The sequence below is a fragment of the Nostoc sp. ChiQUE01b genome (genome assembly GCF_034531255.1).
GTDB lineage: Bacteria > Cyanobacteriota > Cyanobacteriia > Cyanobacteriales > Nostocaceae > Nostoc.
The window spans coordinates 1-43974 of sequence record NZ_JAVRBM010000078.1 but is presented as its reverse complement, the minus strand read 5'-3'; the positions used below and the strand labels follow the sequence as shown (position 1 = coordinate 43974).

General features: G+C 43.5%; 24 protein-coding genes and 2 pseudogenes. 12 read left to right on the top strand and 14 right to left on the bottom strand.

What is annotated here, in order from left to right; genetic code table 11:
* Positions 1 to 13 precede the first annotated feature (13 nt).
* Positions 14 to 1582: a hypothetical protein gene (locus tag RMY63_RS32975; RefSeq protein ID WP_322732736.1), complete on the bottom strand. Its 1569-nt coding sequence runs from the start codon at positions 1580 to 1582 to the stop codon at positions 14 to 16.
* Positions 1583 to 2140: 558 nt separating this feature from the next.
* Between RMY63_RS32975 and RMY63_RS32970 the strand changes: the two genes are divergently transcribed.
* The 4 genes from RMY63_RS32970 to RMY63_RS32955 all read left to right on the top strand — a co-directional run bounded on the left by RMY63_RS32970 (position 2141) and on the right by RMY63_RS32955 (position 22326).
* Positions 2141 to 3106, top strand: coding sequence for a ParB/RepB/Spo0J family partition protein (locus tag RMY63_RS32970; protein ID WP_322732735.1), 966 nt, complete (start codon positions 2141 to 2143; stop codon positions 3104 to 3106).
* A gap of 489 nt (positions 3107 to 3595) precedes the next feature.
* Positions 3596 to 11383 (top strand): SpvB/TcaC N-terminal domain-containing protein, encoded by a 7788-nt coding sequence (locus tag RMY63_RS32965; RefSeq protein WP_322732734.1) that lies wholly within the window; start codon positions 3596 to 3598, stop codon positions 11381 to 11383.
* 10 nt (positions 11384 to 11393) lie between these two features.
* Positions 11394 to 11660 (top strand): hypothetical protein, encoded by a 267-nt coding sequence (locus tag RMY63_RS32960; protein WP_322732733.1) that lies wholly within the window; start codon positions 11394 to 11396, stop codon positions 11658 to 11660.
* Between the two features lie 265 nt (positions 11661 to 11925).
* A complete protein-coding gene (locus RMY63_RS32955) occupies positions 11926 to 22326 on the top strand; it encodes a neuraminidase-like domain-containing protein (RefSeq protein ID WP_322732732.1) in 10401 nt (3466 codons plus the stop codon).
* Between the two features lie 116 nt (positions 22327 to 22442).
* Here RMY63_RS32955 and RMY63_RS32950 read toward each other — a convergent pair whose 3' ends face one another.
* Both RMY63_RS32950 and RMY63_RS32945 read right to left on the bottom strand, forming a co-directional pair.
* Positions 22443 to 23843, bottom strand: coding sequence for a relaxase/mobilization nuclease domain-containing protein (locus RMY63_RS32950; protein WP_322732731.1), 1401 nt, complete (start codon positions 23841 to 23843; stop codon positions 22443 to 22445).
* Positions 23844 to 23885: 42 nt separating this feature from the next.
* Complete coding sequence (locus RMY63_RS32945) at positions 23886 to 24272, bottom strand: plasmid mobilization protein (RefSeq protein WP_322732730.1); 387 nt, start codon at positions 24270 to 24272, stop codon at positions 23886 to 23888.
* Positions 24273 to 25184: 912 nt separating this feature from the next.
* On the opposite strand from RMY63_RS32945, the gene RMY63_RS32940 reads away from it, so the two are divergent.
* The 4 genes from RMY63_RS32940 (at position 25185) to RMY63_RS32925 (ending at position 29821) form a co-directional block, all read left to right on the top strand.
* On the top strand, positions 25185 to 25763 hold the full coding sequence (locus tag RMY63_RS32940; protein WP_322732729.1) for a hypothetical protein: 579 nt from the start codon (positions 25185 to 25187) through the stop codon (positions 25761 to 25763).
* 378 nt (positions 25764 to 26141) lie between these two features.
* A complete protein-coding gene (locus RMY63_RS32935) occupies positions 26142 to 27170 on the top strand; it encodes a ParM/StbA family protein (RefSeq protein WP_322732728.1) in 1029 nt (342 codons plus the stop codon).
* Between the two features lie 692 nt (positions 27171 to 27862).
* A complete protein-coding gene (locus RMY63_RS32930) occupies positions 27863 to 28666 on the top strand; it encodes a ParA family protein (RefSeq protein ID WP_109013390.1) in 804 nt (267 codons plus the stop codon).
* Between the two features lie 3 nt (positions 28667 to 28669).
* Positions 28670 to 29821 (top strand): ParB/RepB/Spo0J family partition protein, encoded by a 1152-nt coding sequence (locus RMY63_RS32925; RefSeq protein ID WP_322732727.1) that lies wholly within the window; start codon positions 28670 to 28672, stop codon positions 29819 to 29821.
* 750 nt (positions 29822 to 30571) lie between these two features.
* Here the strand turns inward: RMY63_RS32925 and RMY63_RS41970 are convergent.
* Positions 30572 to 30631 (bottom strand): annotated as a pseudogene (locus RMY63_RS41970) (sigma-70 factor domain-containing protein); the annotation flags it as partial.
* 115 nt (positions 30632 to 30746) lie between these two features.
* On the opposite strand from RMY63_RS41970, the pseudogene RMY63_RS32920 reads away from it, so the two are divergent.
* Positions 30747 to 31313 (top strand): annotated as a pseudogene (locus RMY63_RS32920) (hypothetical protein); the annotation flags it as partial.
* Positions 31314 to 31348: 35 nt separating this feature from the next.
* Complete coding sequence (locus RMY63_RS32915; RefSeq protein ID WP_322732726.1) at positions 31349 to 31639, top strand: hypothetical protein; 291 nt, start codon at positions 31349 to 31351, stop codon at positions 31637 to 31639.
* A gap of 229 nt (positions 31640 to 31868) precedes the next feature.
* Here RMY63_RS32915 and RMY63_RS32910 read toward each other — a convergent pair whose 3' ends face one another.
* Both RMY63_RS32910 and ssb read right to left on the bottom strand, forming a co-directional pair.
* Positions 31869 to 32288, bottom strand: a complete 420-nt coding sequence (locus RMY63_RS32910) for a hypothetical protein (protein WP_322732725.1) — start codon at positions 32286 to 32288, stop codon at positions 31869 to 31871.
* A 73-nt stretch (positions 32289 to 32361) separates the two neighbouring features.
* Positions 32362 to 32745 (bottom strand): single-stranded DNA-binding protein, encoded by a 384-nt coding sequence (ssb, locus tag RMY63_RS32905; RefSeq protein WP_069072286.1) that lies wholly within the window; start codon positions 32743 to 32745, stop codon positions 32362 to 32364.
* A 237-nt stretch (positions 32746 to 32982) separates the two neighbouring features.
* Between ssb and RMY63_RS32900 the strand changes: the two genes are divergently transcribed.
* Both RMY63_RS32900 and RMY63_RS32895 read left to right on the top strand, forming a co-directional pair.
* Positions 32983 to 34161 (top strand): hypothetical protein, encoded by a 1179-nt coding sequence (locus RMY63_RS32900; protein ID WP_322732724.1) that lies wholly within the window; start codon positions 32983 to 32985, stop codon positions 34159 to 34161.
* Between the two features lie 41 nt (positions 34162 to 34202).
* Positions 34203 to 34901 (top strand): hypothetical protein, encoded by a 699-nt coding sequence (locus tag RMY63_RS32895; protein ID WP_322732723.1) that lies wholly within the window; start codon positions 34203 to 34205, stop codon positions 34899 to 34901.
* On the opposite strand, the gene RMY63_RS32890 is transcribed toward RMY63_RS32895, so the two are convergent.
* The 8 genes from RMY63_RS32890 to RMY63_RS32855 all read right to left on the bottom strand — a co-directional run bounded on the left by RMY63_RS32890 (position 34902) and on the right by RMY63_RS32855 (position 43822).
* Complete coding sequence (locus tag RMY63_RS32890; RefSeq protein ID WP_322732722.1) at positions 34902 to 35576, bottom strand: hypothetical protein; 675 nt, start codon at positions 35574 to 35576, stop codon at positions 34902 to 34904. It lies immediately after the preceding gene.
* 78 nt (positions 35577 to 35654) lie between these two features.
* Positions 35655 to 36530, bottom strand: a complete 876-nt coding sequence (locus RMY63_RS32885) for an AAA family ATPase (RefSeq protein ID WP_322732721.1) — start codon at positions 36528 to 36530, stop codon at positions 35655 to 35657.
* Entirely contained in the window at positions 36527 to 37486 is a 960-nt protein-coding gene (gene holA, locus RMY63_RS32880) for a DNA polymerase III subunit delta (RefSeq protein WP_322732720.1), read from the bottom strand. The genes RMY63_RS32885 and holA overlap by 4 nt, the downstream gene beginning before the upstream one ends.
* Positions 37487 to 37624: 138 nt before the next feature.
* Positions 37625 to 38350, bottom strand: coding sequence for a hypothetical protein (locus RMY63_RS32875; RefSeq protein ID WP_322732719.1), 726 nt, complete (start codon positions 38348 to 38350; stop codon positions 37625 to 37627).
* A gap of 340 nt (positions 38351 to 38690) precedes the next feature.
* Positions 38691 to 40508 (bottom strand): 3'-5' exonuclease, encoded by a 1818-nt coding sequence (locus tag RMY63_RS32870; RefSeq protein WP_322732718.1) that lies wholly within the window; start codon positions 40506 to 40508, stop codon positions 38691 to 38693.
* An 11-nt stretch (positions 40509 to 40519) separates the two neighbouring features.
* Positions 40520 to 41443: a hypothetical protein gene (locus tag RMY63_RS32865; protein WP_322732717.1), complete on the bottom strand. Its 924-nt coding sequence runs from the start codon at positions 41441 to 41443 to the stop codon at positions 40520 to 40522.
* 243 nt (positions 41444 to 41686) lie between these two features.
* Positions 41687 to 43018 carry a DNA polymerase III subunit gamma/tau gene (gene dnaX / locus RMY63_RS32860; RefSeq protein WP_322732716.1) on the bottom strand — a complete coding sequence of 444 codons (1332 nt, stop codon included), beginning with the start codon at positions 43016 to 43018 and terminating at the stop codon, positions 41687 to 41689.
* 66 nt (positions 43019 to 43084) lie between these two features.
* Positions 43085 to 43822 (bottom strand): DNA polymerase III subunit beta, encoded by a 738-nt coding sequence (locus tag RMY63_RS32855; protein ID WP_322732715.1) that lies wholly within the window; start codon positions 43820 to 43822, stop codon positions 43085 to 43087.
* Between the last annotated feature and the right edge of the window lie 152 nt (positions 43823 to 43974).

Here is a 43974-nt window from a genome sequence, read left to right as displayed (position 1 = left end):
TTGTCGCCCTTGTCTACCTGCCCGTGCTTTGTGCCAGTTGCGTAAGTCCTGATCTAGTTTCGAGCTTACTAATATTTTGGTCTAAGTAATTTTCAATACCTGCTAGTTGAATATTTTTTCCTTGAGCTTCTGGCAGGATAGATTTAATTTGCTCATTGAGGCGGTTGTAAATGCGATCGCTTGTTTCGTCCGAGACAGCGATCGCACCAGCGAGAGGTTGACCATCAGGCCCAAGGATATCTTCTACAATTTTGTTAGTTGAGACGCACAGACCATTTGAGTTGAGGAAAGGGGAGCGGAAGTTGAGAACTTCTTCCCCATATTGATAATGTGGTATGAAAATTTCCCCATTTTGCAGGTCTTTGGAGGGGATGACCATTGCTCGCTCAAACGTGAGCGTCTTGCCGATGGCGATTTCTTTCCATTCGTTTTGGACGAACCGGGCGAGTTCGCGCTGTACTTTCTCAGTTTCGAGAAGTTGCCCCTCTCCTTGCAAGTCAGCTTTGATGAGTTTGTAAATAAACGAGTCAGTAGCAATGCGATCTGCGCTTCGCAGCAGCGCTTCGCTATCGCGCAAAGTTTCTAACTCTTCTGCTAATATTGGATCTTCTGCTGCTTGTTCTTCTAGTGTGGTTGCTTGTTCTTCTAAAAAAGCTTTCCGCTTCTCGTACTTTTCGCAGTAAAGTTGTACAAGTTGCCGAGGATCATCCTGTGCTTCTTTAAGCTTTTTGGCTTCAAGTTCTAGCTGTTCAGTAAAGTCTTTCAGTCCGTTAGGGAATGAAGCGAGTAACTGCGATATAGCTGTCTTGCCGAGTTCAGATTGTGATTTTTCACCTAGCCAGATATTTTGTCGGTACAATCCAGGTTGAATTTGAGGCTTAGTCGGGCCATTAGGATTATCTTTATCAGTTCCCTTGAACGCAGATAAGGGAAGAATTAGATCAATTTTATTTAAGTTATTGGGGTCTTGATAATTGAGGATTTGCTCAAGGTTAGCAGGGCGTAGTGTACCTTTACCAAAGCGGTATTTATTGTCATCTCCGGCTCGATCAGTCCAACCGAAGCGGTGCTGAATTACTCGATATTTATCACCTTTTTGATGCTTAGTTAATTCGTGATACAGTTCTTTTGATATCTGTCCGTAACAGTCTCCTGTTAGCTGATATGCTTGGTCATTACTGATAATGCCACCATTTTCACCATTATTATCATCAACTATTAGGATGTTTAACTCTTTATTGACAGCATTTCTACATGAACCAAGAAAGATAGACCCGTAAGCACCTCTATCTTTGTTATCAGGGCATAATTGCCTAATTGTATCTAGGCATTCTTCGGGGCCATATAATAACCGAGTTTTTGACGATAGTAATAATTTATGACCTTCAGGATGATTAATTAATTGTTCTACCGTAGACTTTTCGTCCATATGCCCGAACGAAAAGTTTATCCCAGGAAAGAAATATTCTAGTAGAGTATTGTTAAGTTCTTCCTTTAACAGCGAATCTGGATTATTTGTATTACCATCTGTATGAATCCATTGATTTAATCTAGTGTCAAAATGTTTAGCTTGAATTGTCATATATGAACAATTAAACTTATAAAATTAAAGATAAATTTTTACTTTTTGGCACTAAAATACCCGTAGAGTTTAATTTTACTTTCTCTTTATCAGTAATCTATTCAACAAATTTCTAATTTCTATCTACAAAATGAATATAATTTTTTATACAATAAAGTACAATTTTCACTGAGAAAATATTTCCTAAAGACGTAGTTCAGCGTAGTTTTAAAAATTTACATAGTAAAAAAATATACATAATTTTTGATTACTTCTTGCTTAACGCTGAATCAGTAGTAACATTTTTCATGTTTGCCACTATGGTTATGTTTACAGTTTGAGGTAGAAAGGAATTGGTTGAAATTGACAATGCATAAGTTCTATCTGAAACAAGCATTCAAGCCAAGGTCTTGAATAAAATTCAAAGTTAGTGTTTTATTTTTATTTCACCAGAGACATAAAAAAGCGATATTATGAAGGTATAGTGAAAGATCTTATTAATTATGGTTGTGTAACTCCTAACAATTTTGTATCACTGTCACAAAAAGTATAGATAACACTCCGTAGAGAGATTTTAATGTGAGTCCTAGAGCAACTAGCCAACAAACATCTGCAAAAACAAGAAAGCCTAGAGCGAAAAAAGAAGATTCACAAGATGTAGTTTCTGAACCTACGTTGTTGGTAGATAAAAAAAAAGATTCTAATTTTGCTGCTATCACGAAAATACTCATAGACGAGATTATCATACCAACAACTCAACCCCGTCGCTATTTTGCAGCTAAAGCAATGCAATCTCTGGTAGAGTCTGTCAGGCGCGATGGTATCTTAGTCCCCCTTTTGGTACGACCAGTGGGAGATAAATATGAATTAGTGGCTGGTGAGAGAAGATACAAAGCTGCAAAAGAAGCATCTTTTTCCGAAGTGCCAGTAACTATACAAGAGATGTCAGACTCTCAAGCAATACAATATACACTGACGGAGAATTTACAGCGTGAAGACCTGAATCCTGTAGAGGAGACAGAAGGAATTTTAGATTTATTGGCTTTGAGACTAGACACTGATAGGGAAGGAGCCATTTCGTTATTAAATAAAATAGCGAAAGTCAAACGAGGTTTAGCGGACAACGATGTCCGCCCAGAAGATTCACTTTTAGTTGAAGAAATCTTTAAAACCATTGGCAGAATAACTCCTGAGGCATTTAGAACCCATAGGCTACCCCTGCTCAAACTTCACATTGATATATTAGAGGCTCTCCGCTCTGGGCAAATTGAATATACCAAGGCAAGAGAGATAGATAAGGTTTCATCAGATTCTGAACGTATGGAGCTTTTAGAAGCTGCCATCGAGCATTCATTATCATTAAGCCAAATTCGAGAGCAGGTAAAAGCTTTACAACCACCATCTGAAAGTGGAGACCTACAAAAACTTTTGGATAAGACTTACAAAAAAGTCAAAAAGTCTAAGGTATGGTCTAATCCTGATAAACAAGAAAAGTTGAAATCTTTGCTGGCAGAACTGCAAGGGCTTCTGAGTACAGAAGATTGATGTAGTAGTGAAATAAGCAAAAATTAGCCTCAAAGGTACTGTAAGCCTATCTAACTTTTGTAAAATATTTGTGTAAATATTTCTGAAGAAGTAAAGAAATAACCGCCTAGTTGACGCAGAATTTTTAAAGTATGTATTACTTGTTCTGTGTTGGTTTTTTGATAATAGGGAAAATAGGTTGGTTAATTACAATACCCAACTAACATATTAATACCGAAAAATCAAAATACATTATTTGCATACAATACATCTATCAAAAGATAGATAAATTATTTCTAGTTTGTATAACATCAATTTTTAGGCGAATTTTTGAATTGTTCTAGTTCGGGAATATTGTATCTTCTTGCTGTTTTTGTGCGAGTTTGGAAAGCAAGAAATACAAGTATTTTTATTTTTTATTTGTTTATCTTTCTTTGAAACTCATAAGTATTAGATATGTGAATTGTCCATTGATTAAATCCAGTTCTAATATTTTAAAGGCATAGATTTATGCTTGATCGCCCAAGCCAAAATGATAGTAAACCAGCCACAGAGCAGGATAAAAACTACTTCGCACCTCCCCAGGCTGTATCCTTACCCAAGGGGGGAGGGGCAATCAAAGGAATGGGTGAGAAGTTTGCAGCTAACCCCGTAACTGGAACTGGCTCCATGAGTGTACCCATTGCCACCAGTCCCGGTCGCTCTGGGTTTGATCCGCAACTGTCGCTTTCCTATGACTCCGGGGCGGGCAATGGCATCTTTGGCATGGGCTGGAGCCTTTCACTACCGTCGATTACTCGCAAGACGGACAAGGGGTTGCCGCGTTATTGGGACAGCGAGGAGTCAGATGTTTTTCTCCTTTCGGGAGCGGAAGACTTGGTGCCTGTGTTGAAAGCGGATGGCACAGTCGATGAAACTATTCAAGATGGCTACCGCATTCGCAAGTATCGTCCTCGCATTGAGGGGTTGTTTGCTCGAATTGAACGTTGGACGAATGTAGAGTCGGGGGAAATGCACTGGCGATCGCTCTCCAAGGACAACATTACAACGCTGTATGGCAAGACGGATGAAAGCCGCATTGCTGACCCTGCTGATCCAACCCATGTGTTTAGCTGGTTGATTTCCGAGAGCTATGACGACAAGGGAAATGCGATTCGCTACAGCTACAAGCCTGAGAATTCTCAGGGAATTGATATTGCCCAAGCTCACGAACACAACCGCATGATCGAGAGCCGATCAGCCAATCGATATCTCAAACACATCTACTATGGCAATCGCACCCCACGTCAACCCGATGAAGATTTGAGTGCTCGAACGGATTGGTTGTTTGAAGTTGTGTTTGATTATGGGGAACATGATGTAGCGAATCCTAAACCGAGTGATGCAGGTCTATGGACGGTGCGGAACGATCCGTTTTCTAGCTATCGATCGGGCTTTGAAGTGCGGACGTATCGCCTCTGTCAACGGGTGCTGATGTTCCATCACTTTCGAGATGAGGCGGGCGTAGGCAGTGATTGTTTAGTGCGATCGACGGACTTTACCTATGCCTACGAACAAAACCCCACCGATGTTCGCAGCCCTGTCTATTCATTCTTGAAGACGGTCACGCAGACGGGTTACAAACGGGCTGCGGGCGGTGGCTACATCCAAAAGTCTTTGCCGCCGCTGGAATTGACCTACAGTGAACCCAACATTGATGAAACGGTGCGGGAAGTTGACCGCACCAGTCTAGAAAATTTGCCCTATGGACTGGATGGCACCCGCTATCAGTGGATCGATCTGGATGGAGAAGGGTTATCAGGCATTCTGACAGAGCAGGGGAACGGGTGGTTTTACAAGCGTAATCTCAGCCCGATTAATGCTGTTCAAACCAATGGTAAGGAGCATATTGAAGCGCAATTTGCCCCGGTTGAACTCGTTGCTCGTAAACCCGCGAGTGGTTTAGCCGATGGTGCTCAGTTTCTCGATTTAGCGGGAAATGGGCAGCCTGATTTGGTGATGCTGCGAAGTAGAAGTCCTGGTTTTTACGAACGCACAGCGGATGAGCATTGGAATTCTTTTATTCCCTTCAAGTCGTTGCCTATTGTGGACTGGGATAATCCCAACCTGAAGTTTATTGATTTGGATGGGGATGGGCACACCGACATTCTGATTACGGAAGACGATTGTTTTGTTTGGCACTCATCTCTGGCAGAAGACGGGTTTGGAGTGGCAGAGCGGGTACGCCAATCCTGGGATGAGGAAAAAGGACCGCGAGTCGTTTTTGCCGATGGCACGCAATCCATTTATTTGGCAGATATGTCAGGAGACGGGTTGACGGATATTGTACGAATTCGCAATGGCGAGGTGTGCTACTGGGCAAACCTGGGCTACGGGCAGTTTGGCGCGAAAGTGACGATGGACAATGCCCCCTGGTTTGATGCACCCGACATCTTCAATCAACGTCGAATTTTGCTGGCAGATATTGATGGGTCTGGAACAACAGACATCTTGTATCTGAGTGGAGAAGGGGTACAAGTCTACTTCAATCAATCGGGTAATAGCTGGTCTGCGAAGCGAGTATTGAGGAGTTTCCCAGCGATCGACAACGTCGTTTCGGTGACAACCCTTGATTTGTTAGGCAACGGAACTGCCTGCCTCGTGTGGTCTTCGCCTTTACCAGGTCATACTCAACGAGTCATGCGCTACATCGACCTGATGGGTGGGCAAAAACCGCATCTGCTGATCAAGACCGTCAACAACATGGGTGCAGAAACGGTGGTGCAGTATGCGCCTTCGACTAAGTTCTACTTGGAAGATCGGTTAGCGGGTACGCCCTGGGTTACAAAGCTGCCGTTTCCGGTGCATGTGGTGGAACGGGTGGAGACCTATGATCGCATCAGCCGAAATCGCTTTGTCACTCGCTATGCCTATCATCATGGCTATTTCGATGGGGAGGAGCGGGAGTTTCGTGGCTTTGGCATGGTGGAACAATTCGATACAGAGGAATTTGCAGCACTGAGTGCCGGCGATACGCTTCCTGTCGGAGACAACATCGATGCAGCTTCCCATGTACCGCCTGTGCATACAAAAACCTGGTTTCATACAGGCGTGTATCTTGATAGAAATCATGTTTCTAACTTCTTTGCAGGTTTGCTGAATGAGCAAGATACAGGCGAGTATTACCGCGAAGAACCAGGGTTGACCGATGCTCAGGCAAGGCAGCTTCTTCTAGCTGACACCGTACTTCCTGCGGGATTAACAGTCGAGGAAGAACGAGAAGCTTGCCGTGCGCTTAAAGGATCTATGCTGCGCCAGGAAGTCTATGCCCAGGACGGTACGGATAAAGCGGAACATCCTTACACGGTTACTGAGCAGAATTTCACGATCTCGGTACTACAAAAACGCGGCGATAACCGCCATGCTGTGTTCTTCACTCATGCCCGTGAAGCCATCAATTACCACTATGAGCGCAACCCCTCTGACCCGCGTGTTTCTTATGCGCTAACGCTGGAAGTGGATGACTTTGGCAATGTACTCAAGCAAGTAGCGATCGCCCACGGACGACGACAGCCTGATCTCAATTTACCGCTACAGGTTGATCGGGATAAGCAAACTCAAGTGCTAGTTACCTACACCGAAAATCGCGTTACTAATGCCATTGATACAAATGATGATTACCGCACACCACTGCCCTGTGAGACTCGAACTTATGAACTGACTAATTACACACCTACAGGTGTAGCAGGACGGTTCCAGTCGTCAGATTTTGTGCAGCCTGATCCGAGCAACTCAGATAATCTTGTTTTGATTTTTGACAGCGAAATCAATTATGAAGATCAGCCCACAAGCAGTAGACAGCGTCGCTTAATTGAGCAGGTGCAGACTCTGTATCGTCCAAATGATTTAGGAACAGCGCAGAACAACACACTTACCTTACTGCCACTGGGACAGGTAGAATCCCTGGCAATACCTGGTGAGAGTTACAAGCTCGCGTTTACACCAGGGTTGCTAACGCAGGTTTTCCAGCGATCGCGTCAGGGTCAACCACCAGAAACCCTGTTACCGAATCCGGCTAATGTTATCGGCGGTCAAGGTGCCGATCGGGGTGGATATGTTGATTTGGATAGCAACGGTCATTGGTGGATTCCCTCCGGGCGAATGTTCCACTCACCCAACAGTGGTGACACACCAGCCCAGGAGTTAGCTCATGCCCGTCAGCATTTCTTCCTGTCGTACCGTAACCGCGATCCCTTTGGCGCTGAGTCGTTCATGACTTACGACGCTTATGACCTGTTGATGCTGGAAACTCGCGATCCTGTGGGGAATCGGGTGACAGTGGGGGAACGGGATGAAAATGGCAATCTGACGACAGCAGGAAACGATTACAGAGTGCTTCAGCCCTGGCTGTTGATGGATGCCAATTGGAATCGGGCAACGGTGGCGTTTGATGCGTTGGGCATGGTGGTCGGAACGGCTGTCATGGGCAAGCCAGAAGAGAATTTGGGAGATTCCCTAACCGGATTTGAGACAGACCTGAGTGAAATAGTTGTTCTTGATCACGTAGACAATCCACTGACCGATCCCCACTCGATTCTGCAACGGTCAACGACGCGATTAGTCTACGACCTATTTGCTTACCACCGCACGAAAGATGACCCAAACCCACAGCCTGCGGTAGTTTATACCCTGGCACGAGAAACTCACGACGCGGACTTAAATCCAGGTGAACAAACCGAGATTCAGCACAGTTTCTCCTATTCCGATGGGTTTGGGCGAGAAATTCAGAAGAAGATTCAGGCGGAACCAGGGCCACTCGATCTGGATGATCCAAATGCGCCGACGGTTGATCCACGCTGGGTTGGGAGTGGCTGGACGATCTTCAACAACAAGGGCAAACCTGTCCGTCAGTACGAACCATTTTTTAGTGACACCCACCGCTTTGAGTTTGCCCGGATTGTTGGGGTGAGTCCGATTCTGTTCTATGACCCGATCGAGCGTGTCGTTGCTACGCTGCATCCCAACCATACCTACGAAAAGGTGGTGTTCGATCCGTGGCAGCAGGTGACTTGGGATGTCAACGATACGGTTACCTCTGACCCACGCACGGATACCGATATTCAAGAATATGTCAGTGCCTATTTTGCGACTCAATCAGCTGGCTGGCAAACCTGGCATGGTGAACGCCAAGGGGCGGGGGGACAGGAGCAAGTTGCAGCTACCAAAGCCGCTGCCCATGCTGATACACCCACTACGGCTTATTTTGACACGCTGGGTCGTCTCTTCCTGACACTGGCGCACAATGGGTTGCTGCCTGATGGTACGCCGGATCTCTATCCCACCCGTGTTGAGCTAGACATTGAAGGAAACCAGCGGGCGGTGCGGGATGCCATTGTGCAGGCAGGAGATTCCCAAGGGCGCGTTGTCATGCGCTATGACTATGATCTGTTGGGCAACCGGATTCATCAAGCCAGTATGGAGGCGGGGGAACGCTGGATGCTCAACAATGTGGCAGGCAACCCCATCCGTGCCTGGAATAGTCGAGGACATGCCTTCCGCACCGAATATGATCCGTTGCGTCGTCCGCTGCGATCGCTTGTCACAGGTGCTAATCCAGCCAACCCCACACAAGAACTCATCACTGAGCGGTTAATTTACGGAGAACAGCATCCAGAAAATTTGCAGCGCAATTTACGAGGCAAACTCTATCTGCACCTGGATCAGGCAGGTGTGGTTGCCAATGAAAATTATGACTTTAAGAGCAACTTAAGGCAGGCTGCACGCCGACTGAAGCAAGAATACAGGCAGGCAATCGATTGGATGGCGATCGATACAACCCTACCCAGCGATGCCACTGCAACCTTTGATGCGGTGGCTTTGGAAACAGATCTTGCTCCTCGTTTAGAGGCTGACACGTTTACCAGCCAAACCACCTACGATGCGCTAAATCGTCCAGTGACGATGGAAACACCAGATAACAGTGTTATCCATCCCTTCTACAATAAAGCCAATTTTTTGGAGCGGGTTGAGGTCAATCTTCAGGGATCGGCTACCCCAACTGTCTTCGTCAATGACATTGACTACGATGCCAAGGGACAACGTACCCGGATTGAATACGGCAATGGTGTCACGACAACCTACGAATATGATCCGCTAACGTTCCGTCTGGTGCTTTTGCAAACGCTACGTGGGACAGAAGCATTGCAAGATCTAGAGTATACCTACGATCCAGTGGGGAACATCACCCACATTCGGGACGATGCCCAGCAGACCATTTACTTCCGCAATCGCCGTGTCGAACCGAGCAATGACTATACCTACGATGCCATCTATCGGCTGATTGAAGCCACCGGACGGGAGCATTTAGGACAAACAGGCGGGCAGCGCAACGCACCCACGCCACCGGATGCCTTCAATAGTTTCCATACCCGCCTGGATCATCCGGGAGATGGCGATGCAATGGGAACCTATGTTGAGCAGTATGTTTATGATGCGGTGGGTAATATCCTGTCGATGCAACATCGTGGCAGTGACCCCGCCCATGCAGGCTGGACACGCACCTACGCTTACACCGAAAACAGTCTGCTAGAACCGATCAAGCAAAGTAACCGACTGAGCAACACGACCATTGCTAGGACAACGCCCCAGGTTGAGCCTTATCTGCACGATGTCCACGGCAACATGATCCGGATGCCCCACCTGGCAAACCACCCAGATCCCAATGCCGCTAACATGCACTGGAATTATAGAGACCAACTGCGGCAGGTCGATTTAGGTGGTGGCGGCACTGCTTACTACACCTACGATGCGTCTGGTCAACGAGTACGGAAGGTGTGGGAGAAATCACCCGGACTGGTTGAAGAACGAATCTACCTGAGTGGCTTCGAGATATTCCGGCGACGGAATGGAGCGGGAACCGTCACCCTGGAACGCGAGACGCTGCACATTATGGATGACAAGCAGCGCATCGCTCTAGTCAAAACTCGCACTATTGACACGACAAATACCGATCCTGCCCCTGCCCAACTCATCCGCTATCAGCTTGGTAACCACCTCGGTTCATCCGCTGTCGAATTAGATGACCAAGCGCAAATCATTTCCTATGAGGAGTACACCCCTTACGGCAGCACGTCTTATCAGGCGGTACGTAGCCAAACGGAGACACCGAAGCGATATCGCTATACAGGAAAGGAGAGGGATGAGGAAAGTGGGTTGTACTACTACGGAGCAAGGTATAACGTTCCCTCGTTAGGAAGATGGGTGAGCTGCGATCCGGCAGGATTGGTAGATGGTTCAAATCAGTATTCTTTTTGTCGTGGAAATCCAATTTGCCTTAAAGATCGCGATGGTAAAGAGTCCTTGCCACCAGAGATTCAGGAAGCATGGGATGCAGCTGAACGGGCTAACTTTGATGATGCTTCTGTTGAGCGTTTGATAGCTGCTTACGAAGCACATCGTGACCAGACGGGGCAGCAACTCGTCACTAGTCAAAGTGCGCTTGAGTATGCCACAGTGAGAGCAGTTGCTTCGGTACGGCATTGGGAGCAAGGGAACTACTTTAGTGCAATTGCTCATGGTGCTTTGGGTGTCACCGAAAGTTTTGGATATGCAATATTTGGTGAAACTCATGGTGAGACGGTAAGAAATGCGGCAGTAATGGCGGGGCTAGGTGTTGCGCTCGGTAGGTTAGCGCAAGCGGGTCGAGCATCACAAGCGAGAGTCGCTGCAACGCAAGAAGCATGGCAAGCTCGTGCCGCTGCTAGAAGAACCGTTGCACCGCCTCCGGAGCCGCCTGCGTCGCCACCAAGACCATCAACCTCGCAACCGGAACCATCTCCAAGTTCACCTAGGACATCGGCAGCAGTAAGCGAATCACCTACACCTCCAGAAGGTGTGCCAGTTGCACCTCGTCTTGTTGATCGTTCTATTCCTGGAGAACGTTACTTTGTTCAAGATACAGCTAATCAACGTTTTTATGCAGAGGGTACTGTAAGTCCGCGAGGAGAGCTTTCTATCTCAATCCGAACTCGTTTAGAAACAGGTGAACGTTCGATTTTACTAAGAGGAGCAGAACAGTTCCAACGGATCTTACAATTCTTCCAAGGTAAATTTACGTCGATAAAGGGAAATTGGCAGTACGGAACGAATCTAGCTCGCGTAAATGAGCTAACTGGACAAGGTTTAACCTTGGAACAAGCTGCTGCACAAACCTGGACAGGTCAGCAAGCTACTGCGGCTGGGTTTGCAAATGTACACGTTGTTGCATCCGAAGGAACTTCTGGCGCTTACACAAGTGTCCAAGTTCGGTTTACCCAGTAGAGGCTTCTCAATGTTCGATCAGCAAGAAATCCAGTTCGCCAAACGAATGTACCAAGAGGGGAATTTACCAAGTGAAATTCTTCGTTTCTTTGCTTTACAGAATCAAAAAGCCACAGTTCCAGATCTCATGCGTCTTTTTCAAGAAGCGTTATTACTAACTTATGAAGATGTTCAATGTATTGGGGGATGGTGGCATGATGGAACGGGTGAACTCACAGACGACCAGCTAGATGCTTTTCTACTAAGTGCGATTGCTAAATCTCATAGGTTGGGTTGAGGCAACGAAATCCAACATCCTCAAATTTCCGCTACTAAATTTCATTATGAAACGCATATTACAGCCCTCAATTCAATTGCTCGATCGCAGTCAAACCGTTTTCGATCTCCATCAAGCATTGATCTTTTTACAATGTGCGATCTCAAGTCAGAAAGCTCAATCTAGCATTTAGAAAATAATGTACTGCGTGATTGTTGCTTTCACATCGCCAACGCTTAACCCAGAACCAAAACCCCATTGCCATTTTAGGTAAGGAGTCCCCACCATGAATCTTGAAGGACGTAATCTGCAAATCAACATGAGCGGTAATGACGTTCGCCGCCTGCAAACGGAATTGAGGCAACTGGGTTTTAACCTTCAGGTTAATGGCTTATTTGACTCCATGACTTTGGTCGCCGTCGAGCGATTTCAGCGATCGCATCGATTAAACGTAAACGGCATTGTCGATGAAGTTACGGCTCGACGGATTAACGCCGAAGTTGATGCTCTAAACCCTCCACCATTGATTGTTAAAGGACATGTTTTTCAAGCGGATGGCGATCCGGCTAATGGGGTTTTGGTGTCTGCGTTTGATATTGATTTACGCAACGAGCAAATCCTGGGACAAACGCAAACCGATCGCCAGGGCGTATATCAGATTGCCTACACAGCGGATCAGTTTCGGAAGCGAGAAAAGGAAAAAGCCGACCTTGTTGTTAAAGTTCTTACAATCAATAATACGGTTCTGGTTGCTTCACCAATTTTATTTAATGCCCCAACCGTTGCCGAAATTGATTTAACCATTCCCGCTAAAACTCTGCGTCCCCTGCCACTATTTGCCAAAATCAAGCGAGAACTGGCTCCCCTACTGGAGGATTTGCGGGTCGAAGCCCTGGAAGAAAACCAGGAACACCAGGATATCACCTTCCTTGCAGGAGAAACTGGCTTTGCTAAGGATATTCTTGCCCGATACGTGCTGGCGCATAAACTAGTGCCACAAGGTATCCAGGCAGAATTCTGGTTTGTTTTGCTGGGGAGTTCATTCTATGAATACACCGCAGAGAAAAGCCTTGCAGATCAGTTAGCTGCAATTCTAGAAAACCTTCCATCTCTGGATGCGATCGCCGTTCGCAAAGCCCTGACTCGCGGATTCAATCAAAAAGAAATTGCTGAAACCTTTCAGGCGAATGTGGACGAATGGATTGAAGCCTTTCTAACGCTGGTTGCCCGCCGGGAAGTCACCGCCACCGATCGAGTCACTTTTGTCAAAGCTGCCCTGGACGATGCCAGGATTCAAACCATTGATCAACAAATCAAATTTGCTCGCCTGTTCAACCAGTATCGAGCGTTCACACCGGAACTGTTGGAAGAACTTAGACGAGATTCGTCCTTCACGCCAACCGAAATTGCCGATCTGGATACCTCTTTCCAGTTAGCAGACCTAACCAAGGGTGACTTTTCCGTCGTCAAAATGGTGAAGCAAGAATTTGGCGTTCGTCAACCAGCGCAAATCCGCACCCTAGCAAAACGCAGTGAGCGTGAGTGGGTGAGCTTGGTTAACGCAAAACACGCAGCGGGCGACATTAAATTGCCCATTGAAATCACTGCGATCGCTGGAGACGTTAAACTTCCAGAGGCAGAGGTCTACGGCAAAATGCTCGATCGCCAGTTCCGCGAAGCCTTCCCCACCACCGCTTTCACAGGTGGACTGGAACGGGCACTGCAAAATGGAGGGACTCAAGGATTGCGTCGGGCAGGGGAAATCAGCCGATTCTTGAATCGCCATGAAAGCTTTGAACTGCTGAACACGCCTGTAGACGAATTTTTGCAGGAGCGCGTTGACCCAGAGTTTCGGGAACTGGCAGCAGACGAAAATTTCAGATTGGAAGTCAAAGCAGCGCAGCGCGTCTTCAAACTGGCTCCCACGTTTGAGGCGACAGATACTTTGTTGGCAGATAACCTGCACTCTGCTCAAAAAGTGTATCGTATGGGCAAGAGTGAGTTTGTGCGGCAATATGGCGATCGCCCCGGCTTTACACCAGATACGGCTCGTCTTGCCTGGAATCGGGCGGCGGACACCCATGCAGCGGTGTTGACGATCGTTGCAGATTTGAAAGGATGGGAAGCCGAAGCGTTGCCAATGGCGCTGAAAACGGGCGGTAGTGAAGATCTGTCCACTTTCCCAAATTGGAACAATCTGTTCAAAACAGGTGACTTGTGTGAGTGCGAACATTGCCGATCGGTACTGAGTCCGGCTGCTTACTTTGCCGATCTGCTAATGTTCCTCAAAGACCGAGACACCCGTACGGGTAACGGAAAGGTCAAAGACGTTCTCTTCACTCGTCGCCCTGATTTAGGCTTCCTGGAACTTAACTGTGACAATGCACTGGTGCCGTTGCCTTATATTGATGTCGTCTGCGAAGTGCTGGAAGCAGCGATCAACGAAGCAGACGAGAATGATCTGGAATTGGTTGGTTTTACGGCAATCCCTGCTGACCCTGTGGCGGCTCAGACGGCAATCACAAATGCTTTTCAAACGGCTTTCACCCATCCAAACAACGATGGAAAACAGAAAATCGCCTTAGGCAGCAACTTCTCACTGTCTCAGGTGGAGACTTTACCACCCGAACCACCCGATCGTTGGGTCGTGCATACCGATGATGTCACCTATCTCTTGAAGCAGAAACCCCCTTCACCGAACTTCTTTGCTGAAATTCTTTGCAACACGAAGGCAAGTGCAGATGAGTTACGGGCATATCCACAGTATGTCAATCCAGTGGTTTATGACCTTCTCAAAACACTACGCTATCCAATGTCGTTACCCTTCGATCTGTTCGTTGAAGAGGTCAGAGCAGGATTTCAAAAAACCAACCTGCAACGCTGGGATTTAATGCGAGCATTTCGTGGTACTGCCCTTCCCAACAATCCCACAAACGGTGACATTGCTGCTGAATACTTTGACATTAGCGTCAGTGCCGATACCACCAATCCTAGCGAGAAGGCTCTGATTTTAGATACGGCTGCTACTGTGGCTGGTCAGCAAGCCCGCTGGGGAGAAACAGATGCGAATTGGCTAACCACGGTGAGTAACGTCAGAACCTTTCTCCACAAGACCCATCTAGAGTACAACGAACTGCTGGCTCTGCTAGATCTGAAATTTATTAATTCCACAGGTAATCTGACCATTCAGCATTTGGACGCATCCTGTGATCTCGATCAAAAAGTCATTCAGGGCTTAGACGTAAATGTCCTCGATCGCATCCATCGTTTCTTGCGACTATGGCGCAAACTCAAGACCTGGAAAATGTGGGAATTGGACTTAGTGATTCGGCATTCCGGCATTGGTAATGGAAACTTAAATGAAGTCTTTTTGATCAACCTGTTCTACTTCAGCGAAGTGAAGAAGAAACTGGGGAGTAAAGCAACCGTTGAACAAGTTTGTGCATTGTTTGGCGACTTAAATACAGAAACTCGTTTTACCAAGCTCCATGAAAAACGAGAGGATGCTCTGTACCAAAATCTGTTTCTAAACAGACGACTCATTAATCCTCTCGATCCAGCTTTTGATGTTGCACGAGTAAATACGCTTGCACCGACGAGCGAACAGATTTCGAGCCACCATCCCGTTGTGCTGGCTGCTTTGGGTCTTCGGGAAGCCGATCTAGTTTTGTTCAAGGGATTAACCAAAGCCTCTGACGGTACGCCCTACATCACCGACGATTTGACCCTCACCCATCTTTCTTTCCTCTGGCGACATACCTGGTTGTCTAAAACCCTAAAATTTAAGGCAGAAGAGTGGGCAATTATCCTGAAGATTTTCCAGCAGGATATTCAAGAATTTGCCAATCCTCAAGCCGCTTGGGAATTTCTAGAGAAGATTGACCACCTTAACGCAAACGGGTTCAAGCCAGATGAATTGAACTGGTTGCTAGCAGCCGATCGCACCGCTAAAGCAGCCCTCAAGGAAGCCGATGTCGCCCGATTTCTGCTTGCCCTCCGCAAGGAATTGCAGCGCATTAAGGCTGAATACGACCCAACACAGTATGACTTTTTAACTACCACACCACCCACTGATGTCGATAGCCTCACCACGCTGCTGACTTCTCTCTTACAAAAACTCAACCGTGACGAAGCCTCTATCCAATTTTTCCTAGCAACTTTGAGAGATGAGGTCAACCAGGAGGCGATCGTAGCTGGCTTACCCATAGGCTTCACCTTCCCAGCGACCATCACCGATCCACCGCCTAACACTATTCCCCCCATTCCCATTCGCTATGAACCCGTGCTGCGCTTTAGCGGTACGATGACCGATACCCAACGAACCACATTGCTAACCGACGCTTTACTGGCAGCAGTCACAGGAATTCCAGCCTATCAGCAAGCGATTCAAACACTGTTTGAGCAACCCAGTAAGCCAGTGGTAATCAGGGATTTACCGGCCGATTTCGCCTTCCCAGCCAGCATCACGGGTGCACCCAACAATATCCCCATTCTTTACCAGCCAATGCTTCGCTTCAGAGGCATGATGACAACGGATCAGCAGCAAACCTTGCTGAATGACGCTTCGCTAGCAGCTGTTACTGGCATTGCTGCCTATCAAGCAGCGATCGACGAATTCTTCACCAAACCACGCCTTGCTCTGAAGTTTTTTGAGCCAATTTTTACGGTTCCGCTTGTGAACTTGCCCGAAGCAGTAGATTTCAGTTCTCTAGCTGATTCTGCCCTGGCACAAAAGATTTCCTATGACGCTGAACAACGTCTGCTACGGTTTGTAGGCATCATGTCCAGAGAAGAGCAGACAGCCCTGGAACTGCTTTCAGCCGACGCGGACTATCGCAATGCCGTCAATAACCTTGCCACCCAGCCTGAGTTAATTGCCCCACCCGACGATCGCATCTGGTTACTCGATAACGACTTACAGTTCCCACTGCGAGATTTAGCCGATCCCATCAACGATCAGCTTCGATTAGCTAGCAACTTTGCGATCGCCATCACAAAAGCGTTGACGTATTTATCCAAAACACTATCCGAAGGCATCATTATTCAGCAAAGCAGTGCTCAATTAGGACTAACTGAGGCATTGACGCGCTATCTGCTGACCCGCTACCCGCTATTGCCCGATACAGTGTTGGCGCATTTGACAAATACTTTTGCCACTACGAGTGGCGTGGTGGATTACGCAACCCTGAAACCCACTTTTGATGTTTGGTACTGGGCAAGCCGGGTTGCCACAATTCTGAAGCAGTGGAAAATTACGCTGAATGACCTGGAGAAAATCACAGCGCTAACCGCTGGAGCGCAACTGCTTGACTTCCAGACATTACCCCTTGATGATACAGGGGCGATCGCGCCGATTGATCGCTTCCTCAGAACCAGCCGTCTGCTAAAACTACGAGATAGTTTGCCTGAAACTGAAATTACCTTACTCGAGGTGCTGGAAAACCTGAATGCAGGCAACTATGCCGATGCTAACGCCTTTGCTGTAGATGTCGAGCGGCTCAATGAAGACTGGATTGCAACTGATGTTGAATCCCTCATTGATTCCCTCGACCTTACTTATCCAGCGCATTATTTACTGGTAGAGACTTGGGAACGTCTGCGTCGCGCCTTCTATTTCATCGATAACCTCAATGCTGGAGCAGACATTGTCAAGACGTTCGCAGCAGCGGCAATGGAGGATGTTCACGCCAAAACGTTGAAAGAATTGTTGCGCTCTAAGTTTGGCACAGAAACCTGGTTAACCCTCAGCGCTGAAATTCAGGATGTGCTGCGGGAACGTAAACGGGATGCTCTGACAGCTTATTTGCTGAATCAGTTTGAGCCTGATGACGATCCTCCTAGTGGCAAATGGGAAAATACCAACGATCTCTACGCCTACTACCTACTTGATGTCGAGATGTGTTCCTGTCAATTGACCAGTCGCTTGGTGCAGGGATCAGGCTCAATTCAACTGTTCGTACAGCGCTGCTTCATGGGTCTAGAGCCTGATGTAGTTGTGCGGGCAGATGGGGATGACGGGGATAGTGCTTGGCATTGGTGGAAATGGATGCGGAAGTACCGGGTTTGGGAAGCCAACCGCAAAGTCTTCCTCTGGCCCGAAAACTGGATTGAACCAGAACTGAAGAAGGATAAATCATCGTTCTTCAAAGACTTAGAGAATGAGTTGTTGCAGAACGAAATCAATCAGTACACTGTTGAAACTGCCTTTGCCAATTACCTTGAAAAACTAGATGGGGTTGCCCAACTGGAAATTGCTGGATTCTATCAGGAAGATGATGGAGACAATGCGATCGTCCATGTCTTCGGACGTACCACTGGAGCAGAGCCACACCTGTACTATTACCGTCGTTACGACTATCGTCAGTGGACACCTTGGGAAAGAGTTGATTTAGATATTCAAGGTGACTATCTGATTCCCGCAGTCGTCAACAAGCGTTTGTTCCTATTTTGGCCGGTATTCACAGAAGTGCCTGATGAAGCAGGGAATAGCATAATTACAGTTCCCAAAATGGACACCGAAAAAGAGTCTGAGTTTGACGCAAATAAGAACAAAACGAGAAAAAGACTCAAGCTACAGCTTGCGGTCAGTGACTATCGTCAAGGCAAATGGTCACCGAAAAAGGTATCAACAGATTTCTACGAAAGTGAATCATCTTATACGCACGAAATCAATGAAAAAAAATACTACAGCTTCTATCCGATTGACCTTGGTGAGGTAAACGGAAATTTCACTATAAGCTTTTGGGGACATAGTGCAGATAAAGAGGGAAATCCACTAGCATTTCTAGAAGGTAGCTTTAATATTTCTGGCTGTAAGGGAATTCCTGAAAAAACAGCTTATGTTGGTCGTTTCCAACACTTAACTCGTCCAGAAGTGGCTTCAGTTGCTATTCCATTTGGTATTCCACCTGCCAATTTCCGTAATAACTCTACAGACTTTATGAAATGGGCAGAACAACGCAATCGCCAAGACGGAGAAAATGACTTTGCAATGCAAAGCTTCAATAATTTAATTGTGCCAGTACTAATGCAAACGCCAGGATTGTTCAGAATGTCTCCCCCCTGGCATATGTCTTATTTTGACAAGCTTTTTCTCAACGGTAAGTTAGCATTATTCCTTGGAGATAAAAGATTCTCTTTACTAGGAGGTAGCTGGTTACCTTTCTTCTACAACGACCATAGACGTACTTTCTTCGTTTTACCTTGCTTTTGGCCATCCTTCTGGCAAAGAAATAGAGGCAATATCACCAGCATTGCGGCCCCAAGTAAAAACGACGTCAGATCGTATTATCCAGAAATCAAGAGTTTTATACGTCAGTGGGAAGACACATTTGAAGGACAAATTAGAGATTGGTTGGAAGATATAGTTCCTGAGTTGTCAAACGCTGATCGAACCCAATGGGAGCAATTTTTCCATCAACAGTTAAATGAAGAAGCAATGCCCCCTTATAGCGATGATCAGTTTAAGGATCTGGCAACGCGATGGTTAATGCGATTCTTCCATCTGTATCTCAGTACGCTATCATTGCTAGCCTTTCAGTTCCGTCAGTTTCACTTCAAAAACTTCTACCACCCGTTTGTCTGCGATTTTGCCAAGTTAGTTCATAACCCGCTTAAAGGCATTCCTGCCCTAATGAGCCGGGAGACTCAGCTGGATAATACTGGATTCAGGTTCAAGCAATACTATCAGCCAACTGGTTGGGTTGTTGAACCAACATCCGAAGAGTTCTATCCTCAGGAAATTGTTGATTTCACACCGGATGGGGCTTATTCCCCCTACAATTGGGAGCTTTTCTTCCACATTCCTTTGTTGATTGCCAACTCCTTGAGCAAAAACCAACGTTTTGAAGAAGCTCGCGATTGGTATCACTTCATCTTTAACCCGATCGGTGTAGAAAGCTCTGTACCATTTTTACCGGGTGATTCACCGATGAGGAAATACTGGATCACCAAACCATTTTTTGAAACAACAAAACAGGACTATATTCAGCAGCGGATTGAGAATCTGTTACGAATGCTGGCGGGGGATACCAGTGTGAGTAGCACAGTTACGCAAGATGAACTGATCAAGCAAGTCAAAGACTGGCGCACCTATCCCTTTGAACCCCATCGGATTGCCAACTATCGCACCGTTGCTTACCAAAAAACAGTGGTGATGAAATATCTGGACAATTTGATTGCTTGGGGTGATTACCTCTTCCGGCAAGACAGCATGGAGAGCATCAACGAAGCAACGCAGTTATATATCTTGGCAGCAGAAATTCTCGGTTCTCGTCCGAAGAAAGTCCCACCTCAATCGAAGCCTCCCCTAGAAAGCTTCAACGAGCTAGAAACTGAATTTGATGCTTTCTCAAATGCCTTAGTAGAGGTCGAAAACCTGGTTCCCGTCCTTCTTGGAGACAGTCCTGATGGAGCAGACCCAGCACCGTTACCGATGCTCTACTTCTGTATTCCACAGAATGACAAGATGCTGGGATACTGGGATACCGTGAGCGATCGCCTCTACAAGATCCGCAACTGCATGAATATTGAAGGCGTTGTGCGTCAACTCGCACTATTTGAACCACCAATCGATCCAGGGGCATTAGTCAAAGCCGTTGCAGGCGGTATAGACCTCAGCAGCGCCCTTGCCGATCTGAATGCTCCGCTCCCGCTTTATCGTTTCAACGTGCTGCTGCAAAAAGCAAATGAAGTTTGTAACGACGTAAAGGCTTTGGGTAGTGCATTGCTTGCTGCTTTAGAGAAGAAAGATGCTGAAGCACTGAGCTTGCTACGACAGGAACAAGAAATCAGGTTACTTGAAGCGATCAAAGCCGTTCGCGAGAAGCAAATTGAAGAAGCGAAGGAGAACTTGGAAGGATTAAAAAGGAATGAAGAACTCATCACTATACGTCGTGATTATTACTTAAATATCGAAAAGATAAATGCTAGCGAAACGTTGAACCAAGAAAAATTGAAACAGGCATTGACTTGGCAGCAGACAGCTCAAGGCATTAATATTTCTGCCTCTGTAGCTCACGCTGTACCAACCTTTGACCTGGGGATCTCAGGTTTTGGTGGCACACCGAAAGCAGCCATCATGTTCGGTGGTCCAAATATTGGCAATGCATTGCAAGCATTTGCAGGAGGATTTACTGTTCTGGCCAACATAGAAAACTACGAAGCTAACAAAGCATCTATCAATGCTGGTCATGATCGACGTTGGGATGATTGGAAGTTCCAGGAAAATTTAGCTAACAAAGAATTAGAGCAGATCGAAGAGCAAATTGATGCTGCTGAGCTTCGTATTAAGATAGCCGAGAAAGAACTCGATAATCACATCATCCAGATTGAAAACGCCAAAGCCACTGACGAGTTCATGCGCTCTAAGTACACTAATGAAGAACTATACCAATGGCAAATTGGGCAGATTTCTGGGGTGTACTTTCAGAGCTACAGACTGGCTTATGATCTGGCAAAACGGGCAGAGCGCTGCTTCCGCTTTGAGTTGGGCTTGCAGGACAGCAGCTACATCCAGTTTGGCTACTGGGATAGTTTGAAGAAAGGGCTGCTATCGGGTGAGAAACTTCAGTATGACCTGCGCCGGTTAGAAACTGCTTACTTGGAACAACATCGCCGCGAGTTTGAACTGACGAAGCATATTTCTCTGACCCTACTCAATCCATTAGCATTAATCCAACTCCGGGAAACTGGACGATGTTTCGTCAACTTACCAGAGGAAATCTTCGACCTTGACTATCCCGGTCACTACTTCCGTCGCATCAAGTCAGTCAGCATTACGCTGCCCTGTGTCGTTGGTCCCTACACCACAATTTCCTGCACCCTTCGTCTGTTGAAGAACAGCATTCGGATTAATACTGCGAACGGAGACAATGGCTACCCTCGCAACACGGATGATTCTGGCTCGCCAACGACCGACGATCGCTTCATTGAAAACAACATTCCCGTGAAGGCGATCGCCGCTAGCACTGCCCAGAACGATAGTGGTGTATTTGAATTGAGCTTCCGGGATGAACGTTATCTGCCCTTTGAAGGAGCTGGCGTGATCAGCGAATGGTCACTAGAACTATTCAACGACAACAACTCTGAGGACTTTGGCAAAGCTCTACGTCAGTTTGACTACAGCACCATCACCGATGCTATCTTGCATATCAAATACACAGCCAGAGAAGATGTGGGTACATTTAAGAATGGGGCGATCGCCCATCTTCGAGACTACTTTAGTCAAGACGGGGCGACACCTTCTGTGCGAATGTTCAACCTACGGCAAGAGTTCCCAACCCAATGGCACCGATTCCTAAACCCAACTAATCCAGCAGACGAGAACGTTTTTGAATTAGAGATGTTGTCGAGTCTTTTCCCCTTACGCGATCAAGAAAAAACTCTTAAAATCAACTCAATTTGGCTATTAGCACGCTGTACGAACACAGGAACCTACAGCGTTGTCATGACTCCTCCTTTACCTGCTCCACCACCACCCGGAGCAAACACGATGACGCTTGTTCCAGTCAATCAGTACGGCGGATTGCATTTTTCTCAAAAGGATGTCGCTGCCTTGGGGATTGAGGTAGTGCCAACAAACCCACCAGTTAAATGGAAGCTCCAAATGAGCCGTACTGGAGGGAATTTGAAGGAAGAAGTGAAGGATGTACTATTGTTGCTGGGCTATGAATGGGAGCAACCATGAATCCCGCCTCATATAGCCGTCTGTAGAGCTAGCTTATAACACTTTATACGAAGTATTCAAATTTGAATACTTCGTATTATAATAATTATTCTCAATAATTTTGTATTTATTTACAGTCAGAGAGTTGCTGTGGAATTTCTCTGACTGTAGCAGGTTTGCATCACAGGAGTATTATCCCCATGACGGTAAACACTCAGAGTATTGCTATCTAAGCTGGCACTCAACTCCTGTCCTTTGATACGGAAGTTATTGGTAACAAGCATATAGTCAGTGATTATAGAAGGCAAATGTTTGAGAGTAGAAGGCAGAAGGTTAAGAGAAGGAGGAACAGGGGAAAATTGCTCTTCCAGGAATTGTTTAGCAGTGAGACCGTTTTCTTCTGAAATATCCTGTTGTGGGTACTGTTTTTGGGGATGCGGCTGAACTTTTTTCTTAGTCTTATTTGCTTTCAATGTGGGGTTGTCTTCCAATTTGGATTGTATTACTGGAATCTCACTTGGATAATTACTGTTTAGTGTATATGTACTAACAAGTGTTTTAGAGTTACTATCAGTATCACCATTACTATCACTTGTACTGCTATTAGTAGGTTTATCACTATACAGGTAATCAATATTACTTAAAATTATACTATTTATGCGAGCAATTGCTTTGGCTTTAGCTTGTTGAATTACTTCCTTATCTTTGTCTTGGTCGTATGTTATTCCGTATTCAGACAGCAGTTTGTTCCAACTATAGGGTTTGTATACTTGATAACCAGCGATTTTCACATCATTATGGATGTAGGTAAAGCCTAGTAGTTCCTCCCCCCGCATTTTAGGCAATACCCCAATGTTGTTTTCCTCCAAGCGTTGGATGAACGTAGAGACGGTGGGACTATCCTTGATGGCTTCCCCTATTGCTTGGCGAATAATTTCCTTACTTGTTGGGGTTTTGTGCTTACTGTTGACTGCTCTAATACTTTTCGAGCGGTTGGGGCTGGTGAGTGCAGTTATGCCATACTCTTGCTGTAACTTAGAGGCGACGGCTTCATTCGTTGTCGGTGTCACCTCTAACCCTAGTTCCGCTGCGATGCGTCTAGTTGAGACTTGGGAGTTGAAATAATCATAGGAATCATTAACTAAACTGCCATCTAACCGAATTCGGGAAGCAATTATGTGCAGATGTTCGTGGTCGCGATCGTGGTGGCGTACTGCAACGAACTGACTCGTAGCTGCTACAGATGATTCTTCCTTGGGCAAGTATCCCATATCTTTGAGATATTCCCTTGCTACATAGCCGTACTGACTGTCTGATAAATGCTCATGATAGTTGGAGCGGTGTGCTATTGAGATAATGAGGTGGGCACACTGGCGCTTAACTGCTTTTTTGGTGTACTTGATGTTGAGAAACTGCTGGTTGAATTCATCTGGGTTTGTTCCCATCATATTAGTATCGACAATCCCAGCATTATCTTTCCCCAAGACATACTTGAGCGTGTCGAGAAAATTGGGTTTTTTATAGATGACGGGAATCAAATTGAGGGAGTTTAAAGTGGGGGATATAGAACCTGTAATGCCTTATTTATCTTGGCTTGAGGGTGATTTATCTAGAACGTCTAGGTTAAATGCAGCTGCGATAGTCTGATCTACGAGTGCGATCGCATTATTGACAGTATCCAAAATTTGCTGGTTGTTTGTTTCCTTTGCTAAGTGAGATAACATCATCAGTTCGCTTTTGAGGTTTCCAGCAGTAGCGCGGATAGTTATCAAGTCGGCAGATGGTTTTGCCGTTAGTACCCGCCTTAACCCACAGGAACGTAAATATTCAGATGCAGTTACCCCTGTGGCGATCGCTTTTTCCTCAATGGTAGTTTTCTCTTGTTCAAAGAGGTATACCTTGATGGATTTGGTTCGCTTTATGGAGTTACTTACCATACCTTGTTTCACTGCGGGACTAAGTGGCATAGTTGGAGACTGCACTGAGGGACTTGGGGATAACCGGAAATCTGACAACAGGTGCGGTATCAATTGCGGACAATATCGCTGCTATTTTTGGTATAAACTATACCGTATGTAGATGCCGCCAGTGAGAGTACTGTAACTTGTGATAAGGATATAAGGTAATATCTTATGGTTCGTCTTGTAACTGACACTGAAGCCCTAAACCTTATTGTTAATTCTGCAATTGCTGGGATGTAGTGATTGTATGGATTATATGGCTATGTCGCCAGCGTGCGAACCGACAGGTCGGCGCTTCTGGAGCAGACGCTCCGCGAACGCTATCGCGTAGCGGGTGCTATCCATCATCAGCATGGATTAAATTATACGTAATTACAATTATTTTTAGGTATTATTTTTTCAATCTGTTTATTTATCAGACACTATATGTAGTGTAAATGTCGAATTATATGCTACAAGACCAGGACGATTAGTATTAAATGCACTGTCAATTAATCTAGTTTATTGATAAAAATCTAGTGATAAAATGACCCCATTAGACATACCTTGTTTTAGTTACAGAAATGTACAGAGATAGCAATAGTCTGTTGTGGAGTGCAACTGTAGTAAATCAGATACAGAGCGGATTGTGGGGTTCTATCCTAAGTTGATTAACTTCGACGAATGCTGAAATAATTGGGTTAATTTGCCCTCAGAATACCTCAATTATGGGGATTGTTAGAGTTTATTTTTCAGTTAATTATTTATTTTGATTGACAAAAATCAAACCCAATTTCACTTAATTGGGGTAATTAGTGTGTCAATTGGGGTAGTTCGGAGTAAATACGGGGGTGAGTTCTCCCACCGTATGGTTAAAGTAAGAGTATTGACAAATAACTTACTGAGAAGCTTGATTTGCACGTTAATAGAAGAGAAGCTATGGCAAGAGCTAGTAAGCCAGCTGATTCGGTTGAGTTGGCGCGTATCATGCGGAATAAAGATATGGAGGATGGTATAGTAATTAGCTATCTCCAGTCAAAGAAGCGAGGGCAAACTGAGTTAGTATGTGAGGCGCTGCGGGCGTATTACCTACCATTTGCGCTATCTGCTGCGGGGGTATCTGGTGTTGAATTGCAGTCAGCCCTTCATGATGCGATCGCGCAACTTGAAGTTCAGATCATTAAGATGAAACGGACGTTTGGGATGGAGGGGTTGCCCCAGATAGTTCTTGTTAATCCTCATAGTGGAGTTTTCTCGCAAGGTGCAACTGGGTTACAACCAACAGTTGGAGCTAATGGCGTGGGAATAACTCCTATTTCAGCTAATTCGGTTCCCCCTTCAGTTTCTTTTTTTGATTCCACTGGGCCAAGTCCTGTGTCGTTACCTGTTGCGACAGAACCAGCCGGATCAAATGTTTTGGGAGAAGATTCCGAAGATGATGGGTTTTTGAATGATGACGAGGATGATCCAATTGCTAAGGCAGAAATAGAAGTTGATGCAGGATTTCGTCTGGAGTGAGGGGATTATGAGGATATGGGTGGTTAGATATTTGAGAAAAGCATACTCTCTCTGCCTTCGGTTGTGATACTTGCGTAAGTCCTGCCCTTGTCCTATTTGTCGTTGTGGGCAATATCTCCTGGAGTGCGAACCGACAGGTCGGCGCTTCGCTATCGCCTGGCGCTGTTGTTAGGAGGTGCTTTTCACCTCTCCATTGGGTGCATTTAGAAGGAGTTTTTCCTCAAGCACCTGCACTGCATTCCTCAAAGTTTCTATGAAACCATTTCAGCCATAAATTTGGTCAAACCCTTTGGTCGAGTGCATCAACAGTATTTGACCGAACTGGAAAGGTGATCGCATTCTAGTTTTAGAGGTGCGATCGCCTGGAATAATTACTTCATGTATCTCATCTTTGACATCTACCCCCGCCATCGATTTGGGGGTATATCGCAGCTGAAGGAGCTAAAGTACGAACTAGCAGTCCCTAAAATTTGTGGTGCATTTTGGCTGGCTAAGGAGAAGTTGAACCTGGGTAATGATGTTGCAGCTTACTTGAGCATCCTGCTACCGCCCGGTGAAGTGCAAGACAAAGAACAGTTACAAGTTCGGTTGAAGGATGCGTTTCGAGGATTTGATACACCAGCAGGTAAGATGCGGGTAAAAATGCTTCGTTATGATGCAGCTTCTGAGGGTAGTGGGATATTTTTTCACCGTAGGCGATCGCTTGGCAATAATATGCCTGCTTCTATGTATGTGATGCTTGGTTATCGCAACGCAAGTATTTTCACCTTTCGCAGTGGTTCAATTGGTGCGGGAATAACCAGCAATTTTGGTATGTCTTGGCTGGTGAATAATTTTACTTCCAAGACATCGGGACTAAGCCCTGATAATCCCAATATTATCGAGGTGTTGGTAGAAGCTGGAGTTAGTTGTGACTCCCAGGTGATGCAGAAACTCTCACGCAAGCGCAAAGGTGATGAAATTCAACTTGATGGCGAATTGATGTCCAAGGCTTTATTGCTTGCTAGAGATGAATATTGGCGTGCGATCGTCAGATGGTTGCGCTCGAAGATGGATGATGATATTGAAGAACTGGTGTTTTGCGGAGGGACTGCGGATTATATTCGTCCAGAAATAGACGCTTACTTCCAGAAAGAGGGAATTAAGGTATCCTGGCACGGTAATATTTTTATACCTGATGAGATATCTTCCGGTATTGGCAATCGGATGGCGGATGTCTGGGCGCTCTACCAGTATATGATTATTCAGTTTGATGAGTTGACTGGTTATACCCGCTCTGAGGTTGTACTGCTAACTAAATCCGCTGAAGATAGTACAAATAATCCAGATGAAGAAGTTAAACGTAAGTATAATTTTACGCCTTGTGAGCGACCTAGTACCTTTATTGCTGTGAACGAGAATGTTTGATTAGCTCAGAAAAAAGTAGTGTAGTTACAAGGACTGCAACTACACTTCTGGGATGCTTTTTACGTAACTTCTCAATAACCACTGCAAGAATGAGACGATTACTCGTGGTTAGATGAGAATAGCTAGTTTTAGGGGGATTGAAAATACTTCCTTGTTGGCAGCGCCCCTTTCTCTAATGACATCAGGTAGATAGAGAATATTGTTATCCCGCTTCAATCGAGTACACTTTGAACAAAGACTGTTGTTCAGCGTAGAATCTTCATGGCAAGGTGGTTATATTATGTCAACAGAAGATTTTTCTTCTCAATAAGCTCAAAAAAGTCGCATTAATAGCTGCTGGTTGACACAGTTTTAAAGGTTGAAATCACATTAGAATTATGCCGTTGGTTTTTATACTCAATAACCAGCTTGCACAAAGGCAATAATGCTTTCCTACGGAACTATTAGATTGAGCAAGTGCTGAGTGAATATCTCTTGGACGGGGTATATTTCTTTTTGTGTACAATTCCACAATAGGCAATCTGTGTAGCTAGGTCGATATTACTTGCAGTCAACCTCTGTGTTGATAGCAATCCTTGTTAGAGAAATCAGAAAAATGATATAACATTATCTCAAAATTCTTCGCCCAAACTGATATAACGTTATCTCATGACTGGAGTCGGAAATATAGTAATCAAGAAAGAGAAAAAATTATGCCTGCCAATTTGACCCTTTCGATTGAAACAAACGCTGGAGGAGTGGCAAAAAGTACTATTTCATACAATCTTGCGTATGAGTTGGGTGTTCGTGGCTATTCAGTGGCACTATTAGACATCGATCCTAACGAATCATTGACATTATTTTGCGGATTGGGAGAATTTAAAACTCAGGGAACAATGGCTAATGTTTACCATCCAGACTTCAATGGGAACTGGCCTTTAGTTACAGCTTGGCAAGGTAAGATTGACAAAATTCAAGTTTGTAAAGGCGGAAAAGAATTACACGAAACAATTCGGGAAGTTTCAAAGGATCTGCGTGGAGCTTATACTCTTGCAGATCGGTTGAGTGATTACCCCTTATCTCACGATTTTGTAATTATCGATTGTCCTGCAACATTAGAGCCTTTACCACTGACTGCTCTTGCAGCTTCTAGCCACGTGTTAATTCCCATTCAACCGGAATACAAGGCTTCTCAAAGTGCTGCGGCGATGATTGAGTGGTACTATTTCAACTGCAAGCGGCTGAGATTGAAACCGACTCCGAAAATATTAGGTATAGTTCCTACTCGTTGGAAAAGTGATTGGGGAGCGCATAGAAGTATTGTTGAGGAACTTCCCCTAGTCTGTAAAAATTTGGGAATTCAGTATTTTAGCCCAATTCGAGAATCAGCTGATATTCTTAATGCTTCTGGTAGAGGGCTACCTCTGGGAATTTACAGACCTGGCAAAGAGGCAAGAGGAGATTTTCTGCCAATTGTTGATGCACTAGTTAACGAACTTAAGCTAATAAGAGGTTAATCGATGACAAAATTAAACAACCCGAGTGTACTTGGAATGTTTGCTTCTGCTGCTGATTCACAACAGATATTTGAGCTTGAAGAACGAGTAGAAGATTTACAGGCAGAGATTACAAGATTAAAAGATGAAGAAGCACAGGGAAAGCTTGCTGAAGAAGAACGTACACTCCTCAATCAAACTATTGAAGACCTACGAGAACATTTGAAAGCATCTGGGATTTTTAAAATTCACTATAGTGAAGTAAGACCCAATCCCAAACAAGCAAGGCAAACATTTACTTCGGATAGTATTCGGAGTATGGCTGTTTCAATTAGAGAGGAAGGGCAACAACAGCCGATTATTTTACTACCGGGAAATCTCATTTTTGATGGAGAACGGAGATGGAGATCCGTTGCAGAAGAGTTACAGCCAGAAATTGAAACACTAGATGCAGTGATGCTTCAGAAAGTTCTTTCTGAAGAGGAATTACATGCACGCACTTTATTAACTAGTCTTCACCGAGAAGGCTTGAATGAGCTAGATTTAGCCGAAGGTTTGATTCAACAGGCTAAGTTAGCTTTGGAATTTGAGCAGGAAGAAGTAGTTAGAGCACTTAGGAGAGCAATAGCTAGATTAAACGCAAAAAAACTTTTGCCCCAATTAACTGAATTGGTTATTTTAACTAGAAAAGAGCAGTCAGAAGGCATTAAAGAATTTAATTTGGACGAAATAGAACAAAGTATTCTTCTGTTGTTACTACGTTTTCAACAAAATCCAGCATCAGTAGATGCAAATGTCTTTCCTTGTTTACGGCTTTCAGAAGACTTAAAAATTGCGATTAGACAATTAGGACTTGGTGCAAACCACGCCCGCTCGCTCCAAAAACTAAATTCTAAAAATTTAAAAGTTGAAGAAACTAAAGCTCTTAAAATCCGACAAGATGCTACATCACAAGTTTTGCAAGAAAGGCTAACAGTCGCTCAAACTCGTTTTCTAGTTGCCCAAACTATTGCTGAACATGCTCCTGAAACAAAACCTAAACCAAGTCACCAAATCAGTTCTCTAATTCGAGATGTCTCAGCAACTAAGGTCGAAGATATCCAGCAAGAGCAACTGAGAGATTTATTGGCTGTATTAGAAGCTAAGGCAAAAGAGATTCGGAAAAAGTTGGACTAATACTATCTCGTCCGACTTAGTTCACTGAATCGGAGATGTCCATGTAATTTATGAGTGCCTATCTAAACTACCCAAATGGCTTTCGCCTGAATCCCGCAGAGTCAAACCAGAATTATCAGCTGAACGGTTTCAGCATGTGAGATTTCTAGACTGTGACAAAGCAGTGAGCCGAATTATATTTGAGTGCTGACACTGCCAAAAGAGGATACTTTGTGAGTTTACGGGTGAGCCTGTAGTTGGAGAATATAATGGACGGTCTTCAATCATCCAAGTTAAAGGTCAATGCCCCAACTTTGAGCAAACTGCTATTAGAGTGACTACGGAAGAAGTGCTTTCTACAATAGTGATTCCTTTTCCTTGGACATAAATAGTTTTCAAGAAACCAAATAATTTTTAATCTCGTCTTGCTCACGTCGTAAAACTTTCATTTCTTGTCCATGAGCAGAGCGTACCTTGGAATGACTAAAATTGAATTTTTGTGCAATTTGTTTTACAGTTAGCTTGCCCTGTCCCTCCAGTCCAAACTGTAACGTTAAGACTTGGACGTTGATTTGGCTTCAAGTCAGCTGACAAATTCTCCAAATCTGACCAGTTGACCAAGCTTTTGGATTTGGGTCAACTGGGCTTCTGTTTTATTTACCTCGGTAGCTAGTTCAGCCCTAATTGGGGAAGGCTCTAGTCGTTGCACTTGAGAATCGTTTTGCTTATCAAGTTTTGCATTGACCTTACAAGTCTTGTGTAGACAGTCTTTTACTCTGGCAATAGCCTCGGAAAGCGACCAATTTCTCGTAGGTAAATTCCAACTGTATCAAAGCTTGGCTAGACATCTTGCGTGGCTGGAAGCTAATTTAATAACAAAGATATTGACAGGAGAGTATAAATCAAACAGTCAACCATTTCAGAGAGTGTAGGGAACCCACGTTTTGAAACTCAGCCAATACTTGCTGGCAAACAATCAGAGGTGAAAGTAGAAGTGCTGAAAATAGTACTAGAGGGGATGGGTGCATTGTTTGGGCATCAACTGCCGAAAAAATTAACCATTTTAGATTTTGGCAATGGCACGACTCTGTATTCTCGTTACAACCAGGGAAAACGAGAAGTTCACACCGCCTACCCCATTGGTGTAGAAGTTCTCATTGATGATATTTCCCAAAAAATGAAACATCTAAATGGGGGAAAAATCGGGGATGCATCCAAGATTCGATTTTGTCTGGAAATGGGACATACCAAGTACAGCCGTGACATCGATATCAAAGATATATACAGCACTTGTTTGAAAGATTGGTATGAAAAATACTTAAAAAAAGTGGTGAATCTGACACTTGATGCCAAGCACCAAGGGGATGAAATCTGGGCGATAGGTGGAGGCTGCCTCTTACCTGGATTCAAGAAACTATTAGAGAAAAACGGGTTCAAAATACTGGACAACCCGGTAGAAGCTAACGTCTTTGGGCTTCTAGAAATGGCAAAAATCATTACGAGCAAGAATTAACCAAACACATCTGGAAAGTGAAGTTATAACAAACAATGACAAATAAACAAGACTTAGCTCCGGTAAAAATTCGGCTCAAACAAAACTACCGAGAACGCATATTTGCAGAATCCCAACAACTAGGTAAAAGTTATCTGGAGACGCTTTATTTTATTATTGATTGCTATTTTGTTTTCATAAAGGCTGGATTAGCCACACAACAAGTAGCTTTCACGCCGCTTACTACTAACGAAAACAGACTCCAGCAGCCAATTCCCCAGCCATCTACAGACCAAAAACTAGAAGAGCCTGATGGCGAAACATTCATTCTCGATTTTGAATTATAACCATCAGATGAAGTTGGCAACGGTAATTCCCAACTCGTGGGGTAATTATGTTAAAAAAATTTTAAATTTAGCTCTTGTGTAAGTCTTTCAGTATTTATGTACTATATAAGATGAGTTGATGTCAGCGATTTTACCAAACAGTAGATTTTTATTCTAGATTTCTATAAAAAAATAATGCCAGTACTAACAAGTAACCCTGTATATACTAGCATTATTTAGTTCATTGAGTCTAGAAAGGAGGTTCTTGATCTAGGTCTTCATCTGTCGAAGTAACGTTATTTTCGAGTAGTTCTTTGGCAAAATCGGGAGTTTCAGGCGAGTGAGGGGTTTTACTAACCTGGGTGAGTTCGTTGATGGGTTGTGCTGACATAAAGTTTCTGATTACGAATGTGGCAATCTTTTCTTTGTAATCACCCCTGTTATCAACTAGCAAATCGAGGTATCCTTCTGCTGTGCCGTGTACGCCTTCCCCTTGTTCGTTAATAACGACGGCGGGTGCGCCCTTGGAACGGAATGGCATCTCGTCAGCAACTACTCCTTCCTTGGAACGGTAGTAGAATTCGGCGATCCCAAAGGCAATCAAGGAACCTTCTTTGTCGTGGGTAGTGTTCACTGACTTAAGATTGATAGTTGCAGTATTATGAATCATGTTCGTTTTATTTGTAGATTGATTAGATGGTTTATCGCCTACGATTTATAGTGCATAGGCGATTTGTAATTTCCTAGAAATTTGCGTTAGCTACAGTCTGTGTTTCGTTTGGTGCAGAAGTGGATGTAGATTCTTCCTTACGGGGTGAACCTAACAATTCAATGGCGTTAATTGTAATTACGGGTTTTTGCCGCATAGTGCCAGAATTTTTATCTGCCCAACGATCAAATCCAAACTCGCCAGTAATTGCAATTTGGGTTCCTTTACGAACGTAATTTCCAATCACTTCTGCTTGATTTCCCCAGGCGACTAAATCAAACCAAAGGGCTTGTTCACTTCTGTAGGGTGGTCTGACTGCAATAGACATTGAAGCCTTAACTGCGCCAGACTCGAAATATTTGAGTTCTGGTTCTTGTCCGCATCTGCCAACCAGCATGACTTTGTTGATATAGTTCATAACGCGAGGATTTATATATTTCTCTTATTGCTGCGTCAGCATTAGTTCTTTCAGGATTTATTGTTTTGACGAGTTGTTTTATTTAAACCACATTCTTTTTTATTCATACTTATGAGTTATTTTTTGTCCTTGTTTCTCGTAAAATTGTGGTTTTTACTAAGGAACGATAAGTTCCCCTGTGCTATGGTGGTATCGCAATTAATGTGGTCTGTATCTAAAAATTATAAGTAATGACTTATGCCTGAATATCTTCTCCTGAAGCGAGTAAGTATTTGTAAGCTAATGCTTTTGGCTTTGATATGGATACAGTCCGATGAGGATAGCCAAAACCAGCTGACTTCTGACTACTCATCTTCTTTGGGGGTAGAAAATCTTACCTGGTTAGGAGAAACATCTGTTGGAGAAGATGTAGAGCATTTTTGTGATGTTTCAAATACAACTAGGATAGGCGTTTGGGGAGAAATCCTAGAACTAAAGTTAGTAGATTTAATTGCTGATTTACCGACTTGTTTGCACGATGCTTCATGGTTTGCCCTACTGGCCATTACTATGATGTTGGTGGATAAGGAATTAGACGGAATATGCGTACAGCCACAAGATGAGTTTTTTGCCCGGACTATCGCGCTTGAAATTTTAGCAGATTTAGGTGATTCTTACTTAGCCAAAGGCCACCCTTATTTAGATTTTCCTCTATCGTTAGAAGATGCTAAGTCGTTACTACCAGTTAATAGAAAGCAAGAGCTAGAAATCGAGCTAGAGAAATTTATTGTTGATACTTATGAAGACGATTTTGATGATGAATCTCCAGATATTAATGAGTTTTCACCCATCTATTTACAAGAGATTTTAAAAGAGTTTTTTATTGAATCTGATTGGCAGGGTGATATCAATCAAGAGGCTGTCGTCCAACTCCAACAGAAGTACGGTTCGCAGTATTCAGAAGGTGCGTTTTCTCCTGAAACTGAGGGACACGAACGTTGGGGGAAAACGCTTGTTTTTCTAAAACAGTTTATAGGCCTGGATTCTAGTTTTATCGAAAGTCAGAGCGATTTATTCCTTGATGATGAATCTCAGGTGCCTGATTTACCTGATTACTTCTGTATCGAGTCTCATTTAGAACGTTGGCAAGACCGAACAGTTGTTTTATCACGGTTGGTTCATACTTTGGTTTATTTCATGCTGGTAGGACAAAATTATCATCCCAGTCATCTGCAAGATTTGATGGCTATTCCAGCTTCTTTGCGGGCCATATCCAGCTTACAAGCTTGTTTGGGTGTAGCTGCTTACAGAAGTGGTTTTTATATGGCTGCTTATAATATTCCTGAATCAGAAGTTGGGTGCAACTGGCTTTTAGAAAAAGCTTTCCCTAGTCTGCGTGATTTTTATCAAACAGGTCGGTTAAATGGGAAGCAATAATTAATATTTTATTGTTGGTTTACAAATACAAATGTATATTTATGAAGAAATACTTATTTATAGGATTGTTACTCTTACTCGTTGGATGTTCATCTCCAGAAAAAGAAGATAAAGTCTCGGCTATAGAATCAAATTCTTCACCTACCCCATCATTATCCTCAGCTAATGTTAATAATGCTACGCCATCGCTAAATCCAGAAGCGTTGCCTGATTTATCGAATAAAGAGAAGCTTGGAGAAGTTAATGCAGAGAACGACTTAATTGACTTGTTCTATTTTGATGGTAATAGTGTGAAAGTGAGTTTGACTGTAGCAGCTGATAAAGGTTGTTTTGTCTACGTGCGGCCCAGTACTCCAGACCGAGTTGGCGAGGTTGAAATTGAGTCATTACGGCGCGAGAAACTGGGTCTGTGGCGTTCGTATAATACTCAGCGACTTCTAACTCAACCTGCTGGCAATAAACTAAAGGTTTATTCATCAAGTGAGGAACTTTCTTCTACTTATGAAAATCCTGCCATATCACAAGAAATGCTTGTGGCAGTGAAGGAATTGAAAGAGCGTGAAAAATCGTTTAAATTACTTTTACGTCAGGACTTGAGAGCGAGTGATTCAGCAAGACGAATTTATGTCAATCAGTGTCAGAAATTAGGTAATTTTTATTATAAAGAAGAACTACCTCCTCTCACAGAAAAGGAGAGGAAGGACTTTGAAAAGAGTGTTGAAAAAAAGACTGAAAATTAATTATGAGAACAGTGATAATTGCTCCATCTGAATATTACTTTCAGTTGTAGTTGCTTTAACAGGGTGTTTGTTCTTATTCGACGACCTTTTACCCCACCCTTCTTTCACCGCGTGTTTGACTATACGGGAACGGATATCAGCAGCTAGGGTTTCATAATCAGAGCGGATTTTGTCATACTGAATTGGGGTTGTACCAATCTTCTCCCACAGTTTATCGTATTTGAAATTCTCAAAAGGTCTGTGCCTTACGAGGGCATCATAACTTGCCCAGAGGTAAACATCCGTCCATTCAGATGAAAGCGGCACTTCAAAAGCAATTGGCATCATAAGTGCAACAACTTCGCTGCTAGAGGCGAGTTTACCTACTTCACCCTTGTCTATCTCTTGTAACGCTGCATCTAATCTATCGACTGCGATCGCTTTTCCTACCCAGGATGGAATTGACTGTTGCCAGCCGTTCTGCTGAGTCACAATTGGCCCGACGATGTATTGAACAATTTCATGACTTGCTCCTGCTAGATCAAGTAGACTGGCTGTTACAACTTTGTTAATCCCTTGGCTGGTTAGTAATTGAAGTATCTTTCTAGTGCTAGGAGTAAGAATTTCGCTAGCTTTTTGGCTTTTGCTGTTACGAATGGTTTCTTCGACATCGAATAAGCTTTGCTGCTGGTTCATATTCTTTATGTGTAAATAAATACTGCCAGCTAGAAATGCTTCTAACTGGCAGTGCTTTTTGATAATGGATGGGTTTTGCTATGGCAGAAGTAGGTTATCCCAAACGCTTCTAGGAGTAACGTGATGCAGCAATTGCGTCCTTGCTTGAGTGAATTTAGCTAGCAATTGAGTGTTTTTTAATTTCTGCCACCAGTCGTGTTGCAGGTAGGTAAGCAGCCATAACTGTGTCTCGTGATTCCAGCTTGAGATAGAGTTACTCAAACTGAGTGCGTTGAGGATATCGTCAGGAGGCACTTCCAGTTGACTTGTGATTTCTTTTGAGATGGAAGCTAACATTGTGATGTTGGCGATCGCTTGACCAGGACTGCCTGAACTGATAGCTAGTACTTTTTCTGTTACCTCGATTTGTTGGTCTTTGAGTACAGAAATAACTTCCTCGTCAGTTAACCTTTGGAAAGGTATGATTTGACACCTACTCTTGATAGTAGGTAATAGCTTTTGAGGATAGGACGAGATCAGGATAAATGTTCCAGTTTTCGGTTCTTCCAGCGTCTTGAGAAGTTTGTTGGCGGCGGTAGGGTTAAGCATATCTGCTTCGTGGATAATCACCAGCTTTTGCTTGGCCTTGACTGCACTAGTTGATAGAAATTCAATTACCTCGCGCACCTGTTCTACTCGAATAGCAGGTATACCTTTCTGCTGGGAGGTGTTTTCGGGATGGGTTGGTTTGATTTGTAAGATGTCTAGATGGTTATTTTCTCCTGCGATCGCGGAGCGACTCTCTCTTGGGAGTATCGCATTTGCGATCGCCAGAGCGGTTTTTCCTTTCCCTACTCCCTCAACTTGACTGCTAAATAGGTATGCAGGAGCAATTTTATTCTGTTCGATTGCTTCAGTCAGCAGAAGTTTGGCGGTATGCTGTCCGGTGATTTCTGTAAATGGGTTGTTTTTCATATCGTAGAAATTTCAGCAATTCGACTGGTTAGGTTGTCAACTCCGCTTTTGAGTTCAGCTTCGAGTTGTACAAGTAAAGTAAGGCTGTGTTTAAGCTTTTGAACGCTTACAAACTTGACTTCCTCTTTGAGGTAATACAATCTTTTGGGATTTTTAAGTTCCGCTATTTCTGCAATCTTCGTATCAGATAATTTAGTTTCTACCCCAGCTTTGGTTATTAACCAAGTACGGAAAATAGAGGTAAGTGTTGCTACTATTTTGAGCGGGTATTCATTATTATCTAGTAGTTTAGATACCTGCACTATTGCTAAACTTGAATGGTTTCTTAACATAGCAATAGTAAGCTTTATGTAGTCAGTATTCTGATTGCTAACGAGATATTTTACTTCCTCGACAGAGATTATTTTTCCGCTTGCATAAACAGCAAGTTTAGCGAATTCGCTATCGGCTCGTGCAGTATTATTGCCAATTGCTTCAGCTAGGTAATCTGTGACATCTGGCGTGAGTTTAACTTGATGGATGGCTGCATAATTTCCTATCAAGTTAACTATCCCCTTTTTATCCCAACTAGAGATCAGGGGAAACTCTTCTTGTTGGGCATATTTTAGGATAATTTTTACTACTGTCTTGCGCGAATCTGGCTTTTTATTACCAGTAATTAGAAGAATGTTGCTTGACGGTATTCGGGAAAGGTGATTTTCAAGTTCTTGGTTATTATCTTCATTTGATAAACTTCCAATTAGAGAGTCGCTGTCTGTATGAATAATTTTGTTACCTTCTCCAAAGGGCAAGGTCATAACCTCTGTAAAGACTTTGGCAGCAATATTTTTCTCATTTCCAGGTAGCTTGACGTAATTGAAAGCTCTCCATTCCGCATGAACATTTTGATTCACTAGATAATCAATTTTTTGATTGAGTGAGTAGCTATCTTCGCCGTAGTATAGATATACAGTCATGATAGATTAGATAAACATTTATTTATCAGGCGTTAGTCGTAAGCGGTGGTTTAAAAAAATAAGAGTTAGTATTAACTCTTTCCACATCCTCAGTATTTGTTATATAGCCGCTAGCGAAATATAGCACTCAGGAAATACTTAATTTTGTGCTGACTGTACTGACTTCTGATTTGAGACTTTCTCAACAGAGTTCTCTACTGGTTGAGTACCCAAATATTTCCGCCAAGAATCCAATTGTTGGAGATACTCTACGACTCCACTAGAACCAGTTACCTCATATAGCGCAATAGCTGTTTCCCACTCCTTTAAGCTAGCTTTTTTCTTAGAAAGAATTTTGACTATAGCTCCTGGAAGTTTAGTCTCTTTACCAGAATCTAAATTTAGGTGTGATACCCTTTCTAGTAATAGTTCTTGTTCCGATAAAGGAACACCACCATCTTCGATGTTTATAGTATGAAGTTGGGCACTAATTCCTGATAGAGGAAGAGTATGCTGAATTAATTTTTTAACTTTTTTGGTTTTAGTATTCCTCCTTTTTGGTTTAACGATAACTGGGTTGTTTGGGTCTGCAACTTCGTAACACTGGGGAAGTTCTAGAGAAAGTTGACCTGTTAAGTGCCATGATGCAGTTCGTTTTTCTGGTGGGGTGATCCGGTACGAGAACTCGGCTGTTTTTCTTGCATCGCCAAATTTCCTTAGTTTGACCCGCATCTTGTAGCTGATAATTCCTTGAATGTAGGTTTTTGGGTCTAATATTATTCGGTTTGTATTTTCCCACCACTCAATTTCAACAACGCGATCGCCATCTAATTCATAGATATTTCTAACTCTGGCATTAGGATGAGATGCAAGGAATGAGTTCACCCAAGCCCTTTGTTTTTTATTAAGCCTGGGCTTGCGATATGAGGATTTATTTTTCATTAATTACCTTCCCACATTTAAGAATAATATCTCTACTAATCCATCAATTAATTAAATAAACTAATCAGTTAATCAGTGAATTTTTGGCTGATACAGGGGTTGCTAATCTGTTTTTTTATGGCATATTTTCGGTTTATGTGAAAGCATTAAAATCACTTTTTGTAAAGACTGATTTACTTGTAAATATTTTTTGTGATTTATAAACTGTTGAGAGTTAGAGAATTGAAAAAATACTTGATATTTATTATTTTCAGTGCTTAGGTTAAATATCAAGTTTGTTCATTTAGAAAAGAGATAGCTGACGTTTATTACCTTCTAGTATTTCAGGAGCGGCTATTTTGAGGATTTCTTCTCGCCTTTTTTCGATAAGGTCAAGATAGTATTGACGTGAATAGTTCTCATTTATGCTGGTATTAGTAATACCTCTGATTCCGTAATAGTAAATTACTACATCACCAGGCTTTCCTAATTTAAGAAGTTCTTTTTCCCCAACACGAATTTTGCGAGTAATGCAGAGTTTTTCTATCGGGTATTTTCCTGATAAAATCTGTGATTTTACTTCTCTGAAATATTCCTCTGCCGTGGATTGGTTTTGGATTAAGTAGGTTAGATATTCAACAGGGAATTCTTTCTCTAGCCTTGAGCGAGAACGGTTTCTCCAACTACCTTTGCGAATAATCCAGTTATCTTTCAGCCATAAGAGATAGTTCTTAGTTCCCCTTTGCGGAATAAACATTGCATTGGCAATAAACTCTAATTTGACGGTTATCCCTTTGGGTAATTGAGACTGAAGTGTGGCATATACTTTTTCTGGGTTTGGATGAGTAAAGAACACCCCGTCAGTATCAACTTCTACAGGGGTTGCACCAGCTTGATTGATTACCTCAATCATGAATTGTAGGATGCGCCGACCGTAAGCTGTTACTAAAGCGGCTGCTTCCATATCGTTGAAGGCGAGTTCCGATGTTCCGAAGAACCCAAACTGAGAATTAGCTAAAACTTTGGTGGATTCTCTTTTTTCCTTGGCAACAATGTCTCCGGTGCTGGCAACTTGTTCCAACCTTGATTTCTCATTTACCAAATATTGCAAGATGCTCAAGCCGATTCGCTTTGTATCTTTACGAGAGACAATCCCTTTCGACAATATGGTTTTGGGGTACATAGAACTGATATCGATGTATCCAACCTTTTTATATAGTCCTGGAATAGAGTAGGCTATCCCCCCTTGGAATTTATACTTACGGTCGGGCTTGGGTTTGTATCCTGGGTAGTGATGCGAGAATATTTGCTTCCACTTGCTGCCGTTACCAGCGAGGGCTAACTGCTGGAGGTTCATCCCCGGTACAACCAGTGCTTCATAGTGGTATGAGGGTACAAGTCTGTTAGCTATGAGTTGCGTATCTTCCAAGTCGTAAATAAGATAATCCTTGATTTTCTGCCATCCTCTACTACCAGAACTGGCTTTCCAGCAGGCGAGAATTTCTTCATACGGGAGAACCAGTCGCGCTTGCTTACGCAATCCCATTTCCAGTACCACCTGTTTAAGCGATCGCCCGTTAGTAAGTTCTTTGGCGATAAAATCCCACCTGAGAACGCAGATAAAGATATCTACGTGCAGGCAGTTGCGGATGAATACCTCCCGAATTTCCAGTGGTTCGCCGCGTACTTGGGCAGTTCGGATAGTGCGCTTCTTAGATGCAATTCTAAATGGATGAGGAATGCCATGTAACTCGCAGCGGGTGATTAGAAATGGTAGGTCAAATTCTGTTCCATTGTAGGTGTAAATTACTTCTGGTTTGCTTGCTTCTAGGTGTTTGAAAAACTCCAGGAGGATTTTGCTTTCGGCTTGATCCATAAAGATGGCAATCTCCCCTATCTCCCTCATACAGCCAATTGCATAGATACGATTTTCTCTTGGGTTTATCCCTGCCGTCTCAATATCGACTACCAGAGTTTTGAGCGCCCCGTAGGTCGGAATATTTACTGTGGGATGCCACTCAGGTATTGGGGTAGTATCTGACCAGAATATGTCGAGTTTTTCCTCATCAACGATAATCTTATTACCAGATTTGGTAATAAAATCTCGGTGGTTGTAATTCATAATATCCAAAATTAATTACTCTTTTTTGGCATGAATCCTTGTGGTTTATTTGATGGTTTCTTTGACGATAAAAACACCTCAAAAATGATGTCTAGATTATTAGGAAGTGCGAATATTGAAAGCGGCTGCGTATGTGGTTCTTTTTCTTCTAATAGTGCGGTCATAATCCTGTACCAGGGTACTGCTGCTAATATTGATGTTGTTGCTGTAAGCAGCCATACTGGAAATTCGCGTACTTTTAATTGGTTGTAAGTGTTTTTAAGCTTTGAATTGTATTCCAGACATGCAAATGCTACTAATTCTTTGAGAAGGTCTTGCCTACCATTGCTGTATATATATTTGCACGCTTCATCTACACATCGCTCATGAGTTTGTTTGTAAGCAATTGTTATTTCTAGCATTTGGATTTTTTCTGGTTCTGGTACTTTCCATTCATTCATTGAGTCATTACTGTATAAATTTTTGGCACAGCTAGAGGCAACCGCTAAAATACAGTCAAGGTTTTTTCTAAGTCTGTCAATCTCTAGCAGGCAGTCGTTAAAATGTGCTATTCCATTACTGCATTGAACTGAACTTCCCTTGATCTGTTCTGATAGCTGTCTGGTGGCGAATAGTCCATTGATAGTAAGTGTGCCATTAATGGCTATATCTAAAATTTCGAGAAAACGTTTTTTAAATAGTGCAAGGGTTTGTTTACGATCTAAGGTTTTAGGATGAGAATAGATAACTCCGCTAATTTCTGATTTATCAGGACATTCATTTCCTACACCTGGAAAATGCCTCCAGTAAGGGGGCATTTTTTCACCTTTGGCAAGGCATAATTCGCCAAAACATTTGGAGCATCGTGGTAATTCGTCAATATACGTATCGAAATCTGCGATCGCTGCTGGTAATTCAAGTCCTGTACGAAGGCTAATTGCTTCAACTGGCATCATTTTAATCGGATACTTCCAGAATGCCAGTTGTTAAATTTTGTTGTGGTATTACTTGATATCTTAATTTTTTGCTTCCCAGTCAGGGCAGTATTTATTAATATTGAGGCTTACTGCACAAGGTAGATATTGCTGTCGATGCAAGTCTATTATATTTAATGTAATTTTTGAATAAGTCTGAAAAATCTTTCCCCAAAGTTTTTATTGGGGAAAGTAAGTTTTTTTACAAAGTGACTAACATTTGAATTAGGCAGTTTGTAATTGAGACTTCATCTGAAGCTCTTGCACCAATTGTACCCATGCAGGTGCTTTTTTACCTTTAATGGGAGTAAGATTGTTCCAATACCTTTCGAGTTCAGATTGGGATAAATGTGGGAGTTGTTCCTTACCCCAATTGATAGCATCTTGGATTGTTTTCCAATTAGTCCAAGGTTGTTTTTCTTCTTTTATATTGGTTAACTCAATGAGTGTGGCTTCCAACCAAAGTTTAGCTGCCTCCGAGTCACGCATTAACTGTTGTCTTGACATTAATAGAGCAATACTTGCCTGAATCTGGGTTAGTTCCCACATCTGAGAAATAGTAACGAGTTCCTGCCAAGTTTCTTCCTCCAGTTGAGTAATTTGTCTATTATCAGGGGCAGTTTTAGCCACTAGCAGGTCTTTGAGAAACCCAGTTAAACTTGAGTATATGACGAATGGGTTTTTGCCATACTCAATTAAGTCTTGGAGGATTTGTAAGTTAGCTGTTACGTCTCCTTTAGCAAGATTTTCGGTTAGGGTAAGTAGGTCATGTTCGGGAACAACACCTGATAATTCCCAAACCCAGTTTGGCGTGATTTCATCTACTCCCAGGTTGCTCAATTGATCGAGCAATACAAGACAGTTGCGAATAAAACCTCCACAAGACTTGACGATCGCCCAAATACCAGGTGCGTTAATGTTGATGTTTTCATTCTGGGCAACTTTTGATAAATACTGAACAAGTGTTTCTAGCCCTACTCTCCTAAAATCAAACTTTTGACAGCGCGAGATGATAGTTTCAGGAACCTTGTGTATTTCAGTTGTGCAGAAGATGAAAACTACATGACGAGGTGGATTTTCAATTGTCTTGAGAAGCGCCTGCCACGATTGACTGCTTAGGGCATGACATTCATCAACAATGAAAATTTTGTACCTTCCCTCAACTGGTGCAAACTGGGTAGTGGAAATTAACTCGCGGATTGTTTCTACCCCGCTATTGCTGGCAGCATCTAATTCAGTTACATCCAGGGAAGAAGAGGCTGTAATTCCCTTACATGAATTGCATTCTCCGCAGGGCTTGGTTGTCGGCTCATCGGTTGACTGGCAGTTGAGGGATTTAGCGATGATGCGGGCGGTACTGGTTTTGCCTGTGCCTTTGGGGCCGTTGAATAGATAGGCGGGTGCAATCCTCTGGAGTGCGATCGCCGTCCTTTGCGCGATCGCGGAGTGACTCCCTCCTGGGAGTATCGCATTTATGAGAGTGCGGACGATATGTTCCTGCCCGATAACTTCATTAAGGGTCTGGGGACGGTACTTGAGATGTAGTGGTTGGTACATAATTTTGATGATAAACGGGTGTTTTATTTACTTCCTACCAGTGTGGTTGGTAGGAAGTATGATTTTTTAGGCAGTCGCCGCTTCTTTTTTCGTTCGTGGCGATCGTGAGGTTGACTTACCTTTGGTAGTATCTTTCGCTACCACGGATGGCGTTTCTATTTGAGGAGTTTCACTATCGTCTGTTGCCTGTGCCACATTTGCTACTTCTTCAGTACTAGACTCAGTTTGAGTGCTAACTTCTGTTACTTCTTCAGTACCAGGCTCACTTTGAGTGCTGACTTTTGCCTTTGTACTTTGGCTATTTACCTTTTCAAACCCCTGCTTGATTTCTACAGGCATTACCAGATACAACTGATTGAGCAGTCCTCCCATCGGGCAGACAATGACTGGTTGCGTGGGTTTGTTGCACCGCACCACGATTTCATCGGTACTGATATGCTTTAATCCTTCGATAAGGTAGTCGATGTTTAATCCAATACTGATGTTTTCTGAATTACTAGTTACCGATTTCATCAGTACCGAGTCAACTGCATCCCCAATATCAGTAGCTTCAGTGTATAGTGTTGCCTGTGTAGCTTCCAATTCCCAGAGGATTTTGACAACCTTTTGCTTGCGTTCGGCTAGATAACCTACCCGCTTCAGCGCGCTCTCAAATCCCTTGCGCTCTAATGTAAATTCATACTCAAACGACCGGGGAATCAAGCTATTGATTTTGGGATATTCTCCTTCCAAAAGTCGGGAAATGACCTTTGTATTAGGAAGGCTAAACTCGATAGTTCTATCTGATAGAAGAATATTGCACACGCTTGTATCGGCGCTTTGAGAGAGAATTTTATTTAACTCGCCAAGTGACTTAAGTAAGTGGGCGGGAAAAATATCAAGTATGTAACGAAAAGTTAAATAGAGAGATTAGAATTAAATTTAACACGTTGCGTACTGTAGTTTCCTCTTTCTCC

What these genes read in the sequence shown, in the direction of transcription:
- RMY63_RS32865 (WP_322732717.1), bottom strand. Translation starts at nt 41,443, where the DNA reads ATGATGCCAGTTGAAGCAATTAGCCTTCGTACAGGACTTGAATTACCA.
- RMY63_RS32955 (WP_322732732.1), top strand. Translation starts at nt 11,926, where the DNA reads ATGAATCTTGAAGGACGTAATCTGCAAATCAACATGAGCGGTAATGAC.
- RMY63_RS32930 (WP_109013390.1), top strand. Translation starts at nt 27,863, where the DNA reads ATGCCTGCCAATTTGACCCTTTCGATTGAAACAAACGCTGGAGGAGTG.
- RMY63_RS32945 (WP_322732730.1), bottom strand. Translation starts at nt 24,272, where the DNA reads ATGCCACTTAGTCCCGCAGTGAAACAAGGTATGGTAAGTAACTCCATA.
- RMY63_RS32935 (WP_322732728.1), top strand. Translation starts at nt 26,142, where the DNA reads ATGTATCTCATCTTTGACATCTACCCCCGCCATCGATTTGGGGGTATA.
- RMY63_RS32925 (WP_322732727.1), top strand. Translation starts at nt 28,670, where the DNA reads ATGACAAAATTAAACAACCCGAGTGTACTTGGAATGTTTGCTTCTGCT.
- RMY63_RS32890 (WP_322732722.1), bottom strand. Translation starts at nt 35,576, where the DNA reads ATGAACCAGCAGCAAAGCTTATTCGATGTCGAAGAAACCATTCGTAAC.
- RMY63_RS32885 (WP_322732721.1), bottom strand. Translation starts at nt 36,530, where the DNA reads ATGAAAAACAACCCATTTACAGAAATCACCGGACAGCATACCGCCAAA.
- RMY63_RS32915 (WP_322732726.1), top strand. Translation starts at nt 31,349, where the DNA reads ATGACAAATAAACAAGACTTAGCTCCGGTAAAAATTCGGCTCAAACAA.
- RMY63_RS32910 (WP_322732725.1), bottom strand. Translation starts at nt 32,288, where the DNA reads ATGATTCATAATACTGCAACTATCAATCTTAAGTCAGTGAACACTACC.
- RMY63_RS32895 (WP_322732723.1), top strand. Translation starts at nt 34,203, where the DNA reads ATGAAGAAATACTTATTTATAGGATTGTTACTCTTACTCGTTGGATGT.
- RMY63_RS32975 (WP_322732736.1), bottom strand. Translation starts at nt 1,582, where the DNA reads ATGACAATTCAAGCTAAACATTTTGACACTAGATTAAATCAATGGATT.
- holA (WP_322732720.1), bottom strand. Translation starts at nt 37,486, where the DNA reads ATGACTGTATATCTATACTACGGCGAAGATAGCTACTCACTCAATCAA.
- RMY63_RS32940 (WP_322732729.1), top strand. Translation starts at nt 25,185, where the DNA reads ATGGCAAGAGCTAGTAAGCCAGCTGATTCGGTTGAGTTGGCGCGTATC.
- ssb (WP_069072286.1), bottom strand. Translation starts at nt 32,745, where the DNA reads ATGAACTATATCAACAAAGTCATGCTGGTTGGCAGATGCGGACAAGAA.
- dnaX (WP_322732716.1), bottom strand. Translation starts at nt 43,018, where the DNA reads ATGTACCAACCACTACATCTCAAGTACCGTCCCCAGACCCTTAATGAA.
- RMY63_RS32870 (WP_322732718.1), bottom strand. Translation starts at nt 40,508, where the DNA reads ATGAATTACAACCACCGAGATTTTATTACCAAATCTGGTAATAAGATT.
- RMY63_RS32960 (WP_322732733.1), top strand. Translation starts at nt 11,394, where the DNA reads ATGTTCGATCAGCAAGAAATCCAGTTCGCCAAACGAATGTACCAAGAG.
- RMY63_RS32900 (WP_322732724.1), top strand. Translation starts at nt 32,983, where the DNA reads ATGCCTGAATATCTTCTCCTGAAGCGAGTAAGTATTTGTAAGCTAATG.
- RMY63_RS32965 (WP_322732734.1), top strand. Translation starts at nt 3,596, where the DNA reads ATGCTTGATCGCCCAAGCCAAAATGATAGTAAACCAGCCACAGAGCAG.